Here is a 57,671-nt window from a genome sequence, read left to right as displayed (position 1 = left end):
ACTTTCTCTAGTTAAAAAACAAAGTATTACCTCGGCAGACTGGCGAGAAGAAAACATTATTCTTCTACGAACTAAACATCGCTTTTATACCGACTATGCCATAAATAATTGGCAAGAAGGGAAAGACAAGAATATTAAAAAGCTTATCAAAGCAAAGAAGAAAAGTAATGCGCTGATTAAAAAAGAAAGCTTAAAAGCAAAATTTAAGGGAGAGTTACCAGATAGGGGAGTTCAAACATTGTATAGGGTAACTTTACAAAATCATTTAAAACTTAGTGATATAGCAGATACCAAAGCAAACATTTTACTTTCGGTAAATGCTATCATAATCTCTATGGCATTGGCGAACTTGGTACCCAAATTGGATAACCCATCTAATGATTATCTATTTTATCCAACATTTCTATTTATTGTTTTTAGCGTAATTTCTATGGTAATGTCGATTATAGCTACAAAACCCAATATTACTACTGGTCAATTTACAGAAGAAGAAGTGACATCAAAAAAAGTGAACCTTTTATTTTTTGGTAATTTTCATAAAATGGAATTAGAACAATATAGTTGGGCTATGTCAGAACTTATAAAGGACAAAGACTATATCTATAGTTCATTAACAAAAGACCTTTATTTTTTAGGAATAGTACTGGAAAGAAAGTACAGAATATTAAGATGGACGTATACCGTTTTCATGGTTGGTATGATACTTTCGGTAATTGTTTTTGGTATTGCACTTAAATACTACGGTCCAGAAAGGGTTTTAGAAATTCCCTTATAACATATTTGTATTAATACTATGCAGAAAGCTTAAAAAGACTACTGTGTTATATCTCCAAAGTCAATAAAAAAATACACAACAAAACACCGATTGCAGCGATTACTATGGTGAATTTTAAAGCTTTTGCTAAAGCTGGCTCTTTATTTTGATTATTTACATTTACCCTGGTCATGAGCGATGGTTTATTTAGAATTTACCACAAAGCTATGCCGAAACGTTCGAATTTTTTAACTTCATAAACGAATTTCTTACCTCCATTGCCTTTTGCTTAATGTGTTGACATCATGATAAATACCATTCTAGAAGCACCTCTTAGTTCATTTGTATCATCGCTTCTTTAAATGTTGACTTTGGAGCCGAACATACCGGACATTCAAATTTTTCATCTATATCTTGAAATTTCGTGCCTGCAGCAATATTTAGTTCCTCATCACCGAAAGACTCGTCATAAACCGTTAGGCAATCTTGACACTGAAATAAAGATTGCGTTGCCTCTATAACCTCTACACTAGTCGTTTCTTCATCATCATCTACTCGACCCAACTGATCAAAGTACAATTTACTCAACTCCATTAACAGTCCAGGCAATTCAATCTTATCAATATCTTGAGCATAGGTAATGTACTTTTGACTATTAGGGTCAAAGTGCTCAAAATGCAACACGTTATACGTTGGTCGAACTTCAAATTCTTTAACAATGGTGGGCAAACTGTTCTTTTCAATAATCACCGAGGCAAAGTGCGAACGTTTACCCACTTCATTGCTTATACCAAAAGTAAGACCGTAGGTACTAATATCATTTTGATCAAAACTTCTTACTAAAAATTTTTTTAATTCTAATGCTTCACCGTCATCAATAGGCACATGCCAATTCATTTCTAATTGAGAATGCCTTACGTTAATACCTCTTTTACCCAAAAACCTTTCAAGTGCCGGTCTGCTAGACTTTTTAATACCTTTAACTACAAATGATTTCCAGGGTGTAATACAAATTTTACCAATACTATTATCCAAACAAAAACCGCAGAATTCTTTTAAGAACGATAGGTCATATTTATTGTTTCTCCAATATAGTCCTAACCAATATAAGTCTGACCCTAAACGGTTCATACCCTCGTAATATGGAAAGGTTTGAAAGGGAACCTTCAATTCCTTCTCCATAGTTTTATTGTTGGTCTCTAAATTCTTGTTCATCACAAAGAACAACTCATCTATATCTGTAATATCTTCATATATTTCTTCGAATTGCTTTGAGATAGAATTGATATCCCAACTATAGATAAGAACAGGGTAAAAAGCCGATGATTTCCAGTGCGGTAATTTAATATTCAAATACCAATAATCTTCTTGTTCAGATGCTATAAAGTTGAGGTTTCCACTAAAAATTGGAACCAACCGTTGTTTTGGATCTGTAATATTGATTTTTAATTTTGGTAAAAAGTCAAATCCTTCTAGAATATAGAGATAAGTAGAACCCTTAAGCCAATGAGTCATATCAAAAATATCTGCCGATACATAAGAACTGACGATGTTTTGAAACGTACGATTGGCTATAATATCGGTATTAAACTTAGAAATACTTTCTAGCTGTTCTTCTTTAGCATCTTTTAGCGGAAACAAAATATCTTGTCTAGACCCAAAATTGACACTTTGGAGTCCGGCAGCCTCTAGCATGGTAATGATATCTTTAAGCTCACCAGGAGATGTAACACCGCCTTTTATCAATATTCTATGCAGATCATCGTTCATATCATCCTATTTTAATTTGCTAAAACCAATTGCTTTTTTAATAAATCTTTAATTTCTGGCTTACAACTACCACAACCCAAACCAGCACCTGTTTCTGAACATAATTTATTGAAATCTGAGCACCCGTTATTGATGGCGTCAACAACATTACCTTCACCAACCTGACTACAAGAGCATACTAATTTTCCTTTTAACGGTACAGATGTCGAAGCACCACGTAACAATTCGTCCCGCTTTTCAGATAGTTCAATTTCTTCTTCTATCAACCTTTTAAACTCGGCGAATTCATTTTTGTCGCCCATCAATATGGCACCTTTTAGCGTATCATCTTTAACAATACATTTCTTGTAAAAGCGCTTACTAACATCCATTAAAATGATTTCCTCATAAGATGAATCTCCTAACGGAGAATTAACCATACCGATACTACAGAGGTCTAAATTTTCGAACTTTAAGATGTTCATTAAAACAGAACCGTTATAGATACTACTGAAGTCACCTAAAATAAAATTGGCTGCAATATCAGCTTGTTGTTCAGCTGCAGAGGTTATACCAAATAGAGAGTTTTTGAACTCCGCAATTTCTCCTAAAGCAAATATCGATGGGTCACTACTTTGTAAATATGAATTTACCACTACACCTCTTCGAGTATTTATACCCGTAGGCTTTGCCAGTTCTATATTTGGTCTAGTACCAATAGCATATACAATAGCATTACATTGAATAGAACGACCTGTTTTTAGATTTACAGACAAGCTATGTTTTTGATCTTTATCTTCAAAAACAGTACTTACTTCATTATCGAAATATAGATTTATACCACGCTCCATTACATCTTCCGCCAATAAGCGACTAGCCACACTATCTAACTGACGCTCCATTAATCGTGGTGCACGTTGTATAATGCTAATATTAATATCTATTTTTTTCAAGGCAGCAGCAAGCTCTAGACCTAATAGACCACCACCAACTATTACTACATTTTGATCTTTTGCCTGTAAGCCGGTTTCAGATAAATATTTTCTTAGTTTATCGGCATCTCCTCTTTCTCGCATTGTAAAACGACCCGGTAATTTTATCTGTACATCACTAGGTATAAAAGCCCTACTACCTGTTGCCATTATTAGCAAATCATAGTTATGTTCTTTATCGTCAGAATCTAAAACCGTTTTATTTTCTGCATCAATGTTATTAATACCTATACCCGAATGTAAATGCACATCAAGCTTCTGTAGCTCACCGTCTTTTAACTTCTCTAAAGCTTCCCAAGAAAGTTCGTCGCTTACATATTCAGGAAGTAAAACACGGTTGTAAAACGGGTCTTTCTCCTTTGAAAATACATGAAGCTCATCAATACTATTCTTCTCTCTGTATGATTGTATAAAACGGTATGCCGCAGCACCTGCTCCTATTACTACCACTTTCTGTTTTTCTTTAACAAATTTTGTAACCTCAACGGCACAATATTTAAAATCTGGTTCTTTAGATACTGGATCTACCAAATCGTTGGTGAGGTTATTTGCCCTACCAAAATCATTGTTCAATACTTTACCCCAATGCATAGGCAAGAAAACAACAGATTCTCGTATATCATAATTGAGTTGCACCTTTACTTGTACCTGTCCTCTTCTGCTTTTTACTACAGCAATATCTCCTTCTTTAATTTTTCTCAAGTAGGCATCTACAGCATTCATTTCTAAATACGGCTGTGGTATGTGTGTCAACAGCCTTTTGACCTTACCTGTTTTTGTACGTGTATGCCATTGATCACGAACCCTACCCGAATTTAAGATCAACGGATACACATGATCAGTCTCCTCTGATTTATTGTAAAGGGTATTAGGAGCATTAAAATGTGCTTTTCCATCATTGGTAAAGAACTTACGGTCTGTAAATAACCTTGGTGTTCCCTTATGTGTTTTATGTGGTACCGGCCATTGAAAACTACCTTCATTTATTAAACGATTGTATGAAAGGCCAGAGATATCTATTTCGGTACCTTTCGTTAATAAGCAGTGCTCATCATAGACTTCGCTGCTATTCTTATAATCGAAGCCATTATAGCCCATGGCTTGTGCAAATCTCCAAATAATCTCTGCATCTGGCAATGCCTCGCCCGGTGCATCTATAACTTTCGGTAAGTGACTAATTCGTCTTTCTGAATTGGTCATGGTACCCTCTTTCTCTAACCAGCCTGCAGCAGGCAACAAAAGATCTGCAAATTTAGTCGTCTCTGAATTGTGAGAAATATCTTGGACTACTACAAATTTCGCCTTTTTTAAAGCTCTTTCTACCTTATTAACATTAGGCATACTTACTGCTGGGTTAGTACAAACAATCCAAATCGCTTTTAACTTTCCTTCATCTAGGGCATCGAACATTTCGGTAGCGGTATAGCCTGGTTCTGACTGTATTTCTCCACTTCCCCAAAAATCCGATACTTCTTTTCTATGCGCCTTATCTCCCAAATCTTTATGTGCTGCCAACAAACTAGCCATACCACCAACTTCTCTTCCTCCCATCGCATTTGGTTGACCCGTCAATGAAAACGGACCTGACCCAGGTTTACCTATTTGCCCTGTTAAAAGCGACAAATTTAGTAGCGATACATTTTTGGCAACACCGATAACACTTTGGTTTAGCCCCATGGTCCACATGCTTATGAACTTTTTAGCATTACCAATATACTCAGCAGCTTTACGAATGTCTGCCACTGGAATATCACATTTTTTAGCAGCTTCTTTAAGGCTTAAAGTGAATGCCATTTCTTTGCAAGCATCAAAATTTGCAGTATGCTTTTTTATAAAGGCAGTATCTATTTTTCTTTTTTCAATTAATCTACGTGCTATAGCATTAAATAGAATTACATCTGTACCCGGTAGAATTTGTAAATGTAAATCTGCACCTGCGCAAGTCTGTGTTTTACGTGGGTCTACAACAATGATTTTTACATTCGGATTCTCTTCTTTATGTTTCTCTAATCTTCTATATAAAATAGGGTGACACCACGCAGGATTGGCTCCTGCAATCAAAAAACAATCTGCAAGCTCTATATCTTCATATGAGATAGGAACAGAATCTTCTCCTACGGTTTTTTTATAACCCACAACTGCAGAACTCATGCAAAGTCTTGAATTAGTATCTATATTGTTTGTACCTATAAACCCTTTTGTCAATTTATTTATTAGATAATATTCTTCTGTCAAACATTGACCCGAAACATAAAAGCCAACGCTATCTGGACCGTGTTTTGCTATAATACTCTTGAATACTGCAGCAGCGCGTTCAAAAGCTGCGTCCCAAGAAACCCGTTGTAAAGGGTGATTTCTACTCCACTTCATTTCAGGATATAAAATTCTATCTGTAGTGTCTTGAGCTACGTAGTTTAGATTACGCCCCTTTGTACAAAGCATACCTTTATTAGATGGATAATCGGGATTACCATCTACAGAAATAGTTCCTTTAGCGTCTACATCTACAAGTATACCACAGCCTACGCCGCAATAGGAACATATTGTTTTATGAGTTTTATTACTATTCATTTTATCAATGATAAAGAATGGTTCAGAAGAATACTGCAAATTATAAAAAGTACGTATAAATACGTACTTTTTTATCATAAATGTTTTGCATATAATCGAATGATTCGCAATTATAACATATAGACACTGAGAATTGATCAATAAACAGTAAAGTGGTACGTAGAAATGTTAAAATAGAAGAACGGGTTATAACACGACCAACCCTTTAATTTATATGAAATATAATTCTAATACATCCTTTTAGGCTGAGCTACGCTAAACGAGGAGATAAAGGGTATTTTTCTTATGCAGCTGTACAAGAAATTAAAGCTTTTTCTTTAAAATTTTTTTCTCGAAACTATTGGCAAGCTCTTCAACATAATAATTGCGATTGAGTATCAGGTAAAATACATTTATTGAGTTATTAGAATGGTATAAATTCCATTCTCTTCATTCAATTCAAATTCAGCGTTTTCAATTCTTATTTCATTATATTTCGTGAACTCGCAGCAATCTTCAGAAGTTCTTTCTGCGTCAACGATTAAATTTAAAATATCAATACCCGAAACAGTAATCAATACCTCTATTGTTTCAGTTTCCCAACCAATAGAATTTAATTGAATCAAATTAACATCATCCTCATCTATAAAATCAAATTCTAAATTCGAATTGTCGGCAAGGTTTGTTACACTAATTTCATTGGAATTAAAGATCTCGTTTGTAAATAAATTTTCCTTCGTTGTTTTATCTACCAATTCAAAGGTGAATCCATTCGGTGGTGTAAAACAAGCTTTATCCTCACAGTCATCACATGAAGTCAAAATCATGAGGAAGGTAACAAGAGCTATTAAAACACTATTTTTCATTTAAAATATTTTCTTACAAATTAGTAAGTGGGTTTTAAATCAAATTGTGTTTTTGAGATTTTTTAGAAAGATCAATAAGATTTTTTACATCCATCTTACGCATTAAATTAAAACGATGCGTTTCTATGGTACGCTTACTGTTTTGAAGCTTCTCTGATATTTGCTGATTGGTAAGACCAGATAGCACCAACTCTAAGACCTTTAGTTCTTTATTGGTCAAGTCAAAAATATTATCTTCAGTTTTGCGGGATACTTCTTCTTTAACCACTTCTTTTTTAGCACCCAGCAAATTATTTACCAATACATTACTAATATCGCCACTAAAGTATTTACCACCTTCCCTTACTGTATGTATTGCTTTAATAAACTCAGATTTATCGGTATCTTTTAATAAATACCCATTGGCACCAGAGCTTATAGACTTTAAGATATATTCTTCAGAATCGTGCATAGAAAGTATAATCGTCTTTACATCTGAGTTACTTTTAGTAAGTTCGGCAACGGCATCAATACCGTTCATAACAGGCATTCTAATATCAATAATTAAAATATCAGGATTCACCTTTGCTACCAACTCAATAGCTTCTTTACCATTAGATGCCTCTCCAATGACTTGCAAATCAGTTTCAGATTCTAATAGAGAACGAATTCCGTCTCTAACCAAAGCGTGATCATCTGCCAATACTATTCTTGTTATTTCACTCAAAACACAGGTAATTATACGTAACATGCTAAAATACGTATAATTTTAAAAATGAAAATACGGTCTATATAGCCTTAAGGCTATATAGACCGTATTAGAAAACTACTATAAACAAAAACTATTCTTTTTTAGTGTTTAAAAACTTAGGCTTTATGTTTAATTGAACCCATGCCCAGTTTTGGCTACTTGCCGCTAACTCTTCTGTTAAACCTTTTAATTCATATAAGCCATCTGCAGCGAACATTTGAGAATACCCAATTGCTAACCCATAGCCGTTGAAGGTCTTTGAAAAAACTAAATCAACTTCAGTACCCAACGATTTTTCACCGCTTGGCAATTCCTGTTCTCCGCTAAAGTTTAAAACTTTAACCAGTAAACTAGATTTCTTACCTAAATCAAACTTTGCACTAGCATGAATATCGAATAGACCTACAGAATTGGCATGGTTGCCAACGTAGAAATAATCCATAAACCCATTGAACTTATGATTCGTACCGTATAATGGAAAGAAAGCCTCTGTTTTATCAGTAGAATCAGCTTTATCTCCACTAATCACTTCTGTACCGATACCTAATGCTACTTTGTCACTAGCTTTGTACCCTAATTCTAAACCTAATAAATAGGCACTGCTTTTTAATTCATTTTGTCTTTCTCCGGTTTGTAAAAATAAGTTGGCATTTGCACTGAAGCTTCCTGCTTTATAACCTAAATGTGTACCTATAGTTTGCAAATTACTTACCCCATCTGCAACTCCGGCAGTATCAAAATTTTGAAATCCATTGTTCAATGCCAATATACTTCCCGAAAAACTATCCCATTGTTGTTTAGCATATACATATTGCATGGTTTTGTATGTGAAAAAACCGGTGGTATTATACCCTGTTCCTGCCCATTGAAAACCTGAAGGATTATCAAAATCTTGACTGAATGCAAGACCTACATCTAGCATAAATTTGTCTTTTTTGTATTTTAAAAGTCCTGCATCATGATTTCTACCCTGTTGTGCCCAATCTAGACCCCCAAAAATTCGTTGATCGTCGTATGAAATCACTTGTCTTCCTAATTTTGTTGACCACCCCTTACCTAAATTAAGGTTTGCCCATGCTTCAAATACAGCAAATGAATCATTCTGATCATCTGGTAGAATTTGTCTGTTTTCGCCCCAGACTAAGACATCTTGAAAACTTAAATAAAATTGATATGATTCGGTTTCATACTTGGCATTTAAACGTGCCCTGGTAGAAATAGCGAAACCTGCATCTGTAGCATCTGGTATTAAAGTACTATAACCATTTCTATATTCTGTTCTCGGTCTAAACTGCCCATCTAACGTAAATTGAGCATAAATTGAATTTGCCATTAGAAACAATAGGGTGATGATTAGATATTGTTTTTTCATAATCTTAATTTTTAATAATTGAGTTAGTTATTTTATTAGTGTTCTAAAAAGTCTATAAGGTGTTTTCTATAAGTGTAATAATCATCGTTCTCCAAAACGGATTTACGAGTACGTGGTCTATCAAAATCAATAGAGAGGATGTCTCCAATTTTTGCCTTTGGTCCACTGGTCATCATAATGACGCGATCTGCCAGAAAAATAGCTTCATCAACATCATGCGTAATCATGACTGCTGTAATTTTTTCTTTGTTCCAAATCTCTATAAGAATATCTTGTAATTCTCCTCTGGTCAACGAATCCAACATACCAAAAGGTTCATCTAACAACAATACTTTCGGCTTTATCGCAAATGCCCTGGCGATACCAACACGCTGTTGCATACCTTGAGATAATTCTGACGCCTTTTTATGAAAAGCATTTTCTAGACCTACCTTATGTAAATAATACTTTGCAATGTCTTGGCGTTGCCCTTTCGTTGCGTGAGGAAAAACCTGGTTGACCCCTAACAGTACATTATCTAAAGCGGTCATCCAAGGCATTAAGCTTGGCGATTGAAATATGACCCCTCTATCTGGTCCCGGACCTTTTACGGGATTTCCTAAGACCGAAATATTACCTCCAGAGATTTCATTTAAACCTGCTATCATGGAAAGCATGGTTGTTTTTCCACAACCAGAATGCCCTATAATCGTTACAAATTCTTCTTTTAATATTTGCAAATTCAAGTCTTCTAGTACAACATAATCGCCCTTTGGCGTTGGGTAGACCTTTTTTAAATTAGAAAGATCTAACATTATATTGGAAGGATAAACAATACCGTTTTCTGAATATATCTGGTTAGATTGTTGTGTCGTGTTCATATACTGTTTATTTAGGCTACGAAGCTTTTTGGTGTAAGCTCAGGCAATTTATATTCGACCTCTGATACCGTTTTTCTTTCATCTCCGATATCCATTAAGTACTCGATGATGGAGTTTCTCGTTTTCTTGTATTCAGGATTATCGTTCATTGCCGTTTTATCCCTAGGTCTTTCAATGTCAATTTTAAACTCTGGCCCCAACGTTGCATTCGGTCCTGGTTTTAATGGAATTATTCTATCTGCCATATAAATACCCTCATCTACATCATTTGTAATCAACAATGCGGTACGCTTATCTTGGCTCCATATATTCAAGATTTCATCTTGTAAATTTCCACGTGTCAATGCGTCTAATGCGCCTAAAGGTTCATCCATTATGATCATTTCTGGATTCATGGCCAAAGCACGTGCAACCGCAACCCTTTGTCGCATTCCACCAGAAAGCTCTTTAGGTCTTTTATTTATAGCAGGACTAAGGCTTACCATAGCTACATACTCTTTTACCCTTTTCATTAAGTCTTTTTTACTTTCTTTCGGGAAAGCTTCTTTTACGGCCATGTAAATATTTTGACCCACTGTCAACCATGGTAAAAGCGAATAATTTTGAAAAATTACACCGCGCTCATGACTGGTGTCGGTTACCGGAACTCCTTTAAAAAGAACTTCTCCGCTGGTTGGTTGTAAGAGCCCGTTAATTAGATTTACCAAAGTGGTTTTTCCACTTCCGGTAAAACCTACGATAGCAACAAATTCTCCTTCGTCCATCGTCAAGTTGATATTTGAAAGTACTTCTGTACTACCATCTCCCTCACCATAGGTTTTATAAATATTATTTAGTTCTAAGTATGCCATGTTCTAACTTTTTAACAACAGCGTTATGCCATTTCATTTTTATTGAAAGAAACCATGTTCTGTACCGCTAACATCAACCTGTCTAACAAAAAGCCAATGATACCTATGACAAACATGGCTACGATAATTTTTGAGTTGCTATCGTTGGCTCCGTTCTGAAATTCTTCCCAAACGAAAAGTCCTAATCCTTGACTTTGTGCCAAAAGTTCAATAGCTATCAATACCATCCAAGCAACGGAAAGTGTAATACGTAACCCTGTAAAAATCAATGGTAAAGAAGATGGTAAAATAACCTTGAACACTTTTTGAAAAGTACCCAGCTTTAGAACCTTTGCAACATTGATGTAATCTTTATCTACAGATGCTACACCCATTGCCGTATTTACCAAAGTTGCCCACATAGCACAAAGACCTACACTTATAAAAGAGATGACAAATGCATTATCGGAGCTGTCGCCGATATACAATGTTTTTACAATCATAAAAACCAATAGGTACCATACTACAGGAGATACAGGTTTAAAAATTTGAATAAACCAGTTGAAAGCACTTCTTAATGACGGACTTAGACCTATAATTATTCCTATAGGAACCGCTATTAACAGGGCTAAAAGAAAGCCAGCGAATACTGTTTTAATACTTGTTAAAACGATATCTACAAATGAGGCTCTACCCGTATATACAATTGGATCTTTTCCTTGAGATATCATTTTTTCATTGGTGACCGCCATTTTCTCTGCAAATGCAGCTTTATCGGCACTAATAACTTGATGATCCGCAATCAAAGATTGTAAAGACGCCCAAACTTGAGAAGGAGATGGCAATGTATTTGGTTGGCAGCTGCTGTCTCCCGATTCGATACATGCACGCTCTGCTGCTGCTGCCTCTTCTCCTCTTTCTTGAAGTGCTTTTTCAACTCTATAATCAGCTTCTTTATTATAAAGAGCTTTAGAACCCATTTGCCATAAACCAATGAACAATAATATAGATAGTAGAGTTATACCAGCATTTTTCATGGATTTTATTACGCCATCTTTTTTTACAGTTGGTGTAAGTTTTAAAAGCATTTGCTTCAAACTAGAAGTCAAGCTTTTTTCGTTTTTTAAGACCATTTCTTGTTCCATACTATTTTATTTAAGGTCAATGATTTAGTGTACTTATTTCTTATCCTTATTACCTATCGAAAAACTATTGATATATCCAATAGGATCCTTGGCATCATAGCTTGTTCCATCTATAAAATCTGAAGTTGTTGCTTTATAACCATCTGTATCTGGAACATCTGCTGCAGGTATTTGACCCTCTGCAACCAAAAGATCAGCTGCCTTTTTCCAAATATCAGGTCTGTAGATATCTTTAATTGTACTAGCGTACCAATCAGAAGACTTTGCTTCTGGAATTTGACCCCATCTACGCATTTGTGTTAAGAACCATATACCATCAGAATAGAAAGGATATGTAGCATTATACTTATAGAATACATTAAAATCTGGCATCTCACGCTTATCTCCTTTTTCAAATTCAAAAGTACCTGTCATTGAATTTGCCAAAACTTCTTTCGGAGCACCTACATATTGAGACATTGAAAGTATTTCTACAGCTTCGTCTCTATTAGATGGTTCGTCTAACCACTTACCCGCTCTAATCAGTGCTTTTGTTACCGCAATCGCCGTGTTTGGGTTTTGTTCTACGAATTCCTTCGTCATTACAAATACCTTTTCTGGGTTGTTTTTCCAGATATCATAGTTTGTTGTTACCGGTACACCAATTCCTTTAAAAACAGCCTGCTGATTCCAAGGCTCACCTACACAGTAGCCATAAATAGTACCCGATTCTAAAGTAGCTGGCATTTGTGGCGGAGGGGTTACAGATAATAACACCTCAGCATCTATTTGACCTTGTACATTATCGGCAGTATACATACCTGGGTGAATACCTGCAGCAGCTAACCAATAACGTAATTCGTAATTGTGTGTAGATACCGGGAAAACCATTCCCATTTTAAAAGGTTTACCCTCATTTTTATATGAAGTAATAACTGGCTTTAAAGCATCTGCTTTGATTGGATGAATTGGCTTACCTTCTGAATCTGCTGGTACATTCGGTTTCATTTTGGACCAAACATCATTGGATACCGTTATACCATTTCCATTTAAATCCATAGAAAAAGGAGTAACTAATTTTGCTTGTCTACCAAAACCTGCCCCTGCAGCAATTGGCTGACCCGCTAACATATGAGAGCCATCTAATTGCCCATCAATTACACGGTCTAAAACATTTTTCCAGTTCGACTGCGCTTCCACTGATACAAAAAGTCCCTCCTCTTCAAAAAAACCTTTTTCTTTCGCTATAGCCAAAGGAGCCATATCGGTAAGTTTAATAAAGCCAAATGTTAACTGTGGCTTTTCTATTTCTAGCATTTTGGTTTTCGAGGTTACTGCTTCTTCTGAAACAGTTTCAGCTTTCTTACTCTTTGTATCTCCACAAGCAGTAAACACCAAGGCGAGAGAAAAGGTTAAAATAGATGTAGTAAAAATGTTTTTCATAATCCTATAATTTATTGTTCTACGTATTAATACTTATTTCGACAAATATATACGTAATGATATTTTTCATAAATGATATTAGCTATATTTATATATCTTTTTATACCATGTTTAAAAACAATAAATAAACATAATTAAACCTGCTAAAAAGCAGTTTTTATATATAAATACCTGTTTATCAGTGTATTACTTAATAAAATTAAAATGGTTTAACTACGTATAAAGAGAGAATGATTTGATACGTACTATTTTTAACTGTCTAAGTAGAAGTTGTGTTCTGAGATTTCTTTTTTAAGTAGGTTAATATTAGAAATACCCACTCTTTTACCTTTGGTAATTAATAAGCCTTCTTTTTTAAGAATAGAAAGCATTCTTATAACCTGCTCTTCTGTAGTACCGGCATAATCGGCATACTCACGTCGACTTAATAAAAGGGAAGAAAAACCATTTGTTTGACCAAACTTTCGGTTTATATATAATAACGTGTCTATTACTCGTTCCCTTACCGTCATTTGAGATAAAGATTTTACTCTAATTTCACTACGGTTTAATTCGTTGGCATAAAATAACATGAAATCATACGTAAGACCAGGGAACTCTCTTAATGTTTGCTGAAGTACATCTTTTGAAAAATAACATAAAGTACAATCTACAAGGGCAATCGCACTTATCGGGTAGGTTTCTTCAGTGCCAAAACCCCTATGCCCAATAATTTCTCCGGGAGTAGCAAAACGGACTATTTGTTCTTTACCATGAAGACCGGTTCTTAAAACCTTGACTTTACCACTTAATAAAAAGAACAGACCAGTTACAGAAGCTCCCTCCATAATAAACTGCTGTCCTTTTTTACATCTTATTTCTTTTCTAGCATGAACTAATCGGTCTATATTCGGAGTGTCTATATTTTTACGAATAAGGCAATTTTGATTAGTACAAACACTACAAGCACTATCAACCACGCCCGATGACTCGGATGACAAATTAGATATGTGATTTGTACCAATGCGCATAGTACTATATTATATGGTATTCGTTGATAATTTTACTACAGGTTGCGTCGATTTCGATAATTCTTCTTTTACCAATTTTTCGTCTTCTGCAGAGAATTTAATAGCAAGTGTAGTTAGTGCCGTAACTATAACAAAACCTCCGATTATAAAATACCCACTTGATACCGCACCTGAAGCAGCGGCTGCTTGTGCAGCTTTCATGGCTTCTTCACCTAAGTTTGAATTGGCAGCTAAAGCATTGGTCTCTGCTAATGCCGATTTTGATTTAAGTAAAAGTGCTGCCAAAAAAGCACCAACATTACCACCAGCGCCAACTATACCCGAAATTGAGCCTATAGCCTTTTTATTTATAAAAGGTACTACCGAAAAGGTCGCGCCCTCAGCCATTTGAACGGTAAGACTAAATGCTATTAGAAACACAATACCCATGGAAAAACTTGTAGTAGTTGAAAAAATAGAAAGCATAACCCCCTCGAGTGCAAGTATTACGGTTAAAAACAACACCCTACCACGTAAGCCCTTTAACCTTCCAAATCTATCGCCGAAAAATCCACCTAACGTACGGGCAAAAATATTCATCAATGCAAAAGAAAGCACCAGGTTACCTGCTGTAGACCTTGTAAGTCCGAACGTGTTTTGTAAGTAATCATCCATAGTACCGTAAACCGTAAGCTCCATACCAAAAGATGCCGCGTATACTATAAAAAGAATCCAAACTCTATAATCTTTTAAAACACTTACAAAAGATTCTTCATCTTTTTTAAGCTTAGGCATTTTACCTGTTTCCTTCAACTCTTTAAAATTTCCTTCGGGAGTATCTTGTGTAAAAAAATAATAAACAACACCCATTATCATAGCAATTACACCTGCAATGATCATCGAATAGCGCCAAGCTATTTCATCAGCAACACCGAAACTTACCACAGCAGCTGCAATTAAAGGCATACCTAAACGATTGGCACCACCACCTAAATTCCCCCATCCTGCCGAGGTCGCATTTGCCGTACCAACAATATTGGGTGCAAACATAATAGAGGTATGAAATTGAGTAATTACAAATGATGCACCTATAAAACCTATAAACAATCTACATATCAAGAATTGCGTAGGTGTTTGAACAAACCCTATTAGTATTACAGGTATGGCACCAAGAATCAATAAATAAGTATAACATAACCTAGGACCATATTTATCACATAATTTACCAATCAACAATCTAGCAAAAACTGTACCTGTTACCGCTAATATGATTGAATTCCATTTTTGATCTGGAGTCAAACCCAAATCCTTTACTACATCTGGCATAAAAGGCACAATACCAAACCAGGCAAAAAAGCAAATAAAGAATGCTATCGACGTAATCCAAAAAGTACGAATAGGCATACTTTTTAAATCTGTTAAGTTTAAAGTTGTAGATTTTTTAGATTGATTTTCCATGATGTAGTAGATTACGTTTATAAATCAATACAAACATAATACTATAAATACGTAATTATACGTAGTTTGGTGTGATAATTTAATTTACTACGTATTTTTGTTGATTATTAGAAAAATGAACCTTTTAATTACTTAATAAAGAATAATAAGGTATAATATTTCATAATATTCAGAACAGCTCCTAGTACTGCGTTGAGTTTATATCAATATGTATTAGAAAAGACAATTAATAATGGAAAAAATATTTAAATAGCATCATGTAAAATTCGCTGCACTTCTTCTTCAAAAAAGGATGGATGATCAGCAACAACATCCCCTATAACAATAATACCGTGCATATTGGTTTCTATACTCGATGTATACTTATGTATAGTTTCTAAAGTCGCCACCACACATCTTTCATTTACCGTAGTACCATTTTGTATGACAGCAATAGGTGTCATTCTACCCCTATATTTACTGACTTCATCAACAATTATATTCAATTTTCGTATGCCCATTAAAATGACCATGGTAGTAGACGATTTAGATGCATATTCTAAATCTTGAGAGAAGGCACCATCTTTTTTAGTGGCGGTCATTACCCAAAAACTGCTACTGACCCCTCTTTTAGTCATAGGTATTCCTTGACTAGATGGTACAGCAATAGAACTTGATATTCCTGGTATAATGCTCACTGGTATACCAAAAGATTCAACATAATCGATTTCCTCATTAGCCCGTCCAAAAACAAATGGGTCGCCACCTTTTAAGCGAACTACGTGACCATATTCGAATGCGTATTTTACTATAAGTTCATTAATCTGATCCTGTGTGTGTGAATGTTTACCACATCTCTTGCCTGTATATATTCTAGGTATATCATTACGTATATCAGATAATAGCTCATCGCTAATTAATGCATCATACAATATAACATCAGCTTCATTCAAAACTTTTAAACCCCTTACTGTTATTAGGTCTTTAGCACCCGGACCAGCCCCCACCAAGCTTACTTTTATCGTTTTCTCCAATTCCATCTTCATAGTATTTAGGTTTATTTATTATTGATTCCGTAACAAGAATACGTAATTATTTTGGTATAATCATGAAATATGTACGTATTTATACGTAATATTGCTGTGTAGCTAAATTATAAGGGTATGAAAACTATACTAGTTGTCGGTAATGGAATGGTAGGATACAAGTTTTGCGAAAAATTTGTATCTAGGGAAGAAAGCAAGGAATTTAAAATTATTGTATTTGGTGAAGAGCCAAGACCTGCATATGATAGAGTTCACTTAAGTGAATATTTTGAAAATAAAAATGCCAAAGCATTGGAAATGGCTCCGCGTTCATGGTATGAAGAACATAGTATTGAATTAATTACCGATACTAGGGTAACCGATATTAGTAGAGCATCTAAAACTGTAACAACTGTTAATGATGATAAATATTCTTACGACTATTTAGTGTTAGCTACTGGATCATCTGCATTTGTTCCGCCAATAAAAGGAATTGAAAAAGAGGGTGTTTTTGTTTACAGAACAATAGAAGATTTAGATGCAACAATGAATTACGTTGCTAAATTAAAATCTGAAGGTATACAAAAGAAAGCTGCTATTTTAGGTGGAGGGCTTCTTGGACTAGAGGCGGCTAAAGCTTTGGTAGATATGGGGCTTGATACTGCCGTAGTAGAGTTTGCTCCAAGATTAATGCCTAGACAATTAAATAATGACGCCAGTAAATCACTTCAAACGAAACTGGAAGCATTGGGTATTGAAATTTTACTGAGCAAGTCTACTCAACAATTAACTGGTGATATTTCTATGACTGGCATGCAGTTTTCTGAAGATGAAATAGTCCCTTTTGATATGCTTTTAGTTTCTGCGGGTATTAGACCGAGAGACGAATTAGCTAAAACATGTGAATTAGAAGTAGGAACAAGAGGCGGAATCGTAGTTTCTAACAACATGAAAACCTCTGACCCAAATATATTTGCTATTGGCGAATGCGCACTGTTAAACAGTATGATTTACGGTCTAGTAGCTCCTGGTTATGACATGGCAGAAATTGCCGTTAATCAAATATTAGGCAATCAAGAAGCAAATATGCCGTCAGAAATAGATATGTCAACCAAACTAAAACTTAGTGGTATTGATGTAGCTAGTTTTGGAGATGCTTTGAATGAAAACGATGGTGTTGAAATTATATATGAAAATAGATTCGAAGGTGTTTACAAAAGTATCATTGTAGATAAAGAAGGAAAGTCTCTTTTAGGAGGTATCATGGTAGGTGACGCTTCTGAGTATAGTATGTTGCACCAAATCTATTTAAACGGAATGCCAATTCCTGAAGATCCTTCTCAATTAATTTTACCTGCAAGCGAAGGTGGTTCTGCATTCGGTAGTGCTATGGATCTACCAGACGATGCCGTAATATGCTCTTGTGAAGCAGTTACCAAAGGTGATGTTTGTTGTTCTGTTTTAGATGATGGGAACGAAACCATAAAAGACGTTGCGAAAGCCACTAAAGCCACTACAGGTTGTGGCGGTTGTAAACCAATGGTTGCCGACTTAATAAAAGAAAGTCTTAAAACACTTGGTAAAACCGTTAAAGAACGACTTTGCGAACATTTCGATTATTCGCGTCAAGAACTTTACGATATCACAAAAACAAAAGGAATTACCGATTATGATGCGCTATTAGATGAAGTCGGTACCGGTAATGGATGTGAAGTCTGTAAACCTGCCGTAGCAGCAATCTTTGCGAGTCTCTATAATGAAACTGCAAATAGACAAGAGACCATTCAAGATAGTAATGACCGTTACCTTGCAAATATTCAGCGTAATGGAACCTATTCAGTGGTGCCAAGGGTTGCCGGTGGTGAAATCTCTCCAAAACAATTAATGGCAATGGGTAGAATTGCACAAAAATACGATCTGTACACTAAAATAACCGGTGGTCAACGTATTGATCTTTTTGGAGCTAAACTACACGAACTACCATTGATCTGGGAAGAATTGATCGAAGAAGGATTTGAAACCGGACAAGCATACGGTAAATCTTTACGTACCGTAAAAAGTTGTGTAGGGTCTACATGGTGTAGATATGGAATGGACGAAAGTGTAAGTTTTGCTGTTGAGATAGAGAACCGTTATAAAGGTATTCGTTCTCCACATAAATTTAAAGGTGGTGTTTCGGGTTGTATTCGTGAATGTGCCGAAGCAAGAGGTAAAGATTTCGGGTTCATTGCCGTAGAAGGTGGGTGGAACGTATATGTTGGCGGTAACGGTGGTGCGACACCCAAACATGCCATTTTACTGGCCGAAAAAGTAGATAAGGCCACTGCTATTAAATATGTAGACCGTTTTATCATGTTCTACATTAAAACAGCACAACCTTTACAAAGAACTGCGCCTTGGTTAGAAAAATTAGAAGGCGGTATTACGTACTTACAAAATGTAGTGATCAACGATTCCTTAGGTATTGCCAAGCAATTGGATGACGAAATGCAAGCCATGGTAGACACCTATAAGTGTGAATGGAAAGAAGCTGTTGAAACACCAGAAATTAGAGCACGTTATACACACTTCGTTAACTCTGAAGAAACAGATGACAATATAGAATTTGTGAGCTTAAGAGATCAAAAAATGCCTAAAGAGTGGGCATAGAATAAGGTAAAACAAAGTAAAAACTCAATGTCCGGTCGAGCGTAGTCACGACCATTAATAAAAGAACAAATATGATAGCAAATCTAGAAACTTACCAAACGGTTACCTCATCAGAAGTAAAAGTCTGGTTTAAAGCAGCACCTACTTCTAAATTTCCTAAAAATGGCGGTGCTTGTATAAAATATAAGGATAAACAAATCGCTGTCTTTAATTTTACAAGGGAAGGTACGTGGTACGCCTGTCAAAATTTATGTCCGCATAAAATGGAAATGGTACTTTCCAGAGGTATGATCGGTGAAGAAAGTATGGAACCGAAAGTAGCTTGTCCGCTGCATAAAAACACCTTTTCACTAAAATCTGGCGAAAATTTAAATGGCACCCTAGATGCAATTGCAACTTATCCTGTAAAAATTGAAGACGATTTTGTGTATGTTGGCTTTTCTGAATAGCTTTGGGTAAATTAATGACTTATGGCCACATCGGATAGATTACTTGTAGCATTTCAACATTTTGACGAAGCCAATAAGCAAGACCCCAATACCGAAGACTTTGAAGGAACTACGTATCCAAAAGAAGTGCTCTATGGTATTCGCATGACCGAACGTCTAAATAAGTTTGCCCCAAATGCATCTGAAGCCTTACAGCTTACCGCACGGTGTCAACATATCTGCCGATGGGAAATACCAAGGGATTCGTATGAAATGAACCGTGAGGGATATTTAAGGTGGCGACAAGAATTAAAAAAATTCCACGGAGAAAAAGCATCTGCTATACTAAAAGAGATTGGCTACGATGAAGAAACTATTGCCATGGTAAAATTTCTTTTACAGAAAAAGCAACTTAAGAAAAATGAGGATACTCAAACTTTGGAAGATATAATTTGCTTGGTTTTTCTAGAATTCTATTTTGAACCTTTTGCCATAAAACATCCAGAAGATAAAACCATAGATATACTCCAAAAAACTTGGAAAAAAATGTCTCTTAAGGGGCAAGAAGCAACCTTAAAATTACCGCTTTCTAAATTCTCCTTAGATTTAATTACCAAGGCACTACACGCCTAAAAATAATTTACCACATATTTTTATGGCCAATAATGAGCATAATATACCATTGGATACGGCTACGTTTATACGTATAAGAAAATGGTACTTGTTGGCTTTGGCAGCCATTGCATTAACGGTAATTATTGCCCAAGTGCTTATTCAACTGCACCTAAAAGCACAATCTGGTGACTCTGTACTTATAAATGTCGCTGGTAGACAACGTGCCTTTAGCCAAAAATTGGTTAAAGAGACCTTGCTATTAAAAAACAGTAACAACCTCGCAGAAAAAAAAATAATACTTTCTGAAATTGATAAAACACTTAGCGTATGGAAAGTTTCTCACCAAGGCCTTCATTTAGGCGATGCTTCTTTTAATCTGCCCTATGAAGATGACCCAAAGGTTCAGCGCCTTTTTAAAGAATTAGACCCCCACCATTCTGCAATGGTCAAAGCTGTTGAACATATACTGTCTACGCACCAAAAGAACAATAATGCTAACGTTCAGGATAATGACCTAAATGCATTACTAAACAATGAGCGTCCGTTTTTGAATATTATGGACCAGATTGTAAATGAGTATGACGCCCGTAGTAATGAACAACTACAAAAATTAAAAAGAAAAGAGTATTGGTTGTTGGCGTTCTCCTTAGCTATTCTACTTCTAGAAATCTTTGTTATTTTTAGACCGTTATCCATTCAAATTAAAAATACCATTGGTCATCTAATGGGTAAAGATGAAGAGTCGAAAGAACAGTTAGATAAGATTCAAAGTTTATATGACGAAAAAGAACGCTCGCTCAAAGAATTACAAGAACTAAATTTTGTAATTGATAATGCTGCGCTTTTTGCCAGTATTCGTAAAGATGGATCTATTGTTTTTATAAGTAAGAAATTTTTAGATTTATTAGGTCATGAAGACACACCCATAAACAAGCCTATTTCAGAAATTCTGACTGTTGAAGAAGGTCAGCAATCTTATTTAAAAGAAGTTCTCAAAATAAATAGGAAAAATGTGATGCGTACGGAAGAGTTACAGGTAGTAACTACCAAAGGAGCCATAATTTGGTTAGACATGTCAATAGTACCAATGCATCAATCTACCTTAGAACAAGATATTTTAATTCTATGCTCAGATATTACCGAAAGAAAAGAAAATCAGCTCAAAGTACAGCAGTTGACAAAACTGAACTTTGAGGAAAGGATGCAGCAAAAAAAGGTGCAGGCGAGTCAAATTGTAGAGGGTCAAGAAGAAGAACGCAAGCGTATAGCTAAAGATATACATGACGGAATCGGACAAATGTTGACAGCCCTAAAATTCAATATTGAATCTATAGATATTGAAAACAAGGATAAAACAGGTGAGAAAATTGCCTATTTAAAGTCATTAACATCCGACTTAATAAAGGGCGTAAGAACAGCTACATTTAACCTTACACCACCAGAGTTAAGTGACCACGGTATTTTTCCTGCCATTCATAAAATGACAACGGAGCTCTCTAAATTAACCGGTAAAAAAATACTGTTTAAAAACAGAATTGATACAAATATTAGATTTGACTCACTTGCAGAAACAAATATTTATCGTGTTACGCAAGAAGCGGTGAACAATGCCATAAAATATGCAGAAGCAAATTATATTTTGGTTACCTTAAATTACTCATCTCCTATTTTAAGTGTTGTTATAGATGATGATGGCAAAGGTTTTGATAATTCTATTTTAGGAAAATTACCTAAAAATAATAGCGAAGGTGGTATGGGTCTATTTTTTATGAAAGAACGTATCGATTATATTAACGGTCGTTTATTCATAAACTCAGAACTTGGACAAGGTACACGTGTTACCATCAATTATAAAACAGAAGAAAACAAAATTGCAAATGGAACGGAATGAGCTTTACCCAGTGTTTTTAAAAGTATCTAATCTTCAAATTTTAATAGTTGGTGGAGGCAATGTTGCTTTAGAGAAATTGACTTTTTTGTTAAAATCAAGTCCTACCGCACAAGTTGAAATGGTTTCCCCGATGTTTAGGGAAGAAACTATAGCATTAGCTAACGAGTTCAACATAAAAATGAATGTAGCACCTTATGATTCTACTTATTTACAAAGAAAACATATTGCAATTGCGACTACAGACAATGTACCGGTAAACGAACAGGTATATCATGATTGTAGAGAAAGGCAAATATTGGTAAATGTTGCCGACAACCCTCCTTTTTGCGATTTTTATATGGGTGGTATTGTTACAAAAGGTAACGTTAAGGTCGCCATTTCTACCAATGGTAAATCTCCAACCACCGCTAAAAGATTACGTCAATTTTTTGAGGATGTTATTCCAGAAAATATAGACGATCTTGTAAAAAACCTCAACGAGTTTCGAAAAACCATCAAAGGAGATTTTGAAGAAAAAGTGGAAACCTTAAATGAGTTTACCAAAGGTTTAGTTAATAAGAAACAGGAATAATCTAGTTCTCAAAACTAAGATGGGCAACGTCATGGCTACAGCTATAATGCGCATTGTCTGCTGCATATACTGCTGAATCTGCAGACTCTTGTGCATCTCGCATAAGCCTTTGCGCTTTACGCATGTAAAACTGTAGGTTACCTAAGTTGTTTGCCTTTGCGGCATTTTTTACATTCTCAAAAGCTTCGGTAGAAAAGTCGCGAGAATCTATAGTATGTCTTTCGGCATCAATCGTATAACTCATGGCGTCTTGTAAACCACAAGTCTGTGAATCATATTGAGCTTCTGATGCTAAAATTATAGCTTCGTCAGCAGCATTTACAGCCTGACCCATTAATAGCATTACAGTTTTAGTGTTCTTTTTTGCCTTGCTCAATGAAGCATCAAAAGATGCAATTTCAGCAGCGGTACTCAATGAATCTGAGAGCTGACTAACTTGAGACATGCAACGCTGTACATCGCTGATTTCACTTTTAAAAACTTCGCATTGCGCTTGTACATAAGTGGCTGTAAATAAAAGCACAACAACTTTTAGGTAGGTTTTAATCTTACTCATTCTTGGGGGAAATTTGATTGGTTAAGTTATTAACTGCGATAATTTGAAAATCGTATTATAATTAGGCCAACTGCATAAAAATGAAAAAAAATTTATTAAGATAAATGCTTAATTTAGTTCATTCCCCGTATTTATGACCACCCAAAACCATGTACATGAAACTCTTTTTTAAGCTAAAAAATGCGGCGCAATTAACGTTCTTCTCATTAACCTTTCTATGTTTTGCTTTTACGCAACTATATGGACAAAATGTTATGCCAGATAATTCATTGTCCATAGTTATTGAATGTGGGTCACTTGGAGTGACTGAACCTCGTAAAGCTTTAGCAAAACTAAAGCCATTAAAAGAGAAGTTTTTAAGAGAAGGAAGCTACGAAAACCTTGAAGATTTTGCTGTTTACAATGCTGTGGTCAGTATGGAAAATATAATTCATGGATTAAATAATCGTTATTCATATATCTATAGGTCACTTAATAATATTCAAACCAATATTAAGCCTATGCTTCGTATTAATGATGACTACGCTTTGATTTATTTTAGCAACAAAATTGAAATCTTAGCCTATAAAGCTCAAGAAAAAGGTGACAATTTACATGATAACCCTCGCTATAGGGGTAATTTGCAAAAAATAAAAATAGACGTAAAAAAGTTTGAATTTAAAACAAAACTAACTCAAAATGCCCTTATTGCAATTTTAGACTCATACTTATAGTTACTTAAATTAGTGTAGTTTTCAATACCTTTAAAAGTTCAAAATTGTATTGAAATAATGATTACAGACGCCATCCAAAAAATACTGATTGAATTTAACCTTAACGGAAATTCATTAAAATGGTCACCCTTGACTAGCGGACTCATTAATGACACGTATTTGGTTACGAAGGACGATGGTCAACAGTATATTCTTCAGAAAGTAAACACTCTTATATTTAAAAATGCAGAAATACTAATGGATAACATTAGCTATACCCTCCCATTTTTGAATGCAGATGATTATGCACAAATCAATTTTTTACAAACAAAAAATGGAAAACATTCTTTAAAGAAAAATGATGGTCTATGGAGAATGATGATTTACATACCTAACAGCACCACATATAACACAACTACAGATAATAATATTGCTTTTGAAGCGGGTCGTATTGTGGGTCGTTTTCATAGTTTATTAAAAGACGTAGACCATTCTATAGTTAAAGATACGTTGCCAAAATTTCATAACCTGAACCATAGAAAACAAGAGTTTAATGAAGCACTTGCAAATACAGATGTTCAGAAAAAACAAATTGCCGAAAATGCCATTAATAAAGCTCATCTTTTCTTAACTGAACTTGAAGACCTTAACATTAACAACTTACCTGTTAGAATTTGTCATAACGATACCAAGTTAAATAATATCCTATTCTCTAAATCGACAAAAAAAGCATTGTGCCTTATTGATTTGGACACCATTATGAAAGGCTATTTCTTCTATGATTTTGGTGATGCTATAAGAACTGTAGTTAACAATGCGCCTGAAGATGAGCAAAACCATGAACTCATAAATTTTGATGAATCATTGTTTAAAGCTTTTGTAGATGGCTTAGCTGCTAACAGTCAATTTTTAACTGCTGCTGAGAAAGATAGCCTACACTTAGGTGCTGTTTTCATGCCCTTTATTCATGGTTTACGGGCGTTGACCGACTACCTGAACAATAACAAGTATTACAAAGTTACTTACGAGAATCAGAATTTAGACCGTTGCTTAAGCCTTTTTGATTTTGCGGAAAAAGCGTTTACAAAAAAAGATTTTATGGCGGCTTGTATTAAAAAACAACTTATCTATTCAGAATAATTTAAAACTAAATCATCTAACAGATTGCGTATTTTTTTACTGTTCCAATCTGCGGCACCTGTTTCTTTTATGATGATCTTTCCTGTAGCATCAATGACATAATTAGTGGGGATGCTATTTTCTTGTAACACTTCTGGAGCTTGCATTTGCGGAAAATAGATAGGTAATTCATATTCTTTTTTATCAATAAACCGCTGTACTTTATCTGGCTCTTCTTGGGTTAATAATATAAAATTGACTTTATCTCCGTAGTCTTTATACAAATCTTGAATTCCTGGTAATTCTGCAATACAAGGCGGACACCAAGTTGCCCAATAACTGATAAAAGTAACCTTGCCTTTACCTACAGAAATACTCTTGGTATCGCCTTGTAAATTAGTTACTGCATATTGAAACGGAGTTACTTGATCTTGATTTTCTTCATTTTCTACACTGGGTGACCAAACAGCTACTTTCAGTTTATTGACGGCTACCTGAATTGGCGTTCTTGTCTGCGGAATTATCAACAACAGAATGAATACCACAAATACAATATCACTGATTTTAAATTTTCGCTTTTTCATGTAATATGTGAGTCGAAGTATTTGGTGATTGATTACGGAAATTTTAATTTCACAAATAAAACAACACTATTTTACCACCATAATCTTACAGATAGACTCAAAACAGTATTATTGTTCAAATTATATCGTTATTGTGGATTCTTACTTTCTTTAAGGAATCCGTTAAATACCACTCCAAATAAGGCAAGCCAAAGTAAACGGAAAACCCAAATATTCATATCAATTCCAAAAAATTGACCTGTATCACTGTCTCCAACAAAACTATATGCTATTTCAATTATCGCTATGACCATTCCAACAATTGATAATATTTTTCTCATAATTCTGATTTTGTTTTCCTAATTAATTGGCTGAAAACTTAACGCTTATTTTCTGGAATCCATCTCTTTTTTAAGTATATTCATGTTCTTTACATTCGCAGGAATAATAGCTGATAACGCTAACGGAACTGCCAATAACGGAGTAAGTCCATCTTGTATTGAAACGTAGATAAAAAAGAGTAAAACTCCGGTTAAAACAATTGCCAAGAGCCAAACCATAGTTTTAGCGGCTGTATACTTTTTAAGTAGTTCTTCGTTACTTAGTTTAGAGAGTGATTCTTGATTCATATTCGTTAAATTAAAATTTTATCACCAGTTTCCTTTCTCATATAAATCTAAGAAAGCTGCTACTGAAACGCCAAGAAAATCCACTAAAAAATGAGAGAAGATGGTCCAACGTAAGCTGTTTGTCTTCTTATAAACCCACGCCCAAACGACACCCATAATTAGGGTAGAGATTACCAATTCAAATCCGCTATTTACGACGGAATTGACTCCGAATGCTGCATGATTAATGGCAAATAGTACTCCAATAAATAATACAGAAGACCAATTAGACCATGTTTTGGTATAGTCTAACAATAGTCCGCGCCAGTAAAACTCTTCAATAAAAGGGTTACATACTGCCAAAAGTATCCAAGGCAACCAAATGGTCCAATGATTTAATAATTGATAATGCATTAGAAAAAGAGGCAACGGGATCAATCCGACCATTATCGCTACCAATTTCCAGCCTATAGCTCCTTTAGCTTTCTTCAACCAATTGATAATTGATTCTTTTCCTCCATATTTAAAAATAAAGAAAATCCAAAGTGCCCAACCTATAAGAATCATGGGTATAAATGCCCATTTTCCCATGAACTCGCCGAAGCCAAAAGCAACCGCAAAATTCACGGCAATTATCAAAAAAGGCGATGCAATTACTAGCTCTCTTTTCTGAAATGCCATATGGTTTAGTTTTTAGTTTTGGTTACAGTTATGTTGTGTAGTCTTGTTCTTCCATTGAATCCAATATTCCTGTAGCCCTTCAGTGGTCGTTTTTAGCTTACTGATATCTAAAGACTCGCCGGGCATTAAAAGAGAACTTAATTCCTTCTTTCTTCTGGGTAAAGATGGTATATGATTCCAGCCGCCAACATGATCAAAAGATGTATAGGCATCACATTTTGTAGCCACCGTAACAAACGGAATTTTCAGCTCATACCTCACCATACCAGAACCCATTCCCTTGGTAGACATCTCTATATTTTCAAAATTTACTTTTACGTATTTATCTTTAGAATAGAGTCCCTTTAATTTATCCCCTACTTTAGCCGACATGGTGTTAGAGAACTGATGAGCTACATCTAACCCATCTATAAATTCTTTGCCATTATAACTGCCAAAACAACCATCATCATTGCATTCAATATTGACCGCAGTTTGTACCTGAGTTTTTACTACTACTTTTTGAGAATAGGCAGCTTGAGACATCCAAGTAGAAATAAGAAATACTTGAATGTACTTTATAACTCTCATTTTTTGATAATTATAGCGAATGGATATGCCTAAAGAAAATCTACTCTTCCTCTTCTTCCTTAGACTTATTGTATTTGGTAAATTCTACCTTTTTATCTTCCAATATTTTGTAGAATCTACGATGACTAATTTTAAGATCTTTGGTTATTTGAGCTACCTTTTTCTTTTTCTTCTTATAAAGTTTGATTTCTGCCGTTACCGCTTTATTGAAGTAATACTTATGTAATGCATCTACTACTTCTAGTTCGGTTTTGTTATTAGAATTAGTCAACAGTTCAATTTCAGATTTTATTTGTTGTAGGCCTTTCATGAATCTGGGTTATTTTTCTGGCACTGGGTCAGAGAACCTAGTTTTTAAATGCTCATACTTATCTAAATCATCTAGAGAGTGATTACCGTAGTCATTTACGATATCAAATTTCACATTATTGTTTGCTAAAAAAGTAGCTACTCTTTCTAGCTCTTCGGGGGAACCTTTAATTTCAATTTTTGCCATTATTTACAAATGCATTTTATATAGTGCTTGCCTAATTTAATACTATTCTTTGAATTCTGTGCCGTTAAATATCCTGTTAGGACATATACCTATTAAAGTTAATTGAATTTTTAGAATTTTCAATGTTACGCTGGTAAATCGACTGATTTTCTTGAAAGTTGGTTTTGGTGTATTACTTGAATGGGGTAATAAATTTGGTAAATTATTTTAAAAAAACCAAAAAGTAAATTTATGAAATTTTTAAAACTCATACTTTTTCTCTACGGCATACCTCAACAACTCGCCCGCACCACTTAAACTAAGTTTACGGATCATGTTTTTACGGTGCGTATCTACGGTGCTTTTGCCAATAAAGAGTTCATCGGCAATTTGATGGCTGGTATGGCCATTACCAATTAATTGTAAAATTTCACGTTCTCGGGCAGAGAGTACACTTTTAGTGCTATTCTTTTCTGCATCGGGTATGTGAATTTTTTTGTCATAGTAAGTTTTATTATCGTAAACGGTACGTATAGCTTCCAAGACCACATCTAAGCTACTATTTTTTAAAATATAACCATGGGCACCAGCGGTCAGCATTTGCTGTACGGCATCATCTTGATCGAACATGGTAAAGGCTACTATTTTAGTATGCGGTAACTCTTTTAAAATGATTTTAGTGGCTTCTATGCCATCTAATTTTGGCATACGAATATCGCACAACACTACCTTGGGTTGTTTTAACCGTACCAACTTCAATAGTTCTTCGCCATTATTTGCATGCCCGATTATTTCAATATCATCTTCATGTTTTAAATAGGAGATGATGCCATCTATTAAGGCTTGGTGATCTTCAGCTATGGCTACGGTTATCATACAGGTATGTCTATTAAAATGGAAGTGCCTTTTCCCAGCACACTATCTATGGTAAAATTACCTTCTAAATGTTCTATTCGTTTTTCAATATTGGTGAGTCCCATTCCCGTTTTGCTTTTATCAATTTTAGAACGGTCAAAGCCTTTTCCATTATCTTCGATAATAATATTCAGGTTATCCTCATATTGTGAAATTTGAATACTAAGTTTAGTTGCTTCGGCATGTTTAATAGCATTTGCCACTATTTCTTGAATGGTTCTAAACAGACTGAGCTCTAGGGAGTTTTCCATACGCTCGCCCATACCAAAATCCTCTACACTTACTTCTAAAGCATTGGTTTCTGATATGACCTGTGCCATTTTCTTAACTGCTGGCAGCAAGCCTTGGCTACTCATTACCCCAGAGTTTTTGCTATGTGCTATTCCCCTCACTTTTTGGTAGGCTTCTTCTAATAAAGATTGGGCTTGTTTTAAAGCTGGATCTTTATCTTTTCCCTTTACATTACCGAAATGTAATTTTATAGTTGCCATAAGACTACCCAAATCATCGTGTAACTCATTGGCAACGTGCTGCCGTTCTTTCTCTTGACCTTCTATCATGGCGTCTATACTCACCAATTCTTGCTCTTTAAGTAAGTTATCTACACGCTCTTGCTTCAATAATGTTTCTTGTTCTGCTAGTTTGCGTTTTTTGGTCGTATTTTTTTGAACCAGAATGGCAATACCGGCGCCAAATATTAGGGCTATTGTGGCAGCGATAAGCCAATTTCTAGTTATTTGTGCTTTTTGCTTTTCTTCTAGTATTTGTTTTTCTTTTTCTGCGGTATTAAGCTCTACTTGTAACCTATTAACCTCCAAGGAATTTCTTCTAAAATCAAGTTCAAATTCTAATCTATATGCGCTCATTAAATTTGCGTAAGCTCCCTGAAAATCCCCTGTACTATTTTTAATTTGAGCATCAAATAAATGGAGGTAGTATTTAGCTCTTAGAGTATCAGCTAGGTTTATGCTTTGCTCTGCTATAGTTCGAAATTTATTGGATTCCAAGAGTGTGTTTTTTTCTGAAAAGATTAAAGCTAATTTTAATGATGCAAAAAATTTCTGCTTTTTCAAATAGGGTTTATTTTTTGCGCCATCCACCGTAAGTGTGTAATATCTCATAGCACTTGCTTTGTCTCCTTTAATGTCAAATAATGTAGCTAGCTCAAAATATAACAATACGCGCAACGGAGAATCTGCTTGCATTTTGTCAATTTCAATTTTTAGAATATCTTCTTTTTTAAAATACTTTTCAAGACTACCTCCAAATCCTTTAGACATGAAAATTGTATCATAAATCTCTGCCCAAAAACAGTTTACATTCGAATCACACAACATATCATATTCTTCTAAATATTTAAGGTGTGCCTTATCGTTTTGGGCAATTTCATAACTATAATACTTAAGCAGAGCCAAAAGCGAAACTTTAGTAATCGAAGGGTGATTCAACTCATGGCTTAAGTAGTATGCGTCATAAAAATTCTTAAAAGCTCTCTTTTTATTCAAATCATGAAATAAATTGTAATATCCAATGACTAAATGATTCAAAAATTTTGTTTCTAGACTTGAGGTTTTATCAATATCACATACCTGTTTTAAAGAAAAGGGAATTTGACCTTCATTATGAAGTAATGACATTAGATTTATGGACAAGTCTTTAATTGGTCCTTTTAGCTTTGGAATTGAATTTTCAGCTTCTTCAAAATTATATTGGTCTATATGACTAAGAAATTGTATAAAATGGTCGTCAGTTTGCGGATAACCGTAAACTGTTAGAAACATAAACAAGACACTTAGCCAGCACTTTATCATTTATACACCAAATAAACATTGCTTTGATGACATCTTGGCGAAGCAATATTTGAATTAAGCTCTTCTGATTTTAGTATGTCTAAAGTCAAAGGATTACTATATACCCCTTGCTGTGGTTGTTTATCAAAATAAGTTAACCCGTCTCGATATTTAAACTCACTGTCAAAAACACCTTCCCTTTCATCATAGCAATTGCCTTTTGGGTCTTGAAGACTATAGTCCTTATTATTACTGTCAAAGCGAAGACCATCAATTGGCACTAGCAATCGATTAAATTTTAGGTTATGATTATCACCTTTTCTTATAACAATTGGTTCAAATAATTTAACTGTAGCTTCTAGTTTACCCGTTAATGCTTGTACCTCGAAATATATAGCATCACTACCTAAATTTATACTATTACTGGGTAAATGAAGTGTGTTATAGACCTTATTATCTTTCATGGTATCTGAAAATCCTATATTCACATTTCCTTTATAATTGATAAGCTTAAAATCTATATTATCTATAGTAATCGTTTGATTTTCTGAACTGCTTTTTTCTTTATAATTAAATTTTCCATAAACTGCAAAAAGTGTATTATAAAGTTGGGAAGCATACAAAAAGTGATAGGCTTCAGTGGGGTTGTGAGTCAAATCAACCGAGGTCATAATTTCCGACATAATTTTTAGTTTTTTGGCTTGGTTAAATATGAAATTAAATACTAGGGGATAAAATCCCCATAACTGGGTATTTATTACTATAAAGGTGAGTTCATTACCAAAAGGGCATCAACTAAAAAAGCCCATTAATAAAGAGCAACACTAATAAATTCTGGGGGAACTTTAGTATACTAATATTAAGGGCTGCATCAATTTAACATTTTATTAGGAAAAACAAAAATCAGTTTTTTGAATTTAAATGAGCCAATTTGTATAGAAATTACTTAAAAACCAAGAAAGCAGCCTTTTAGGCTGCTTTCTATTATCTAAAAAATATTTTAAAAAGAAAAATGCTTATCAACATTTGAAGGGCATTTGTGTTAAATATTTTCAACTACGCCTGTATATTATTAGCTTTCTCATTAATCTATTACTCTGCCGCTCCTTCAAAAATGGAATTGAAAATAAGTTTATACGTACCTCTTGGTTGCGCTCTAAACTGCGGTCTAAAAGCAAATAACACAACTGATCCTTTGCCGTAAGTCGCTTTTACCATTGCTGGCTTTTTTGCGATATACTTTTTCTCGCCCATTGCCCAACCACTCATCAATAAATCTTTGGGTGCATAATTGGCAATGACCTCAACTTCTGGTGCCGGTGCATCTTTAATCTCTTCTGTACCGCCTTCTCCTTTTTTAGATTGCTTATCAATTACAAATGCACGACTCTTATTAAAAGATACCGCTACCGTGTCTTGCATTCCAAATGCTAGCGGATGCGTTGTATCTATTCCTGTTTTTATTAATGACCCTGGAATAAAGAATTCATTACTATCCGTACCTTCGGTAGCATCTTTCAACGGCAAACCAAATTGCTCTATTACATAGTTACTAGCTTCATCGAAAGCCAATAATGTACCACCATTCTTTACATAATTACTTAAGGCTACCGATCCTTCTAGACCAATACCACCTGTAAACTTCTCTGGCATTTTTAAAGGAGAATTACCATGTAATATAGACTTTGGTCGTTGCGATGGTATGATCAATACATCATACTGCGATAAATCTTTTGTTTGAATATCGGTATCATGAAGCGTATCTGTTTCAAACGAATATTCATCCATGATAAAACGAGTCCAGCCTTCATCCATATTAGAAACCCAAGACTTATACAGACCTACTTTTGGTGCGTGAACCTTTGTCATTTCTACTTTTGGTTCTGCGGATAATCCTGTTACTTCTAAACCATATTCGGCTGCTAACTCTTCTACTGAAGCACTACCACCTGAAACAATATAAGCACCTGCCGGATATGTTGTTTTACCTGACTTGAACGATGCTTTTGTTTTATAAGCAGTACCGCCGGCATTCAATACTTTGTTGGTTACTATGACCGATGCATTACTATTGGCACTTAACAAATACCCGTAAGATGCATTCCCTTTTACTTCACCTTCATAGTATGAAGCTGAATCCAACACCTTTTCTGTAGCTACCTCAAAAGGTTCTGCTATTTTGTCTACGGTGATGCCCATTTGCATTGGCAACGTCCAACCTGCTAAGTCATACGGGGTATCTGGTGGTCCACCAGGATATTGAAAACGTGTTGGGTAATTTTGCTTTTCCAATAAATCCATCAAATACGGTCTAAATGCTTGTGCCGTGTAAATTACATAGGCACCTTTATCGTATTTCTTACCGTTAAGTTCAAAGCTTTTAGTGGTTTTTTCGATTTCGATTCCACCTTTAAGCAACACATTTACCAAGTTTACAGACTCGAAAGCATCCCATTGATCTTTACCAATTACGTATGCAAACGGACCTTCTTCTTTCGACTTCTCGATTGCCGAAGCTCCCATTTTGTAAATGTTGTATAGATAATTACTCTTACGATCAGCTGCCAAATCTAAGGTTGCCCAAGTTGCGGTCAGCATATAATCTACTGCATCCCGAAAATGAGATTCCCCACCTTTCCATGGATCAGGGTACATAATATCTGTACCATCGGTCGGTGTACCACCGGCAACGGTTTTAGGTAATTTCTCTGGATCATAAAATCTTGGTGTTGGAGAAGTATGACCAACTTCGGTTAAGATACCGATCATGTTATGGTAGTAAGGCACGGTACGCCCGCCACCGTTCCAGAACATCGTATAAAAATTATCTGCAATGGCACCTGGCATATTCTCAAGTGAAAATCTTTTGGTCATTGCTGAACCTACCTCACTAACACCTGCGGTAATTGCTGGGTGAATTCTTGGGTTTACAGGATCTGCATATGGTGGTAACGATATTTTTGTCCAAGACGGTGAAGATTGATGGTGGTTATACACAATCTGCGGATACCACTCATTATACAATATCTTTGTAACATTATACGTCTCTGGCATAGTATTCATGAACCAATCACGGTTATTATCGTGCCCCATGTAGTAGTGATATAAAATCGGTGGGCGAGATGTTTCATAAGCGGTACCTAAGTTCTTCTTGTACCAGTCTACAACAATATCCAAACCATCAGGATTCATTACAGGCATCAATATCGTAATAACATTCTCTCTGATTTTTTTTATTTCCGTAGTTTCAGAAGTTGCCAAAGTATATGCAAATTCAGAAGTCATTTGCCCATGCGCCAATTCAGTTGAGTGCATACCGCCATCGATCCATACGATAGCTTTACCCTCTTCAGACAATTTCATGGCTTCATCATTAGAAACTTGTACTCGGGCAAGTTTGGTGCTAATGTCTTTCCACTTGTCTAAATCTTTAAGATTGTCTTCACTAGAAATAAACAGGATATACATTTTTCTACCCAGTACGCTTGTACCAATTTCAACCTTTTTAACGCGATTAGACGCTGCGTCTAGTTGACCAAGGTAGTCTTCAATTTGGCTATAATCTGCTAATTTATAGTCGGCACCCACTTTAAAGCCAAAAATATCTTCGGGAGAAGGAACGGTTTGTGCTACCATAAAGGAAATGCACGAAATGGTAAGTACAAGGGACAGTAGTGCCGCCTTGCGCCATGAATTTTTTGTAGTCATTTTTTGAATTAGTTTGTTTGAACTAGGAAATTAAGAAATAGTAGAGAGCTAGATAAATGTTACGAAGAAAGATTATGTTAAAAGAAATGTTAATTTCAGAGTTCGTGATTTGAGGGCGTTGTTATTGTCAAATTAGAAGTTGCTTTAACCTAAATAGGGTTACTAAATTTTACTAGTGAAATACCTGATTAGTATACTTGAATACACATCATAAAAAAACCCTGTAAATATTAATCTACAGGGTTTCTCTACTAAAAACTATTTATTTAGTTTTCTTCTGATTTCTCGGCATCTTCCATCATCATTTTCTTGTCCTCTTCAGCTATTTTATCATGTTCTGCTTTTAGTGCCTGATGTTCTTTCTCCATCATTTCATGCTCAGAAGTCATTGCTTCATGCTCAGTTTTCAATTCTTCAAGTGTAACGGCACCAGATGCGTGCTTTGTTTCCAATTCCGCATGCTTTTTTAGAAGTGCAGTATGTTTATCTATTAGCTCTTGATGCTTTGAAAGCAATTCACTGTGCATTTTTTCAGTTGCTATGTGTAACGAATCGTTCTCAATTTCTGAATGTGCTTCGATCATTTGATCATGATTGTCTTTCATAGCATCATGCTCTGTAGTCATTGCTTCATGAGTCGTTTCCATTGTAGCATGTGCCGAAACTAATTCTTTATGTTCGGCTGTCTCTGCAGGGTTTTGCTTACAAGAAAACATTGTTAACACTGCTGCACAAATTATTAAGTATTTCATAATTATTTTAAATTGATTAATAAACAAAGATATTTAATTCTGAGATAATTGCATGTACAAATTTCTTTAAAGAAAACTGTAGTAGAAGTATCATATAAAAAAATAATCATACTCAAAAACCATAAAAATAAAAAAACCTCTCAAAACAGATGTTCTGAGAGGTTTCATGTGGTCCCACCTGGACTTAATTAATGTTTCATACTGAAACTTATTTAATGACAAACCCTAATAATGATTGCTGTCAGTTAGAAATTGTCTATTTGTCATTAAATGACTTTTGAAATAATTCAGAATTATTCAAATCAAAAACACCCTTGCAAGCACCCTGTTTTGGTACATAATTCGCTTTATGATAAGAGTAAAACATTAATTAGAAGTAATATGAGTTTAGCGATAAAAAGTACACACGGAGTAATCAGATTTAGTCTAAAAGATTCTATAAAAAGTTTAGAGTCCAAACCTAAAATAGAAAGTTTGATTATGCTCCATTTTACTTCAAAAGGTAAAAGATTTAAAAAGAGTCTCGGTTTTAAATGTTCTTTAGACCAATGGGATATTACAAAGCAACGGATCAAAACAGGTAAAGGTATGTTGGCAAATGCTTATAAAGTAAATGCATTTATAAATGATGTTCAATCATTTACAGAAGATGAACTTTCTAATATGATCAAAGATGAAGGCTCAATAGATTTAGACCGATTGTCGTATTTAGTGAGTTGCAAAATCAACGGTTCAGAAGCAGATATTGAAATTAAAGAAAACCAAAAGCTTCTTTTCTATTCAAAAAAATTGTTAGAAAATAAAAAAAAACATATCAAAATAACAACTTATAGAGCTTGTAATCAAACAATAAAAGTTCTTGAGAAATATGAAAAAATACATAATGTAGTTTTAAAATTTGACGACATAAGTTTATCATTTTACCGAAACTTCATCACGTTGTTGGAAGATGAAAATTATAGCTTAAACAGTATAGGGAAGCATGTTAAAAATTTAAAAACATTTTTAAATGATGCTTTAACAAATGGTGTAACCAACAATGTAATTTTCAAAAACAGAAGTTTTAAAGTACTGAAAGAGACTACAACGGACATCTACTTAACAGAAGCGGAAATTAAAATTTTAGCAGAAAAAGATTTTAGCTCAAGGCCACGTATAGAATTAGCAAGAGATATTTTTTTAATTGGATGCTATACAGGTCAAAGAGTAAGTGATTATAATGGGCTAACAAATGAGAATATTGAAATTTTGGATGGTCACACATTTATTAAGATACATCAGAAAAAAACTGACACTATAATCCACATACCTATAACATCTGATATACAAAAAGTCATGAATAGATATAACAACAATTTCCCTTCTAGATTAAGTGAACCTATCTTGAGAGAAAATATAAAAATAGCTTGTGGGGCCGTTGGGTTTAAAGAGCCCGTTAATATATTATACACAAAAGGTGGTAAGGCAATTAAAAAAGGTGTTCCAAAATATAAATTAGTAAAAACACACACGGCACGTCGAAGCTTTTGCACGAACTATTATATCGCAGGCAAATCAATACAAAACATAATGCTGTTTTCTGGACATAAAACTGAAAGAGAATTTTATAAATATATAAGGATTGTAAAAGAACAAGAATCTCTAGCGGTAATGAAAAGTGGCTTTTTTAAATAATAATAAGATTGATTACATTTAATTGATTTTAAAAACAAATACTTGTACACATTCAATACATTAAATGATAGGGATTTAGAAGAATTGAGTTTAGATCTTTTAAACAAAGAATTAGGTTTAAGTTTTCAATCATTCAAAAACGGTAGAGATAAGGGAATAGATTTAAGGCATTCAAATCCTAAGGATGAAAACAATATAATTGTACAAGTCAAACATTATCTTAATTCAGGATATAGTCAATTTAAATATTCTTTAAAAACAAATGAACTGACTAAGGTTAAACTACTGAATCCTAAAAGATATATTATAGTAACCTCTATTGGTCTAACCCCACAAAATAAGGAGGAAATAAAGGAAATTTTCTCTCCTTATATTCATAGTACAAGTGATATTATTGGTCAAAATGATTTAAACATTTTATTAAGAAAATATAAAGAAGTAGAAACTACACATTTTAAACTGTGGTTGTCCAGTTCTAACGTACTTCAAAGAATCTTAAAAAATGGCGTAAACCTTAGATCAGATTTTACCGAGTCCAAAATTAAAAAAAAAGTGCAGTTATTTGTTGAAAACAAAGCACACTCAAAAGCAGTAAAATTATTAAACACACATAATTTTATTCTTATAACGGGGGCGCCAGGTATTGGAAAAACTATGTTAGCTAATATTCTGACATTTCAATTATTAGAAAAAGGCTATGAACTAGTATATGTGTATAATATTAAAGAAGCCGAAGAAAAATTTAGTAGAGATAAAAAACAGGTGTTTTATTTCGACGATTTTTTAGGTGCAAATTATTATGAATTATCAGTTGCTAGAAATAATGATTCAGCCATAGTTCATTTTGTAGAAAGAATACAAGGTTCAAAGGACAAAAAGCTAATTCTAACAAGTAGAACAGTTGTCCTAAATATGGCTGCTGAAAACTCAGAAAAAATACTAAATTCAAATATTGACACTTCAAAACATGAGGTTAAAATTGAAGATTATACTAAATATGATAGGGCCAAAATTTTATATAATCATTTATTTTTCTCCGATTTAAACGAAAACTTAAAAGATGCATTTTTCACAGAAGGCTTCCATTGGTTTGTGATAAATCATAAAAGTTATAATCCTAGAATAATTGAATTTTTTACTGATAGTCAAAGATATGAAAAGTCTATATCCCAAGAAGATTATAAAATATCGGTAAGAAATAAACTTGATAAGCCTGAGGATATTTGGAAAAAATCTTTTGAAAATCAATTAACTGATACCTCTCAAATTTATTTAACAACCCTGTTTAGTATAAATGATTCGAATGAAGACACAATAAAAGAATGTTTTGAATTAAGAATTAAACATGAGGTTAAAAAGAATGGTTTAAGAAAAAAATCAGATTTATATTTAAAAACTATAAATGAACTACTGGGCGGATTTATTAATAGAACAATCACAGATCTTATATGGGCTAAATATACTTCTGTAAGTTTTTTCAATCCCTCAATAATTGATTTTCTTCTTAGCTATCTCTCATTAACAAACAAAGATGAAAAATGGGAAATATTTAGTTCTGCACTTTATTTTGAACAGTTCACTTATAGATTTCAAACAAAAAGAAATAAAAGAAATATACTTAAAAATAAAATTACTATTCATTCAAAAGATATAAAGAAATTAAAAAAAATCTATATCAAAAAATATCCAAAACTAAGACCTAGAAATGGTGACGCCAATATAAATATATCTGGTATGATAAATTCACTGGACTTATTTGATTTTAAGGAAATAAAAGATTTCTTTGAGAATAACCTTAGTGATTTTTCTTTTGAAAATGAGATAATTAAAAATAACGATATCCCTAACCTAATTAAGCTTCTAGATTACATAGAAGAGTATAAAATAATCGATGATAACCACGATTTTATAAAAATTTGTTTTCTTAATATCATTAAAGTAGTAGACGACCCATCTGATTATGAAATCATTAAAGATTTTTTTGAATATTCTGATGAATACAAAATTCTAATCAAGAAGTTCATTGATTTAGATGAAGACTATAAGTTTTTTATTGACGAACGTATGAGTACTTTTTGGGATCGGAATTATGAATCCTATCTTTTAGAAATACCACAAATCAATGAAATAACTGATTTTGATGAGCTAAATTCTTATGTTAATGAAAGGATTTATGAAGGAAAGTATTTAGCACGCGTTTTAGGTGTTGATGAGTCATATATGTTAGCTACCGATTCGATAAATCTTGAAGAAATAGTTGAGAATAATAAATTAAATGAGCTTGGGGATGAAGAAAACCCTTCAATTAAAGAAATTTTAAATTCATCTTTGTCAGATAATGAAACGTCCTTAATTAACGATTTATTCCAAAAAATTAGTGAATAAATATGATTAATGAATTAAATTTTAATTAAAATAGCAAGTTTAAAATCAAACTTATTTAACGGCTAAAAATAATAATTTACCTGCACTTGCATTCACCATTAAAAAAATTATGGACAATAAAATCGTATTAACTTTAAGGGATAGGTTTAATACAAACTTCTCAGGAATAAAAAGATTATTTGAATTTTACAAGTCCGCATCAGAGCATCATAATGAAGTTATATATCTAGATTTCTATCATTTAACTTGGTTCGATGCTAATTTAAGTGCTTTATTTGGCAGTATTTTGGCCAAATTAAGAAAGGAAAATAATTTAACTTTCTCAACCGACTTAAATTTTTTGAAAGAACATTTTGATGTTTTATTTAGAAATGGGTTTCTCCACTCTGAAACAACAATAGACGACGTACAAAAATCGACAGTTTCGTTTAAAAGTTTCTCTCTTGACGATAAGGATAACTTTATAAATTATATAGAAAATGACTTATTAAATCATCGAGGTATGCCTACCTTCTCTGAAAATGAAAAAGATTCAATAATTGAATCCTTAATTGAGGTTTATTGTAATATTCAAATTCATTCAAAATCAGAAGAGCCATTTTATGTATGTGGGCAATATTATCCACAAGAAGGTGTGTTGACTTTTTCAATGGTAGATTTAGGCGTTGGATTTTTACCAGCCATTAAGAAAAAAACCAAAGGAGCTATTGATAATAGTTATGATGCTATTAAATGGGCTCTTGAAAAAAGGAACACAACTAAGGTAGGCTCACCTGGAGGGTTAGGTTTATTCAATTTAAATTCTTATTTTCATAGTACAAATAGTAATTTTCAAATTATATCTGGAGATACCTTTTGGAGTTTAGAAATGGAAAATACACTAATTAAGAAGTTTCATTTTCCTGACCCTTATGTAGGATCCATATTAAATTTGTTTTTTAAATGTAAATAAAGTACATTTGCACACCGAAAAATTACACCTTTTTAACACCTTAACCTAATGAATATCAAAATTTTAGATATTATAACATCAGAACTAGCAACAAACTTTTCTGACGGCTCTGCTCTTTATGAGGTTATCAAAGGTTATAAACCCTCAGAAATAGTTATTTCATTTATCGGTATCAGACGCATTTCCTCCTTATTTTTAAATGAGAGTATAGGTAGATATGCAATTCTAAATTCTAAAAATATTCAAGAATTAAAATTTGAATATCCCGAGGGCAAAGAATTGTTTTCTCATAAAGTTGATGATGTAATTGAAAACGCATTAATGGGTGATGAATATGATGATTTTGTAGACAATGCTCTTCTTTCTATGTAGATAAATATGTCTTACTCATATTATAATGCATCCACATATACAATTAAGGATTCTGAGAAATACTTTTTAGATGCTAATATTTGGCTCAAAATATTGGTTCCAAAGAATAATTTTTCTCATAAAGACAGGGCTTATGTAGCTTTTTTTGAAAAAATTATAGAAAACAAAAAAGCACGAATTGTTGTTCCCGCCCTAGTAATATCGGAAGTTATAAATAGAATCATTAGAGAGGTCTACTTTCAAAAACATATTAAGGGGGTTCGAAAAAGAACCCCGAAATTTGTTCCAACAAGTGACTACTATAAAAAGGTATATAGAAACACCCCTGAATACAGCATAGCTTATAATCTTATTTGTGATGATATTAAAAGTTATAACACCTCTATTGACCTGATAAGCGACGAATTTGGTTCTTCTTTTAAATTCAAGCACGTAATGTCTAATCCCCCAAAAAGTCTTGATTTTAATGATTATTACTATTATAATTTGTGTAAAAAGAAAGGTTATTATTTAGTTACTGACGACAGTGATTTTTGGGTTGAACATATTAATATTATTACAATGAATAAGACTTTATTAGACAAACATATAGTCACTTTGATTAATTAAGCTTCCCAAAGCTCACTTTTAATTTCAGATCTTACTCCTAACATTTCAAATAGTTTCTTTTGTAAAAATGTTTTCACTTCATTTTTATAATTTTTAGGTACAATTATACTATCATGAATTGTAGTCATAAACATTTTGGGATAGACCTTTGATAGTTCTTTTGTAACTATATCCAAAACTATAAAGGCCTCTAACTGTTGTAAAAACTTAGAAAATAACTTTTTGGACCTAGAGATTATTTCTTTCTGCCTTTTAGTTCTTCTCCTTCTACCTAATCGTTTAGGGATTTCCAATTCTTTACAGTATTTAAAGTCATCAATAAATTCATTGACAGCATCTGGATATACCCGTCTAAGCTCTTTTAAACGCAAACTGTTATTCTCAACGGAGCAATACATATATTCTAATACTAACACCTTGCAAAAGCCTCTAAGGTCCTTAAAATGCGTTTTCTCTTTTCTACCCAATTCAGTATTATATACACTATCAAAATAGCCTCCTTTAGTGTTCGCTGACTTTACCGTACTAATAAATTTAGAAGATAACTTACTTCCAATATAATTATAAATATCATTATCGCAAACCAAACTCTTGTACGCCCTAAAGTCAGCGATAGTGGCATCTGACAGAGTTATGGAATTCATTACAGTATCAAACTTGTCTCTAACTTGTTTACATCTCAATCCTTGTTTTAGAAACTCTAAGGAATCGGTATTCTTTTCTATTATTAAGTAAAACACACCTGCCAACAGATAAGGTTGAGACGTCTTGATATCTAGCGACACCAACTTTTGCCCATTATGGGATAAATATTTACGTAAAGTAGAAGGTAAGTTGGTTAAGTTAGAATGAAGTCTATTATCATTTGTACTTCTTAAAAAATACCATTGGTCCAACCTTATGCGGTTTATACTATAAGAGTATTGTTTTTTTTGGTCTAATGACAATGACTGGTCCTTTTCTAAAAACTTAAATGCAGCTTGCCAATCTGCCTGAATATTTTCTCCGTTCAACCATTTAGTTAAATGCTTAGTTGTCCGTTCAGCAGCAGTTTTTTTTTGTTCTATTTTAGCATATTGCTTTAAAGATTTAGATAAAAACTTTTCGTAAGTAAAGCTTAGAAATTCGTAAGCCGAATACTCTTCAATTTCATGTTTTTGGTCTCTTTTATTCTCAAAAAAACATACTTTATAACCATACGATTTTGAATCTTCCTTGCAATAAGGTATTGTTTTTATATATCCATATCGAACGAGGAAATCCTTATATTTTCGAAGATCTTTTTGTAAATAAATATTTAAAAATTTAGAAGGTACCCTTATATATCCACCAGGAGTTATATCATCCTTTCTTATACTTTTTTGATGCCGTATATAGTCTATCATGAAAACGGCTTTATCAATCATTACTTTATTATTGTCATTTTCTGAAAAATGACAATTGAATCTATTAATATTATTCTCTAAATGCTTAAATAGACTAGCTTCCAGTGTTATGTACGTATTTTTATATCTCATTATTTTAATTTTAAAAATTAAACATAGCAATGCCCGTCTATGCTTTTATGAGCATCGCTATGTGTTTAAATAAATTGTTGAATTTTTAGGCTAATGCCTTAGAGTAGAGATTTTTAAACTCAGGAATTCTTCTTCCTAAGTCAAGGATAGATTCAACAGTATCACTGTCTTTAATTTCAACAATTACCTTATACGATTGAAATAAATCTTTATCTAGCAGGAATTTATTTGACCCGCCCCCCCAATGTATTAAATTGTGTGTTTTGAAAAAACTTAGGTATTTGTTGTAATCAGGAACTGCAAAAGTCCATTTTGGTCTTAAAACAAGTTCACCATTTAATCTTGAAACCCACAACCCATATAAATACAATTTCCCAAGGCTAAGATCCAAATAAAGTTTAGAAATTTCAGTTTCTAAATAATCCATTTGCCTTTCGATTTTGTCCGTAGAATTTGCTCTTACAATCATGCTGATTCATTTAAAAAGGTTAATAATTCGCTTTTTAAATAAAGAACCTTCCCATTTAATCGCTTTGCTGGAAGTACTTGAGATTTGTCTAAGCTCCAAAGAGTTGTTTTAGAGATTTTTAGAAAATCAGCTGTTTCACTTCTAGATAGATATTCATCTTGAAACTCCCTTTTTGAACTATAGAAAAGTTCTTTGTGCTCTTGCAGTACTTTGGTAACTGCGCTCCCGATGATTGATTGGAATTCGTCTAAACCAACACCGTTTAATTGTAATGATTTTACTATCATTGAAAATAATTTTACACAAACACTTCGTTGTATTTGATTTGACAAAACTATTCTGAATGACTTTGAAATATGTCTGAGTACGGTACTCTTGAAGTACTAACTAGTTTCTTTAATAATAATGTCCAATCGTTTTTTAAAGAATTCGCTTAGACAATCTTCTCTATCCGCCTTTGCACTTATTAACATGAGGTCTTTTATTCTAAAATCTCTAAAAATATTCTTGTCATCTTTACTGTTAGATTTTGTTCTGCTTAAATAAGGTTTAATAGATTGAGGTTTAATTTCGTTGTCCAGGTATTCAGATACTAATTCACTAGCTCTCTTTTCTTCAAGAACTATATTTCCATTAAACAAGTACTGCCCTGTCTCGTTAATCGTTATTATACCATTAGCCATTAATTCGGCAATCCTTTGCCAATGACGAATTTGCGGTGATGTACTGGAAGGTTTAATTTTATTCGCTGAGTTTGTGATATCGGGATATACAGTTGTAATATCACTGCCTATTGTTGATTTTAAAGATTTAAGATTTTCTTTTAATTGAAGAGTAATTTCTTTTTGAAACCAATTTGGGACAAATGAATCCCAAATACTATCTAAATCCTTTTCTATTTCATTTAACTCTAAATCCAGTTCTTGCCAAAAAATGTAACATTTAAATTTGTTGCACGAAAATAAAAAGTTTCTAATTTCTATAATTTCATTATCCAAAAAATCATTGCACAAATCCTTAACATCATATTTGTTAATTCCTAAATCGGTCGAGAGTTTTTCAAAATCTATTAAAGTCAAGTCAAAAATTCCCTTAGATTTCTTTATATCTTCTTTTTGAGCTGAATCTATGGGAATGTATTCCATCCCCTTTAAAGTATTTTTAAGTATATGTCGCTTAATGTAATTAGAATCGTATTTGAAAGGATCTTTAACATCTCTTGGAAGGAAATTCTCTCCGTATTTCTCAATTTTTAGAAATGATTTGGGGTATCTGTTTGAGAATTCAATTAAAAAGGTACGAATGTCATCCATAAAGTTAAAATATAGTTTGTAAAATTTACTATTGGTAATAGAAAAGAGACATTGAATGGTTGTCTACCCGAAAAGCCCTAAAAATAAAGAAAATTCCTGTCGGATATAAACGATAATTTTAACAAAAATCTGGCTACATGCGCACGTATGCACTTTCTGTAGGTAACTAAAACTGATATAATAAGCAGGTGTAACTTTAAATATCCAATATATAACCCTATTTGCCTGAAATAGAAGTTTGATTTAAAAAAGACTGATTCTATTTGGGTTATATTGATTTTTTAAAATATAAGATAACACCAAGTATATATATCGTTCTGAGCTCTTTCAATTTATTTATTATATAAGCTAAACGTCGGTTTTAATCTAATTTTGCTTAGAGCTTTTATCTCAAGATAGACCATCTACATATTAACGAGTAAAAAGATGATTTTTTTAATACCCCCCTAGACTAGAAAATAGGTTAAATATTTTTCTATAACTGAATACATCAAAACACATGAGTAAAATTAAATATATTTGTTATACTATGGGATTTCCACCAATAATAAAGAAGTTTTTAGCCATTGCCCTTATTTTTATGAGTATCGGATTTGTTGCAAGATTAGTTTTGTTCGTGCCAATTTTGGTTACGGAATTATCAAATGCCATAAAAGAAAACGTTGGATATTATTGGGGGTCATTCACTTTCTATTTATTGCTATACATATTATTTTGGATAGTTACTTATTATATGTTCAGCTACGGAAGGAAATTGTATCGAAATGAATTCTAAGCCAACCTTAAAAAGGTTTACTAGTCCACTTTTGTTTAATTATTAGTTTTCGAACATACAATTAATCTAAAGTCGAAGCAAAACAACGTTTGAATTTATCAATAAGGCTTGAAATTTGTATCTTTAGTTGTAGATAAAAAAGCAGATAATTCACTGAGAACCATTATTAGCACACTGTGAAGCACCCTTAAAAAAGAAAAAACTCGCAACATTACTATTTACAGTATGTTACGAGTTTACTAAGTGGTCCCACCTGTAATAGAACCAGTATATTTATCTACTGATTATCAATGTTTTATAAATAACAATGGAACTCTAATAGTTCCATTTTAGAACTTCTGAAGTTCCAACAAACTATATGGGTTCCAATCTAATTCAAAAATATCAAATTCTTTTCATCATTTCTATACGATTATATAAATCTCTCATACTTATAGTAGGAAAGAGGTTGAAACTGTAATAAAATACCACGAGAGTGGTTGAAATCGTCCATCCATCTTCCCGTTTTATTTGAGTAATCAATACCTCTAAGGGTATAGGTACTCTATTATAAAAACTTAAAAAGGTAGTATGAAAACAATAGGTATAATGTTTAGAAAGATTAATAAAATAGGTACTAGAACTATTACTAATCCATCCAAAGATGAATTAAGGAAACAAGTAAAAACTCTTCACAGAAAACTCAAAAAAAGAGATAAGATTATTACTCACTACTCGATTGAAAGTGATACTAATAAGAGGGGGAAATATCACACTCACCTTTTGATTGAGTATAATGATGAAGAGAACCTCTATAGGGAACTATCTAGATTTATAGGTGGATATATTTGGGAGGACGATTACAATGGACTAGATCCAATCAAATCATGTAATGGACTTTATGGAGAAGTGGACACCCATTTTATTTATGATGAATATGGATTCAGAAGTTATATGGATAAAAATGAAATTATGGAAACACCTCTGATATAATATGGATTTAACTAGATATAATGTTGTTGAAAGAGTAATAAAAAAATTAGTTATAAAAATTTTAGAATTTCTGAATACAGATAATATTAATACTAAAGAGTTATTCTCTTTAATAGAAATGAGAGAGATTATATAAAAGAATATGACGGTTTGAACCGAAGTAAAAAGACTCAAGAAATGTTTAAAAAAGAAAATGGAAAATAACGACAGAATAACTAAACAAGATTTAGAAAAAATGTATGGGGTTAATAGAACTACAATAGAAGTATGGAGAAAGAGATATGGACTCCCATTAATAGAAATATCATCTCATTCAAAATATATAAGGAAAGATGATCTTATCAAGTGGGAAGATGGTATGAAGGATAAGTTTTAAGTTGAGGTTTAACAATGAAAGTATAGAAGATTCGGAAATTGATATAGTATGGAATAAGATCAAGGAATTTTTAGTGTGTAATTTTTAAAAGAACCCCTTTCATTGTTAGGGAATATTTAAAAGTCTTTTAATACTCCATTTTTATCAGTTTTCTCAACAAAGAATTTTTCTTTTGTTTTAGTGTTATAAATATAAACTTCACCTTTCTCAGTTGTTCTTATCTGAAATTTCCAATGTATTCCACTATTGTTGGTATTGTACGGATCTCCATCTATTTGTTCCTTCATAAACTCTCTTAGATCAATTAAGATAAAATCATCAAATAACCGTATCAAGAGTTTTCCTTTTTTTTCTTTGGGAAATTTTATAAGATTTACATTTCTAATATCAAACCAGTTATTCTTATTTTGTACAGATGGTGATAAGACGAAATAATTACGATTCTCAAAGATTGTAGTATTTCTATATTGAATGAGTTTTAATTCATTCAGTAGAAAATCTTTGTTGTGGTTCGAGGTACTTATACGAGTTTCAGACATTAATATTATTTTACCTATTAGTTCTATCTTTTCTGAGAGATATAAATTAACTTCTCAACTGATTCATTAAATCAGGTCTTGAGATAAATAACTGTATCAATCTATCTTTGTTTTCCTTGTTTTCGAAATACTCATAGAGTTTAGTACTAACATCCAACGTATGTATGTTTTTACCCTCGTAAATCTTTTTCAGTTTATCTCTTTTATTCGAATCAGTGTTATCTGAATTCACCACCTGTACGAACTCTTCATCATTCACCATATCAGTTAGAAGTTTTCTTGAACTTTCTTCTGTTCCCTCCGGTACATTTCCATAAAGATCATTTATATTCTGAATAATCTCAGAGAGTAAATCAAATTCTTCCTCATCCTTACCACCACCAGTTCCATAGGTGTGAGGTTCAAATAGAGTATCTTGATTCTCTAGTATTATATATTGTTTATTCTTTACCTCAAGGGTTAAGGATTCTAAATCAACTAGATTAGAAACATCCAATTTATCCATACTTTCAACTGGAAATTTCTTCCTTAAATACTCTAAGAATATGTAATGTCTTTCCAATTCAATATTATCAAATTGATGTACCATAGAAACATAACCATACAACTTACAATAATTAGAAACCTGAGAACGAGATTCATCTTTTATCTCTTGTGAAAGTTCTTCCCATCTCTGAATAACTACATTGAGTATGGGTTGTAATATTCCATCATCTTTACGTCTGTCTTGGTAAAAAATAGAACTCCAATCATTAATTTCTTGAGAGGTAAATAACCCATAATTTCTAATATTATCTAAAATATCGTATACCAAATTAGGATCAGTTTCCTCTGATAGAATTGTTGTTTCATAGAAGTTTTGAAATGATTCTTGAATAGAATCTACCTTGTTCACAAAATCTAAAACGAACGTACTTTTCTTTCCTTTTGTTTTTCGGTTCAACCTTGAAAGGGTTTGAACACACTGAACACCATTTAACGATTTATCTACGAACATGGAGTGTAAGAGAGGTTCATCAAAACCAGTTTGAAACTTATTACAAACGATTAGAACACGATATAAGGGGTTTTTGAATCCTTTCGGTATATCTTTACTATCGAACCCGTTTTCCTTGTTTAGGTCACTCTCAGTAACCTTTTCCCCATTATAATTGAAATCTCCACTAAACCCAACTATACATTTAATTTTATCTTGTAATCCCTTCTCCTTGAGTTGTTTGTTCATTTCTTTGAAATACTTAATTGTATCTTCAATAGAACGAACTATAATCATTCCTTTTCCTCTACCTTCAATAGATTTTACCGTAGTATTTAATAGGTGTTCTAAAATTACATTTACCTTTCTTGTAATTGTTTTTTCGTTGGAATCTACCCATTTAACCAGTTCCTTTTTTCCTCTACTTTGTGGTAGTTCAACATCTTCTCCCGTTCCTTTTAATTTGAACCATCTTTTGACAGGGGTGAACGATTTCAAAACATCAAGAGTAAATCCTTCACCAATAGATTGTCTCATGGTATAGGTGTGAAAAGGTCTTTTTTCAGTTGTACCTTCTTGAGGTGTTCCGAAAATTTCTATGGTTTGGGGTTTTGGTGTCCCCGTAAATCCAAAGAAAGAAATATGATTTTGTTTTTGACGAGATTTCATCTCCGAACGAATCTTTAAGATTTCTTCATTAATGGTTTCATCATCTATCCCTACTTTATCTTCATGATTAAGAGAAAGGGTTTTGTTAAGGTTCTTTGTTCCTTTTCCTCCTTGTGATGAATGTACCTCATCTACAATTACCCCGAACTTCATCCCTTTGAGTTCTTTCATTTTATTAACTACTACAGAGAATTTCTGAATGGTAGTAATAATGATATTTTTACCCGATTCAAGGGAGGTTTTTAATTGTTCTGAATTTTTATTGATTTGTTGAACAACACCTTGTACCTTCTCTAAACTCTTAACGGTATCTTGGAGTTGTTTATCCAGTACTTTTCTATCGGTGATTATAATTACAGAATCAAATATTCTTTCTTGTCCATCATTTTTAAAAAGATTGATTAACATGAAGGATAACCAACCTATGGAATACGATTTACCTGAACCTGTAGTATGTTGTATTAGGTAGTTTGTACCCACTCCATCTATTCTTACAGAATTTTGAAGTTTACGAATTACATCTAATTGGTGGTATCTAGGAAAGATTAAAACCTCTTTCTTTTTTTCAATCACTTTGTTTTTTTGGTCACTCCATATATAATCAGATTGATGAGTGAACAGAACAAAATTTTCAAGAATATCTAATAAAGAAGTCGGTGTCAAAACCTCTTCCCATAAGTAAGAAACTTTGTATCCATTTGGATTTATAGGATTCTCTAATCCTTTATTAAATGGAAGGAAAAAGGTATCCTCACCGTTTAATTTGGTGGTCATTTCTACTCTATCATTATCTACACTAAAATGACAAATACATCTTTGAAATTGTAATAGAGGTTCACCTTTTGGGTTTCTATCAAACTTATATTGATGATTGGAGTTTTGAATTGTTTGTCCTGTAAGTTGATTTTTTAGTTCTATAGTAAGAATTGGAACACCATTTACAAAAAGAACAATATCAATAGAGTTTTCACAATTTGGGGAGTAGTGAAGTTGACGAACAAGTAGTAATCTGTTCTTTAAGTATTTATCTTCTCTATATTTCTGATTTAACGAACTACTAGGTTGGAAGTAAACCGTTTTCATGTTTCCACCTTGAATCTCATTAAAACCTTTACGGAGAACATGAATTAAACCCTTCTTACCAATTTCATCTGATAATCTTTTTACAATTTTTCTATCTGTACTCTCTCCATACTTTTTATGAAGTTTATCATAGGTGTCTTTTTGAGTATCTTTTAAGAATTGAATGTATTCCTCACCAATAATACACTTCTCTCTATCGTACCATTTATCAGAAGAATTATGGATTCTAGATTTATACTGTAAACCATCATCGTTAAGTGAGGTTAAATAGTTCTCTATATACTCTTCGTATCTTCTTTCTGTTGGTACGTTCCCCATAATTTAATCGGTTACTTTTATTTTCCCAGTTACCACCTCAGAGATTAGAGATTGACGGTATTCTTTTAGATGTTCTATTCTCTTTTCTTCAATAGAGATAGTAGAATCAATGAGGTTGGTTTTCTTATCCAAGAAATCAACTATTTGTTGTTGTTCGATTAATGATAAATAAGGAATTCTAATTGTTAAAAGGTCACTTTTAGTTATATTTTTCATACTCGGACTTGTTCCAGTCGAACGAGAGGATAATTCACTTCTAAATTTATTTGATTTGAGTACATAACTTAACCATTTCACAGATAAATCAACTCCTTTGAAAATTTCAGTAATCCATAATCTGTCGGGTAGAAATAAATTTTTGTAATCTCTGTCTATGTAACCACTTGAACCTACCATCTGAGGTGTATTCATTCTACTAATTATAATAGAGTCTTTTAATACTGAACACTTTATCCTTTGATATTCTGTTATGAGAATTTTCTTGTTCTCGTTTGGTCTGAAAATATTTCCATAGACCGAACTCGTTTTCAATATTCCCATCTCATTTTCATCCTCTACTGGAACATTTTCAGAATTGACACTAACTCCAGAATTAAGATTTTCAATAATAAACTTTAATGGTTTAACAACCCAATGACTTGGAATCTCTCCAATCCATTCAACACCACTATCTTTTAGTTCTACATTAGGGTTTAAACCTTTGGTAACAACTTCATTGATCAAAGAGGTTCTTTGTTCTTTAAGAAGTTTAATTTTCTTTTCGGTTTTCTTTAGAAGGGAATCAATTAAAGAGGTTTTGGTATCTAAGTATTGTACTATTTGTTGTTGTTCTTGAACGGGAGGATATAAAAGAGGAAAATCATTAATTTTTTCTTGAGAAATTGTAGGTGTTGTACTTCCTGTTTGTTCTATGTCAAAGGAGTTTTTTATGTATTTACATACTGTTTGATAATAAAAATATTTAGGAAATAATTTAATCTTTTTAAGAACTACCAATTGGGGGTTTATAGTCATTTCTGGTACCCCTTGAGGAATAATTGAAGTTTTTCCAATTGTTGACCCTGTTTTTACGAGAATTATATCATCAGGAAATATTTGAATTTCAGGTGATTCATAATATTTATCCCAACTTAAAAAAGTTGAATTTTCAGTACTAAACTGATCTTCTTTAATATTACTTGGACTGATAGTTATTACACCTTCTCCTTCATCCACTATATCCTCAACGGTATATCCCCTATATCCGATTCTTCCACAGATATTGGAGACGTATTTCAGTTTAGTCTTTATCCATTCTTTTGGTATTTCACCAATTAATTCTACTCCAGAATCCTTATATGAATCGTATCTCCCTTTCATTAATCAATTATTTGATTTAATAAAACTTCCGATTCTTTTTCTAAATCCAACAAATCTTGAGTGATTTCTGTTAAACTTCTAAGAGGTTTATATTGATAAAAATATTTAGTGAAATTGATTTCATAACCCACTTTACTCTTGTTTGAATCTATCCATGAATTAGGTAAGTGTGGTTTAACTTCTCTCTCAAGGTATTTATTAATATCCTCAGATAATGGTATACGTTCGTTATCTCTTAATTTAGAATCTGGTTTTGGGTTTCCTTTCTTATCCTTTACAATTTTACCATCTTTTACTGTGGGTTGTTCAATGGTAACTTTGGTATAACCAAAGAACTCATTATCGAATATTTTAGAGAATTTCCCTTCCTTAAAATCTGTATATATTTTTTGTAAATCGTCTCTTTGTTCTTCATCAATAAACTTACGTTTACTTCCCAATGATTTTTTCATTGATTTATGAAAAGAAGAACCATCTATCAACTGTACTTTACCTTCTCTTGTTTTGTTCTTTTTGTTGGTAACAATCCATATATAGGTTGAAATCCCTGTATTAAAAAAGAGTTGGTCGGGTAGGGAAACTACACACTCTAACCAATCATTTTCTATAATCCATTTTCGTATCTCAGATTCCCCACTTCCACTATCTCCAGTAAATAAAGGAGAACCGTTAAAGACCACACCAATACGAGAACCTTGGGTTTCCATTTTGGATATCATATGTTGTAGAAAAAGTAAAGAACCATCACTTACTCTTGGTGTACCTACAGAGAATCTTCCGTTATCCTCATTAGATTCATTTACAACCTTCTTTTGTTCTGATTTCCAACTTACCCCAAAAGGAGGGTTAGTAATCATATAATCAAACTTTCTACTACCATCACTATACTGATCATTTGTTAAAGTAGAACCCAATTTAATATTATCGGGTTGTTCATCAGTAATCAAAAAATCAGATTTACAAATAGAGTAGGTTTGTGGGTTGAGTTCTTGTCCAAATAGGTTTACATCTATTTTTTCATTAATATTCTTCTTTAACCATTCTTTACCAATGGTTAACATACCACCAGTACCACAACAAGGGTCATAGATAGATAATATTTTGTTAGGTTGAGATAACTTTTCTGTGTCTTGAGAAAACACAAGAGAAACAAGTAAACGAACTACATCTCTTGGTGTATAATGTTCTCCACTAGTTTCATTAGACATCTCTGAGAACTTTCTTAGAAGTTCCTCAAAAATTTGTCCCATGGTATGGTTGTCCACAACATCAGGATGAAGATTTACCTCTGTGAACTTTTCAACAAGTAGGTATAGTTTATCGTTTGAATCTAATTTATCTATGTGTTTCTGTAAACCAAAATTTTGAATGATATCTTGAACATTGGTAGAAAAACTACTTAGGTAATCATAGAAATTATCTGAGAGTTTATTCGGTTCTTGTTTCAACCTATTCAAATCATATCTTGAATAATTTGAGAATTTAAGGTTGAGTTTAGAATGGATAATTTTAGAAGTATCCTCGAATTTATCTTTATACTCTTGGTGTATTTTTATTATATCTTCTTTCTTACCATCAAGAACACAGTCTAGTCTTCTAAGAACTAAAAAAGGAAGAATTACATCTCCGTATTCATGTTGTTTGAACAGTCCTCTCAATACATCATCACATACATTCCAGATGAAGGAAGAAATTTCATTATGATTGGTCATTAACTATTTCGTTTTGGGGACTAAAAATAGTCATTTCAGAAGATCTATTTTACGGGAATCCTCATTTAAGGTAATCCCACATATTCAATTCATCTTTCTTCCATTTTTTTAATAAAATCACCTGTTCCTTTTCTGTTCTCATTTCGTTCATAAGGTTCTTTTCAATTATTCCCCTAATTTCTTCTCTACATTCCTCCATTAGGTCATCTCTATGTTCTATTCTAGATACGAAAAGAATTGTATTTTTTATTTCATCAAGTTTCTTTCTAACTTTTAAGTTACTCCCTAAATATTTTTTTCTCTTCAACCCACCATATTTAAGGTTAATACTCCATTGGAAGTTTTTACCCTTTTGTACAGTAGGAGAGACCGAGGGAATCGATTCTTCTTGAAAGGTGACAAGTTGATGATAAAGTTCAATTTTCTCTTTCTCCCAATCCCTTTTTTCGTCTTTCAACTTTTTGATTCCAATTTGAAGGTCTTTGATTTTCTTTTTTGAATCAATGATATCATCTCTTAATTGTGAGTATCTCCTTCTCTTCAATTGGATTTTCTCCGGGGTTTTCTCCCATATATCTTCATCTATTCTCTTTAGTTCATAGTTTCTACCCATAACAACTCTACTCTCATTTTAAATATAATTAAAAGTAGAGTAAATATTTTACAATATCTAACCATCGATTATACTATTTAAAATCGATTAAAATCATTATTCATCGGGTTTTTATGGTTTTTTAATGACTCTTATAAATTCATATATTTTTTGTAGAGTATCCATTTTCAGAATTTTACACTGTGATTGATTAAGAGGTTAAACCCCTATACTCTTAGTCTCTGAAACAAATTAGGGATGGAATTCTAAATTAAATGTCATGAAGTGAAAGGTTAAATAGTAAAAGTCAAAAAGTATTATTGAGGGTAAGTTTCCTCCCTCTATTAAAGGAAACAAAAAATTTAAAATTATGAGTAAATCAAATAGTAACAAGAAAATAGTAAATAAAAGTAACCAACCTCAACAGAGTAGTTTGAGTATGAAGAGAAAACAAGTAAAAGGGAATCTTACTCCAAGAACAATCGATTACCATATTCAAATGTCAAAATGTATTGATGGTGAACTAACAGATCAAGAAATATTCGATTTAAAGGAGGAAATTAAATCTTGGGATTTATACAGAATATCATACTTACAAGAGAACCCTATTAGAGTTGTTGATTATGATGGTATTCCAAATCCAATATTAAAACATCTGTTAAGTCATTTCGGTACAGTTGGACTGGATTGGGAAGAAATTGGAATAAAATACTTTACGGTACAGACTTTTGATGAGGAAGAAGATTCGAAACCAACGAAACCAGAATTTTGTAACGGATGTAAAACCGTGGGTGAATATTATAGAACGTTAGAATATCAATTACTGATGTATCAAGTTCATTATAGATGAAAAAACAATTAAACACAAAAAGAAGGAAGAAGTTAATTTTGAACCTTAGTTATACGGTGACAAATTTTCTAACCTTAACAACAGTCTTTGGAGATACACCCAATCTACCTGAGATATCCCTGACAGATTTTCCCTTTTCCAAAAGGGAAATTATCTGTTTGGATTTTGATTTAGAAAGAAAAGTTTACACTTTCATTCGAACCAAATATTCAAATGAAGAATGTATGTAATTCTTTTCCTCCATTAGAGGAGACAAAAAATAAAGTCAATACAAAGAATTATTTCTTTTTATTATCTATCATTAAATCAACCCATTCCATTAACCCAACAGAAGGGTAGTCCTCCGGGAGGGGAGATTTTCTTTCTCCCATTTTTTTATACCATAAATCCCTGTCATTCTCATCATTTACTTTTACATCCTTCATATTAATTCAGTTTGAGGTTGGTAGTGTTTTCTAACTTTAACAATAGTTTTTGGAGATACCCCCAATCTACCAGAGATATCCCTAATAGATTTCCCCTTCTCTAAAAGGGAAATTATTTGTTTGGATTTAGGTTTAGAGAGAAAAGTTTGAATGTTTTCGTTAGACCCAACTTTTCTACCCAATTTCCCTCCGTTTATAACATACATCTTCCTACCCATTTCGGTACGTTCCAAAATCTGTTCTCTTTCCAATTCATAAAGAGAACTCATAACAGAGGTAATCAAATTCCAAATGGGGTTTTTCTTACCGTTTACATGGGATTGAAGATTACCCATTCCACGAACTACAACATTCACCCCTTTTTCTTCTAACCAGTGTAGAGTAGAAAGAACATCTATGGTGTTTCTACCTAATCTTGATAGTTCTTCAACTACCAATTCATTTACTTTTCCTTTTACGATTAAATCAGTTAACTGTTTTCCTTTCTCTCTGTCATTGAAAGGAACTTTTCCACTGACACCCTTGTCAAAAAGAATAAGGTCATAATTGTCCTTATCTAACTTAAATCTTTCTCCATCTTGATTGATTGTGGAAGTACGGTTATATTTAATTCTCATGGTATTGGTGTTTCCTTTTAATATTCAATATTAATTTACGGAAATTACCCGAGTCAAACAAGATTAATCGACTGTCTTACAGTCTACTAGGTGTTACACTTTTTATTAAGGATTAAAGGGAAGTGAAATGAGAAATGTTATGATTTTAATTAAAAGGAGTAGATAATTTTCCTTAAACCTTAAATAAGATTTTTATGTCGGGGGTTAATCTATTCAAGAGAATCCCAGAATTCAGGACTTTGTTGATCTAAATCTAATTGGTCATTGTAATTTGATTCATTTTCATTATAATCATTTTGATTAGGGTAAATTTCATCATTTAATGATTTGTCATAACCTATACTAATCTGTTCAAGTAGTTTTTCATCCAACATATAGTTCGACGATTTAAGAAACAATACTAAGTTTTCTAATGTTTCCTTTTCTAAATTTACAGAATTCCAAACCTCTATATAACATTCAATTAGACCCTTATCGTACAAAAAATAATTATGATATATAGTTTCAAAATACTCTTGAAATTCAATATACGTGTTAAAAGTGTTTGAACTAAATGATTCAATACTGTGTTTTTCTGATTTAAATAAAATATCATTAAAAGTCGAATCTGTTTCCAAAATAGGTGTACCAAATCTTTTTGATTTGTTAATAAGAGAGTTTATTCGTAGTTGTTTAAATTTTAAAAGTTTTGAAATTAATTGATTCATTTCAGATATCAACATTTGTTTTCCAAACGACCTAAACTCCTTTAAGAAATGATATTCTCGATTTTCAATAGAATCAATAAATTCAATTGAAGAGAGGTAATTCTCAATCTCAGATGAAGGATTTATATTTTCTATATTCCCAGTCTTCTCACAAACTTTTTCAACCATAGATAACTGATGAAGTATTTCTTCATAAAAATTGTGAATGAATTTAGGAGGGAATTCTTGTGAATTTGGAACATTCCAAATATATCTATTAGTGTGTAAAAACCTTTTATTGAATTTACTAATCCGATCTATTAAATTCTCTTTTTCAAGTTTTAACTGTAAACGATAAACAATACTAATATATTCCTTCATTTCGAGAATTGAAATTGGTTCTTCTTATAAAGATATTGGATTAAGAATATATATCAATTGGATACCCTTTTAATCCTTTTAACATCCTACCAAAAGTAAATAATGATTCATCCATTTCTTTTGGTACAATATCATAATTTTCATGGATTTCATTAAACCAATTTTTGTACTCAGTTTTATAGATTTGATATACTTTTTTAGAACTTAAAGGAAGTTCACCAATAACCCCATTTTTAAAGAAATTATATGAACGGTATACGTGTTGATCGAAAATTGGGAATTCGTATCTATTAATTAGGTGTAAGAGGAATATTGTCCAAATTGGAGAATTCTTATTTGGTTGAAATTCATTTTCAAATAACTCCCAATCGAAGTATTTTTCATATCGAAAACTATTTGATAACTCTCTCAAAACATCAATCTTCTCCCAGAAACCTAAAACCACTCTCATCTTCTTTTGAGATATTTTATCTCCTGTTCCATTCTTCCATTTAAATAATTCTATGAAAGAATCTTTATTCTCGAGAACATCGTAAATCTTGTTGTACTTAAATTCATTTGGATATGAATATAAAGGGGACCATTTGATAATAAATTCAACAGGATTATTAAATCCCCAAATGTTGATGTTATATGACTTTGTATTCTCTTTCATGATGTTATACCATTTACTCTAAAATCATTATTAAAGTTTCTAGTATAAAATAAGAATTATGAAGGGGACTAGGTTTCTTGTAACCAAGAAT

56 protein-coding genes (1 of these 56 only partly in view) are annotated in these 57,671 nt (G+C 32.9%); 17 read left to right on the top strand and 39 right to left on the bottom strand.

What is annotated here, in order from left to right:
• A protein-coding gene (locus ACJJVP_RS06235) for a Pycsar system effector family protein (RefSeq protein ID WP_405411791.1) crosses the window boundary here: on the top strand, positions 1 to 775 show its 3' portion. 428 nt of this gene lie to the left of the window's left edge; the window shows 775 of its 1,203 coding nt (coding positions 429-1,203); the start codon falls outside the window, past its left edge; its stop codon occupies positions 773 to 775.
• A gap of 312 nt (positions 776 to 1,087) precedes the next feature.
• On the opposite strand, the gene ACJJVP_RS06230 is transcribed toward ACJJVP_RS06235, so the two are convergent.
• From ACJJVP_RS06230 to cobA, 12 genes are all read right to left on the bottom strand, one after another.
• Positions 1,088 to 2,524 (bottom strand): rubredoxin, encoded by a 1,437-nt coding sequence (locus ACJJVP_RS06230; RefSeq protein ID WP_405411790.1) that lies wholly within the window; start codon positions 2,522 to 2,524, stop codon positions 1,088 to 1,090.
• Between the two features lie 11 nt (positions 2,525 to 2,535).
• Entirely contained in the window at positions 2,536 to 6,066 is a 3,531-nt protein-coding gene (locus ACJJVP_RS06225) for a molybdopterin-dependent oxidoreductase (protein WP_405411787.1), read from the bottom strand.
• A 392-nt stretch (positions 6,067 to 6,458) separates the two neighbouring features.
• Positions 6,459 to 6,911 carry a hypothetical protein gene (locus ACJJVP_RS06220; RefSeq protein ID WP_405411784.1) on the bottom strand — a complete coding sequence of 151 codons (453 nt, stop codon included), beginning with the start codon at positions 6,909 to 6,911 and terminating at the stop codon, positions 6,459 to 6,461.
• Between the two features lie 34 nt (positions 6,912 to 6,945).
• Positions 6,946 to 7,641 (bottom strand): response regulator, encoded by a 696-nt coding sequence (locus tag ACJJVP_RS06215; RefSeq protein ID WP_405411781.1) that lies wholly within the window; start codon positions 7,639 to 7,641, stop codon positions 6,946 to 6,948.
• A gap of 91 nt (positions 7,642 to 7,732) precedes the next feature.
• A complete protein-coding gene (locus ACJJVP_RS06210; RefSeq protein WP_405411780.1) occupies positions 7,733 to 9,013 on the bottom strand; it encodes an alginate export family protein in 1,281 nt (426 codons plus the stop codon).
• A gap of 35 nt (positions 9,014 to 9,048) precedes the next feature.
• Positions 9,049 to 9,873, bottom strand: coding sequence for an ABC transporter ATP-binding protein (locus ACJJVP_RS06205; protein ID WP_405411777.1), 825 nt, complete (start codon positions 9,871 to 9,873; stop codon positions 9,049 to 9,051).
• A gap of 11 nt (positions 9,874 to 9,884) precedes the next feature.
• A complete protein-coding gene (locus ACJJVP_RS06200; protein ID WP_405411774.1) occupies positions 9,885 to 10,724 on the bottom strand; it encodes an ABC transporter ATP-binding protein in 840 nt (279 codons plus the stop codon).
• Between the two features lie 23 nt (positions 10,725 to 10,747).
• Complete coding sequence (locus ACJJVP_RS06195) at positions 10,748 to 11,791, bottom strand: ABC transporter permease (RefSeq protein WP_405416144.1); 1,044 nt, start codon at positions 11,789 to 11,791, stop codon at positions 10,748 to 10,750.
• 90 nt (positions 11,792 to 11,881) lie between these two features.
• Positions 11,882 to 13,270, bottom strand: a complete 1,389-nt coding sequence (locus tag ACJJVP_RS06190) for a CmpA/NrtA family ABC transporter substrate-binding protein (RefSeq protein ID WP_405411772.1) — start codon at positions 13,268 to 13,270, stop codon at positions 11,882 to 11,884.
• Positions 13,271 to 13,521: 251 nt separating this feature from the next.
• Positions 13,522 to 14,280, bottom strand: a complete 759-nt coding sequence (locus tag ACJJVP_RS06185) for a Crp/Fnr family transcriptional regulator (RefSeq protein WP_405411769.1) — start codon at positions 14,278 to 14,280, stop codon at positions 13,522 to 13,524.
• A gap of 9 nt (positions 14,281 to 14,289) precedes the next feature.
• Entirely contained in the window at positions 14,290 to 15,717 is a 1,428-nt protein-coding gene (locus ACJJVP_RS06180; RefSeq protein ID WP_405411767.1) for a NarK family nitrate/nitrite MFS transporter, read from the bottom strand.
• Positions 15,718 to 15,962: 245 nt separating this feature from the next.
• Positions 15,963 to 16,742, bottom strand: coding sequence for a uroporphyrinogen-III C-methyltransferase (gene cobA / locus ACJJVP_RS06175; protein ID WP_405411765.1), 780 nt, complete (start codon positions 16,740 to 16,742; stop codon positions 15,963 to 15,965).
• Between the two features lie 117 nt (positions 16,743 to 16,859).
• Here cobA and nirB point away from each other — a divergent pair, with 117 nt between their 5' ends.
• The 5 genes from nirB to ACJJVP_RS06150 all read left to right on the top strand — a co-directional run bounded on the left by nirB (position 16,860) and on the right by ACJJVP_RS06150 (position 22,875).
• Entirely contained in the window at positions 16,860 to 19,370 is a 2,511-nt protein-coding gene (gene nirB, locus ACJJVP_RS06170; protein ID WP_405411763.1) for a nitrite reductase large subunit NirB, read from the top strand.
• A 71-nt stretch (positions 19,371 to 19,441) separates the two neighbouring features.
• On the top strand, positions 19,442 to 19,819 hold the full coding sequence (nirD, locus tag ACJJVP_RS06165; protein WP_405411761.1) for a nitrite reductase small subunit NirD: 378 nt from the start codon (positions 19,442 to 19,444) through the stop codon (positions 19,817 to 19,819).
• 21 nt (positions 19,820 to 19,840) lie between these two features.
• Positions 19,841 to 20,431, top strand: coding sequence for a DUF4202 domain-containing protein (locus tag ACJJVP_RS06160; protein WP_405411758.1), 591 nt, complete (start codon positions 19,841 to 19,843; stop codon positions 20,429 to 20,431).
• Positions 20,432 to 20,453: 22 nt separating this feature from the next.
• The gene (locus ACJJVP_RS06155; protein ID WP_405411756.1) at positions 20,454 to 22,304 is read left to right on the top strand and encodes an ATP-binding protein; all 1,851 of its coding nucleotides are present in this window, start codon (positions 20,454 to 20,456) and stop codon (positions 22,302 to 22,304) included.
• Positions 22,291 to 22,875, top strand: a complete 585-nt coding sequence (locus ACJJVP_RS06150) for a bifunctional precorrin-2 dehydrogenase/sirohydrochlorin ferrochelatase (protein WP_405411755.1) — start codon at positions 22,291 to 22,293, stop codon at positions 22,873 to 22,875. Before ACJJVP_RS06155 ends, ACJJVP_RS06150 begins: the two co-directional genes overlap by 14 nt.
• A 1-nt stretch (position 22,876) precedes the next feature.
• On the opposite strand, the gene ACJJVP_RS06145 is transcribed toward ACJJVP_RS06150, so the two are convergent.
• On the bottom strand, positions 22,877 to 23,431 hold the full coding sequence (locus ACJJVP_RS06145) for a hypothetical protein (protein ID WP_405411752.1): 555 nt from the start codon (positions 23,429 to 23,431) through the stop codon (positions 22,877 to 22,879).
• A 155-nt stretch (positions 23,432 to 23,586) separates the two neighbouring features.
• Here ACJJVP_RS06145 and ACJJVP_RS06140 point away from each other — a divergent pair, with 155 nt between their 5' ends.
• Both ACJJVP_RS06140 and ACJJVP_RS06135 read left to right on the top strand, forming a co-directional pair.
• Positions 23,587 to 24,144: a hypothetical protein gene (locus tag ACJJVP_RS06140; RefSeq protein WP_405411749.1), complete on the top strand. Its 558-nt coding sequence runs from the start codon at positions 23,587 to 23,589 to the stop codon at positions 24,142 to 24,144.
• Between the two features lie 57 nt (positions 24,145 to 24,201).
• Positions 24,202 to 25,263, top strand: a complete 1,062-nt coding sequence (locus tag ACJJVP_RS06135; protein WP_405411746.1) for a phosphotransferase enzyme family protein — start codon at positions 24,202 to 24,204, stop codon at positions 25,261 to 25,263.
• Here the strand turns inward: ACJJVP_RS06135 and ACJJVP_RS06130 are convergent.
• From ACJJVP_RS06130 to ACJJVP_RS06075, 12 genes are all read right to left on the bottom strand, one after another.
• Complete coding sequence (locus ACJJVP_RS06130) at positions 25,251 to 25,826, bottom strand: TlpA family protein disulfide reductase (RefSeq protein ID WP_405411743.1); 576 nt, start codon at positions 25,824 to 25,826, stop codon at positions 25,251 to 25,253. The two genes, ACJJVP_RS06135 and ACJJVP_RS06130, sit on opposite strands and share 13 nt — an antisense overlap.
• 128 nt (positions 25,827 to 25,954) lie before the next feature.
• Positions 25,955 to 26,146 carry a hypothetical protein gene (locus tag ACJJVP_RS06125; RefSeq protein ID WP_299318159.1) on the bottom strand — a complete coding sequence of 64 codons (192 nt, stop codon included), beginning with the start codon at positions 26,144 to 26,146 and terminating at the stop codon, positions 25,955 to 25,957.
• A gap of 45 nt (positions 26,147 to 26,191) precedes the next feature.
• Positions 26,192 to 26,434, bottom strand: a complete 243-nt coding sequence (locus ACJJVP_RS06120; RefSeq protein WP_405411741.1) for a hypothetical protein — start codon at positions 26,432 to 26,434, stop codon at positions 26,192 to 26,194.
• Positions 26,435 to 26,455: 21 nt separating this feature from the next.
• Complete coding sequence (locus tag ACJJVP_RS06115) at positions 26,456 to 27,094, bottom strand: CPBP family intramembrane glutamic endopeptidase (RefSeq protein WP_405411738.1); 639 nt, start codon at positions 27,092 to 27,094, stop codon at positions 26,456 to 26,458.
• Between the two features lie 12 nt (positions 27,095 to 27,106).
• Positions 27,107 to 27,664 (bottom strand): hypothetical protein, encoded by a 558-nt coding sequence (locus ACJJVP_RS06110; protein ID WP_405411736.1) that lies wholly within the window; start codon positions 27,662 to 27,664, stop codon positions 27,107 to 27,109.
• 40 nt (positions 27,665 to 27,704) lie between these two features.
• A complete protein-coding gene (locus ACJJVP_RS06105; RefSeq protein WP_405411733.1) occupies positions 27,705 to 27,974 on the bottom strand; it encodes a hypothetical protein in 270 nt (89 codons plus the stop codon).
• Between the two features lie 9 nt (positions 27,975 to 27,983).
• A complete protein-coding gene (locus tag ACJJVP_RS06100; protein ID WP_299318171.1) occupies positions 27,984 to 28,160 on the bottom strand; it encodes a hypothetical protein in 177 nt (58 codons plus the stop codon).
• A gap of 240 nt (positions 28,161 to 28,400) precedes the next feature.
• Complete coding sequence (locus ACJJVP_RS06095; RefSeq protein WP_405411731.1) at positions 28,401 to 29,015, bottom strand: response regulator; 615 nt, start codon at positions 29,013 to 29,015, stop codon at positions 28,401 to 28,403.
• Positions 29,012 to 30,835: a sensor histidine kinase gene (locus tag ACJJVP_RS06090; RefSeq protein ID WP_405411729.1), complete on the bottom strand. Its 1,824-nt coding sequence runs from the start codon at positions 30,833 to 30,835 to the stop codon at positions 29,012 to 29,014. The genes ACJJVP_RS06095 and ACJJVP_RS06090 overlap by 4 nt, the downstream gene beginning before the upstream one ends.
• A gap of 26 nt (positions 30,836 to 30,861) precedes the next feature.
• Positions 30,862 to 31,527 (bottom strand): hypothetical protein, encoded by a 666-nt coding sequence (locus ACJJVP_RS06085; RefSeq protein WP_405411727.1) that lies wholly within the window; start codon positions 31,525 to 31,527, stop codon positions 30,862 to 30,864.
• 409 nt (positions 31,528 to 31,936) lie between these two features.
• Complete coding sequence (locus ACJJVP_RS06080) at positions 31,937 to 34,552, bottom strand: M14 metallopeptidase family protein (protein WP_405411726.1); 2,616 nt, start codon at positions 34,550 to 34,552, stop codon at positions 31,937 to 31,939.
• Between the two features lie 266 nt (positions 34,553 to 34,818).
• Positions 34,819 to 35,304: a hypothetical protein gene (locus ACJJVP_RS06075; protein WP_405411723.1), complete on the bottom strand. Its 486-nt coding sequence runs from the start codon at positions 35,302 to 35,304 to the stop codon at positions 34,819 to 34,821.
• A gap of 381 nt (positions 35,305 to 35,685) precedes the next feature.
• Here ACJJVP_RS06075 and ACJJVP_RS06070 point away from each other — a divergent pair, with 381 nt between their 5' ends.
• The 5 genes from ACJJVP_RS06070 to ACJJVP_RS06050 all read left to right on the top strand — a co-directional run bounded on the left by ACJJVP_RS06070 (position 35,686) and on the right by ACJJVP_RS06050 (position 41,296).
• Positions 35,686 to 36,978: a phage integrase SAM-like domain-containing protein gene (locus tag ACJJVP_RS06070; RefSeq protein ID WP_405411721.1), complete on the top strand. Its 1,293-nt coding sequence runs from the start codon at positions 35,686 to 35,688 to the stop codon at positions 36,976 to 36,978.
• Positions 36,979 to 37,020: 42 nt separating this feature from the next.
• Complete coding sequence (locus ACJJVP_RS06065; RefSeq protein ID WP_405411719.1) at positions 37,021 to 39,363, top strand: restriction endonuclease; 2,343 nt, start codon at positions 37,021 to 37,023, stop codon at positions 39,361 to 39,363.
• 109 nt (positions 39,364 to 39,472) lie between these two features.
• Positions 39,473 to 40,315: a hypothetical protein gene (locus tag ACJJVP_RS06060; RefSeq protein WP_405411717.1), complete on the top strand. Its 843-nt coding sequence runs from the start codon at positions 39,473 to 39,475 to the stop codon at positions 40,313 to 40,315.
• A gap of 48 nt (positions 40,316 to 40,363) precedes the next feature.
• Positions 40,364 to 40,687, top strand: a complete 324-nt coding sequence (locus ACJJVP_RS06055; protein WP_405411715.1) for a hypothetical protein — start codon at positions 40,364 to 40,366, stop codon at positions 40,685 to 40,687.
• 6 nt (positions 40,688 to 40,693) lie between these two features.
• On the top strand, positions 40,694 to 41,296 hold the full coding sequence (locus tag ACJJVP_RS06050) for a type II toxin-antitoxin system VapC family toxin (protein WP_405411712.1): 603 nt from the start codon (positions 40,694 to 40,696) through the stop codon (positions 41,294 to 41,296).
• On the opposite strand, the gene ACJJVP_RS06045 is transcribed toward ACJJVP_RS06050, so the two are convergent.
• The 4 genes from ACJJVP_RS06045 to ACJJVP_RS06030 all read right to left on the bottom strand — a co-directional run bounded on the left by ACJJVP_RS06045 (position 41,293) and on the right by ACJJVP_RS06030 (position 44,595).
• The gene (locus ACJJVP_RS06045; RefSeq protein ID WP_405411711.1) at positions 41,293 to 42,813 is read right to left on the bottom strand and encodes a hypothetical protein; all 1,521 of its coding nucleotides are present in this window, start codon (positions 42,811 to 42,813) and stop codon (positions 41,293 to 41,295) included. The genes ACJJVP_RS06050 and ACJJVP_RS06045 overlap by 4 nt on opposite strands.
• Before the next feature lie 85 nt (positions 42,814 to 42,898).
• Positions 42,899 to 43,282, bottom strand: a complete 384-nt coding sequence (locus tag ACJJVP_RS06040) for a hypothetical protein (protein WP_405411708.1) — start codon at positions 43,280 to 43,282, stop codon at positions 42,899 to 42,901.
• Positions 43,279 to 43,569: a helix-turn-helix domain-containing protein gene (locus ACJJVP_RS06035; RefSeq protein ID WP_405411707.1), complete on the bottom strand. Its 291-nt coding sequence runs from the start codon at positions 43,567 to 43,569 to the stop codon at positions 43,279 to 43,281. Before ACJJVP_RS06035 ends, ACJJVP_RS06040 begins: the two co-directional genes overlap by 4 nt.
• 96 nt (positions 43,570 to 43,665) lie before the next feature.
• A complete protein-coding gene (locus ACJJVP_RS06030; RefSeq protein WP_405411705.1) occupies positions 43,666 to 44,595 on the bottom strand; it encodes a hypothetical protein in 930 nt (309 codons plus the stop codon).
• A 499-nt stretch (positions 44,596 to 45,094) separates the two neighbouring features.
• On the opposite strand from ACJJVP_RS06030, the gene ACJJVP_RS06025 reads away from it, so the two are divergent.
• From ACJJVP_RS06025 to ACJJVP_RS06015, 3 genes are all read left to right on the top strand, one after another.
• Positions 45,095 to 45,370, top strand: coding sequence for a hypothetical protein (locus ACJJVP_RS06025; protein WP_405411702.1), 276 nt, complete (start codon positions 45,095 to 45,097; stop codon positions 45,368 to 45,370).
• A 570-nt stretch (positions 45,371 to 45,940) separates the two neighbouring features.
• On the top strand, positions 45,941 to 46,342 hold the full coding sequence (locus ACJJVP_RS06020; protein WP_405411701.1) for a hypothetical protein: 402 nt from the start codon (positions 45,941 to 45,943) through the stop codon (positions 46,340 to 46,342).
• A gap of 193 nt (positions 46,343 to 46,535) precedes the next feature.
• Positions 46,536 to 46,718, top strand: coding sequence for a hypothetical protein (locus ACJJVP_RS06015; protein WP_405411698.1), 183 nt, complete (start codon positions 46,536 to 46,538; stop codon positions 46,716 to 46,718).
• 116 nt (positions 46,719 to 46,834) lie between these two features.
• Here ACJJVP_RS06015 and ACJJVP_RS06010 read toward each other — a convergent pair whose 3' ends face one another.
• The 5 genes from ACJJVP_RS06010 to ACJJVP_RS05990 all read right to left on the bottom strand — a co-directional run bounded on the left by ACJJVP_RS06010 (position 46,835) and on the right by ACJJVP_RS05990 (position 53,987).
• Positions 46,835 to 47,257, bottom strand: a complete 423-nt coding sequence (locus tag ACJJVP_RS06010; protein WP_405411697.1) for a hypothetical protein — start codon at positions 47,255 to 47,257, stop codon at positions 46,835 to 46,837.
• Positions 47,258 to 47,303: 46 nt separating this feature from the next.
• Complete coding sequence (locus ACJJVP_RS06005; RefSeq protein WP_405411694.1) at positions 47,304 to 50,303, bottom strand: type I restriction endonuclease subunit R; 3,000 nt, start codon at positions 50,301 to 50,303, stop codon at positions 47,304 to 47,306.
• Positions 50,304 to 50,306: 3 nt separating this feature from the next.
• Positions 50,307 to 51,662 carry a restriction endonuclease subunit S gene (locus ACJJVP_RS06000; protein ID WP_405411692.1) on the bottom strand — a complete coding sequence of 452 codons (1,356 nt, stop codon included), beginning with the start codon at positions 51,660 to 51,662 and terminating at the stop codon, positions 50,307 to 50,309.
• Positions 51,662 to 53,374, bottom strand: coding sequence for an N-6 DNA methylase (locus ACJJVP_RS05995; RefSeq protein ID WP_405411690.1), 1,713 nt, complete (start codon positions 53,372 to 53,374; stop codon positions 51,662 to 51,664). The genes ACJJVP_RS06000 and ACJJVP_RS05995 overlap by 1 nt, the downstream gene beginning before the upstream one ends.
• A gap of 61 nt (positions 53,375 to 53,435) precedes the next feature.
• Positions 53,436 to 53,987 (bottom strand): hypothetical protein, encoded by a 552-nt coding sequence (locus ACJJVP_RS05990; protein ID WP_405411688.1) that lies wholly within the window; start codon positions 53,985 to 53,987, stop codon positions 53,436 to 53,438.
• Between the two features lie 349 nt (positions 53,988 to 54,336).
• Here ACJJVP_RS05990 and ACJJVP_RS05985 point away from each other — a divergent pair, with 349 nt between their 5' ends.
• Complete coding sequence (locus tag ACJJVP_RS05985; protein ID WP_405411686.1) at positions 54,337 to 54,816, top strand: hypothetical protein; 480 nt, start codon at positions 54,337 to 54,339, stop codon at positions 54,814 to 54,816.
• 49 nt (positions 54,817 to 54,865) lie between these two features.
• Here the strand turns inward: ACJJVP_RS05985 and ACJJVP_RS05980 are convergent, their stop codons facing one another.
• From ACJJVP_RS05980 to ACJJVP_RS05960, 5 genes are all read right to left on the bottom strand, one after another.
• Positions 54,866 to 54,967, bottom strand: a complete 102-nt coding sequence (locus tag ACJJVP_RS05980; RefSeq protein WP_405416143.1) for a hypothetical protein — start codon at positions 54,965 to 54,967, stop codon at positions 54,866 to 54,868.
• 127 nt (positions 54,968 to 55,094) lie between these two features.
• Entirely contained in the window at positions 55,095 to 55,241 is a 147-nt protein-coding gene (locus ACJJVP_RS05975) for a hypothetical protein (protein ID WP_405411684.1), read from the bottom strand.
• Positions 55,238 to 55,858, bottom strand: a complete 621-nt coding sequence (locus tag ACJJVP_RS05970; RefSeq protein ID WP_405411682.1) for a recombinase family protein — start codon at positions 55,856 to 55,858, stop codon at positions 55,238 to 55,240. The genes ACJJVP_RS05975 and ACJJVP_RS05970 overlap by 4 nt, the downstream gene beginning before the upstream one ends.
• 209 nt (positions 55,859 to 56,067) lie before the next feature.
• Positions 56,068 to 56,925, bottom strand: a complete 858-nt coding sequence (locus ACJJVP_RS05965) for a hypothetical protein (protein WP_405411680.1) — start codon at positions 56,923 to 56,925, stop codon at positions 56,068 to 56,070.
• Positions 56,926 to 56,965: 40 nt separating this feature from the next.
• On the bottom strand, positions 56,966 to 57,580 hold the full coding sequence (locus tag ACJJVP_RS05960) for a hypothetical protein (protein WP_405411677.1): 615 nt from the start codon (positions 57,578 to 57,580) through the stop codon (positions 56,966 to 56,968).
• Between the last annotated feature and the right edge of the window lie 91 nt (positions 57,581 to 57,671).

It is taken from the genome of Maribacter sp. Asnod1-A12 (assembly GCF_045063735.1).
In the GTDB taxonomy this organism is placed as follows: Bacteria; Bacteroidota; Bacteroidia; order Flavobacteriales; family Flavobacteriaceae; genus Maribacter.
Note: the sequence above shows the minus strand (reverse complement) of the source record. Positions and strands in the feature narration are given on the sequence as shown.

What these genes read in the sequence shown, in the direction of transcription:
- ACJJVP_RS05960 (WP_405411677.1), bottom strand. Translation starts at nt 57,580, where the DNA reads ATGAAAGAGAATACAAAGTCATATAACATCAACATTTGGGGATTTAAT.
- ACJJVP_RS06020 (WP_405411701.1), top strand. Translation starts at nt 45,941, where the DNA reads ATGAAAACAATAGGTATAATGTTTAGAAAGATTAATAAAATAGGTACT.
- nirB (WP_405411763.1), top strand. Translation starts at nt 16,860, where the DNA reads ATGAAAACTATACTAGTTGTCGGTAATGGAATGGTAGGATACAAGTTT.
- ACJJVP_RS06100 (WP_299318171.1), bottom strand. Translation starts at nt 28,160, where the DNA reads ATGGCAAAAATTGAAATTAAAGGTTCCCCCGAAGAGCTAGAAAGAGTA.
- ACJJVP_RS06040 (WP_405411708.1), bottom strand. Translation starts at nt 43,282, where the DNA reads ATGATTGTAAGAGCAAATTCTACGGACAAAATCGAAAGGCAAATGGAT.
- nirD (WP_405411761.1), top strand. Translation starts at nt 19,442, where the DNA reads ATGATAGCAAATCTAGAAACTTACCAAACGGTTACCTCATCAGAAGTA.
- ACJJVP_RS05985 (WP_405411686.1), top strand. Translation starts at nt 54,337, where the DNA reads ATGAGTAAATCAAATAGTAACAAGAAAATAGTAAATAAAAGTAACCAA.
- ACJJVP_RS06070 (WP_405411721.1), top strand. Translation starts at nt 35,686, where the DNA reads ATGAGTTTAGCGATAAAAAGTACACACGGAGTAATCAGATTTAGTCTA.
- ACJJVP_RS06085 (WP_405411727.1), bottom strand. Translation starts at nt 31,527, where the DNA reads ATGTCGGAAATTATGACCTCGGTTGATTTGACTCACAACCCCACTGAA.
- ACJJVP_RS06230 (WP_405411790.1), bottom strand. Translation starts at nt 2,524, where the DNA reads ATGAACGATGATCTGCATAGAATATTGATAAAAGGCGGTGTTACATCT.
- ACJJVP_RS06130 (WP_405411743.1), bottom strand. Translation starts at nt 25,826, where the DNA reads ATGAAAAAGCGAAAATTTAAAATCAGTGATATTGTATTTGTGGTATTC.
- ACJJVP_RS06050 (WP_405411712.1), top strand. Translation starts at nt 40,694, where the DNA reads ATGTCTTACTCATATTATAATGCATCCACATATACAATTAAGGATTCT.
- ACJJVP_RS06200 (WP_405411774.1), bottom strand. Translation starts at nt 10,724, where the DNA reads ATGGCATACTTAGAACTAAATAATATTTATAAAACCTATGGTGAGGGA.
- ACJJVP_RS06210 (WP_405411780.1), bottom strand. Translation starts at nt 9,013, where the DNA reads ATGAAAAAACAATATCTAATCATCACCCTATTGTTTCTAATGGCAAAT.
- ACJJVP_RS06115 (WP_405411738.1), bottom strand. Translation starts at nt 27,094, where the DNA reads ATGGCATTTCAGAAAAGAGAGCTAGTAATTGCATCGCCTTTTTTGATA.
- ACJJVP_RS06160 (WP_405411758.1), top strand. Translation starts at nt 19,841, where the DNA reads ATGGCCACATCGGATAGATTACTTGTAGCATTTCAACATTTTGACGAA.
- ACJJVP_RS06125 (WP_299318159.1), bottom strand. Translation starts at nt 26,146, where the DNA reads ATGAGAAAAATATTATCAATTGTTGGAATGGTCATAGCGATAATTGAA.
- cobA (WP_405411765.1), bottom strand. Translation starts at nt 16,742, where the DNA reads ATGAAGATGGAATTGGAGAAAACGATAAAAGTAAGCTTGGTGGGGGCT.
- ACJJVP_RS05970 (WP_405411682.1), bottom strand. Translation starts at nt 55,858, where the DNA reads ATGAGAATTAAATATAACCGTACTTCCACAATCAATCAAGATGGAGAA.
- ACJJVP_RS06105 (WP_405411733.1), bottom strand. Translation starts at nt 27,974, where the DNA reads ATGAAAGGCCTACAACAAATAAAATCTGAAATTGAACTGTTGACTAAT.
- ACJJVP_RS06120 (WP_405411741.1), bottom strand. Translation starts at nt 26,434, where the DNA reads ATGAATCAAGAATCACTCTCTAAACTAAGTAACGAAGAACTACTTAAA.
- ACJJVP_RS06195 (WP_405416144.1), bottom strand. Translation starts at nt 11,791, where the DNA reads ATGCTTTTAAAACTTACACCAACTGTAAAAAAAGATGGCGTAATAAAA.
- ACJJVP_RS06140 (WP_405411749.1), top strand. Translation starts at nt 23,587, where the DNA reads ATGAAACTCTTTTTTAAGCTAAAAAATGCGGCGCAATTAACGTTCTTC.
- ACJJVP_RS06075 (WP_405411723.1), bottom strand. Translation starts at nt 35,304, where the DNA reads ATGAAATACTTAATAATTTGTGCAGCAGTGTTAACAATGTTTTCTTGT.
- ACJJVP_RS05995 (WP_405411690.1), bottom strand. Translation starts at nt 53,374, where the DNA reads ATGACCAATCATAATGAAATTTCTTCCTTCATCTGGAATGTATGTGAT.
- ACJJVP_RS06015 (WP_405411698.1), top strand. Translation starts at nt 46,536, where the DNA reads ATGGAAAATAACGACAGAATAACTAAACAAGATTTAGAAAAAATGTAT.
- ACJJVP_RS06080 (WP_405411726.1), bottom strand. Translation starts at nt 34,552, where the DNA reads ATGACTACAAAAAATTCATGGCGCAAGGCGGCACTACTGTCCCTTGTA.
- ACJJVP_RS06055 (WP_405411715.1), top strand. Translation starts at nt 40,364, where the DNA reads ATGAATATCAAAATTTTAGATATTATAACATCAGAACTAGCAACAAAC.
- ACJJVP_RS06110 (WP_405411736.1), bottom strand. Translation starts at nt 27,664, where the DNA reads ATGAGAGTTATAAAGTACATTCAAGTATTTCTTATTTCTACTTGGATG.
- ACJJVP_RS06025 (WP_405411702.1), top strand. Translation starts at nt 45,095, where the DNA reads ATGAGTAAAATTAAATATATTTGTTATACTATGGGATTTCCACCAATA.
- ACJJVP_RS06185 (WP_405411769.1), bottom strand. Translation starts at nt 14,280, where the DNA reads ATGCGCATTGGTACAAATCACATATCTAATTTGTCATCCGAGTCATCG.
- ACJJVP_RS05990 (WP_405411688.1), bottom strand. Translation starts at nt 53,987, where the DNA reads ATGGGTAGAAACTATGAACTAAAGAGAATAGATGAAGATATATGGGAG.
- ACJJVP_RS06005 (WP_405411694.1), bottom strand. Translation starts at nt 50,303, where the DNA reads ATGGGGAACGTACCAACAGAAAGAAGATACGAAGAGTATATAGAGAAC.
- ACJJVP_RS05975 (WP_405411684.1), bottom strand. Translation starts at nt 55,241, where the DNA reads ATGAAGGATGTAAAAGTAAATGATGAGAATGACAGGGATTTATGGTAT.
- ACJJVP_RS06045 (WP_405411711.1), bottom strand. Translation starts at nt 42,813, where the DNA reads ATGAGATATAAAAATACGTACATAACACTGGAAGCTAGTCTATTTAAG.
- ACJJVP_RS06000 (WP_405411692.1), bottom strand. Translation starts at nt 51,662, where the DNA reads ATGAAAGGGAGATACGATTCATATAAGGATTCTGGAGTAGAATTAATT.
- ACJJVP_RS06010 (WP_405411697.1), bottom strand. Translation starts at nt 47,257, where the DNA reads ATGTCTGAAACTCGTATAAGTACCTCGAACCACAACAAAGATTTTCTA.
- ACJJVP_RS06135 (WP_405411746.1), top strand. Translation starts at nt 24,202, where the DNA reads ATGATTACAGACGCCATCCAAAAAATACTGATTGAATTTAACCTTAAC.
- ACJJVP_RS06155 (WP_405411756.1), top strand. Translation starts at nt 20,454, where the DNA reads ATGGCCAATAATGAGCATAATATACCATTGGATACGGCTACGTTTATA.
- ACJJVP_RS06145 (WP_405411752.1), bottom strand. Translation starts at nt 23,431, where the DNA reads ATGAGTAAGATTAAAACCTACCTAAAAGTTGTTGTGCTTTTATTTACA.
- ACJJVP_RS06030 (WP_405411705.1), bottom strand. Translation starts at nt 44,595, where the DNA reads ATGGATGACATTCGTACCTTTTTAATTGAATTCTCAAACAGATACCCC.
- ACJJVP_RS06090 (WP_405411729.1), bottom strand. Translation starts at nt 30,835, where the DNA reads ATGTTTCTAACAGTTTACGGTTATCCGCAAACTGACGACCATTTTATA.
- ACJJVP_RS06205 (WP_405411777.1), bottom strand. Translation starts at nt 9,873, where the DNA reads ATGAACACGACACAACAATCTAACCAGATATATTCAGAAAACGGTATT.
- ACJJVP_RS06150 (WP_405411755.1), top strand. Translation starts at nt 22,291, where the DNA reads ATGGAACGGAATGAGCTTTACCCAGTGTTTTTAAAAGTATCTAATCTT.
- ACJJVP_RS06060 (WP_405411717.1), top strand. Translation starts at nt 39,473, where the DNA reads ATGGACAATAAAATCGTATTAACTTTAAGGGATAGGTTTAATACAAAC.
- ACJJVP_RS06095 (WP_405411731.1), bottom strand. Translation starts at nt 29,015, where the DNA reads ATGATAACCGTAGCCATAGCTGAAGATCACCAAGCCTTAATAGATGGC.
- ACJJVP_RS06225 (WP_405411787.1), bottom strand. Translation starts at nt 6,066, where the DNA reads ATGAATAGTAATAAAACTCATAAAACAATATGTTCCTATTGCGGCGTA.
- ACJJVP_RS06220 (WP_405411784.1), bottom strand. Translation starts at nt 6,911, where the DNA reads ATGAAAAATAGTGTTTTAATAGCTCTTGTTACCTTCCTCATGATTTTG.
- ACJJVP_RS06215 (WP_405411781.1), bottom strand. Translation starts at nt 7,641, where the DNA reads ATGTTACGTATAATTACCTGTGTTTTGAGTGAAATAACAAGAATAGTA.
- ACJJVP_RS05965 (WP_405411680.1), bottom strand. Translation starts at nt 56,925, where the DNA reads ATGAAGGAATATATTAGTATTGTTTATCGTTTACAGTTAAAACTTGAA.
- ACJJVP_RS06190 (WP_405411772.1), bottom strand. Translation starts at nt 13,270, where the DNA reads ATGAAAAACATTTTTACTACATCTATTTTAACCTTTTCTCTCGCCTTG.
- ACJJVP_RS06180 (WP_405411767.1), bottom strand. Translation starts at nt 15,717, where the DNA reads ATGGAAAATCAATCTAAAAAATCTACAACTTTAAACTTAACAGATTTA.
- ACJJVP_RS06035 (WP_405411707.1), bottom strand. Translation starts at nt 43,569, where the DNA reads ATGATAGTAAAATCATTACAATTAAACGGTGTTGGTTTAGACGAATTC.